Annotated in this window: 56 protein-coding genes and 1 tRNA gene (1 of these 57 only partly in view); 18 read left to right on the top strand and 39 right to left on the bottom strand. The window is 32.0% G+C overall.

The genetic code is table 11. From position 1 onward, the window contains the following. Positions 1-158 precede the first annotated feature (158 nt). From K354_RS0105915 to K354_RS0105885, 7 genes are all read right to left on the bottom strand, one after another. Positions 159-1,715 (bottom strand): flavocytochrome c, encoded by a 1,557-nt coding sequence (locus K354_RS0105915; RefSeq protein WP_024954583.1) that lies wholly within the window; start codon positions 1,713-1,715, stop codon positions 159-161. A gap of 218 nt (positions 1,716-1,933) precedes the next feature. Further along, on the bottom strand, positions 1,934-2,530 hold the full coding sequence (locus K354_RS0105910; protein ID WP_024954582.1) for a MarC family protein: 597 nt from the start codon (positions 2,528-2,530) through the stop codon (positions 1,934-1,936). Between the two features lie 13 nt (positions 2,531-2,543). Then, positions 2,544-2,849: a hypothetical protein gene (locus K354_RS0105905; RefSeq protein WP_024954581.1), complete on the bottom strand. Its 306-nt coding sequence runs from the start codon at positions 2,847-2,849 to the stop codon at positions 2,544-2,546. Continuing rightward, the gene (locus tag K354_RS0105900; RefSeq protein WP_024954580.1) at positions 2,849-3,346 is read right to left on the bottom strand and encodes a YajQ family cyclic di-GMP-binding protein; all 498 of its coding nucleotides are present in this window, start codon (positions 3,344-3,346) and stop codon (positions 2,849-2,851) included. The genes K354_RS0105905 and K354_RS0105900 overlap by 1 nt, the downstream gene beginning before the upstream one ends. 30 nt (positions 3,347-3,376) lie before the next feature. Then, positions 3,377-4,063, bottom strand: a complete 687-nt coding sequence (locus tag K354_RS0105895) for a succinate dehydrogenase/fumarate reductase iron-sulfur subunit (RefSeq protein WP_024954579.1) — start codon at positions 4,061-4,063, stop codon at positions 3,377-3,379. Beyond that, complete coding sequence (locus K354_RS0105890) at positions 4,060-5,652, bottom strand: FAD-dependent oxidoreductase (RefSeq protein ID WP_024954578.1); 1,593 nt, start codon at positions 5,650-5,652, stop codon at positions 4,060-4,062. The genes K354_RS0105895 and K354_RS0105890 overlap by 4 nt, the downstream gene beginning before the upstream one ends. Further along, positions 5,653-6,588, bottom strand: a complete 936-nt coding sequence (locus K354_RS0105885; protein ID WP_024954577.1) for a D-2-hydroxyacid dehydrogenase — start codon at positions 6,586-6,588, stop codon at positions 5,653-5,655. A 212-nt stretch (positions 6,589-6,800) separates the two neighbouring features. Here K354_RS0105885 and K354_RS0105880 point away from each other — a divergent pair, with 212 nt between their 5' ends. After that, a complete protein-coding gene (locus K354_RS0105880) occupies positions 6,801-7,241 on the top strand; it encodes a hypothetical protein (RefSeq protein WP_024954576.1) in 441 nt (146 codons plus the stop codon). A gap of 88 nt (positions 7,242-7,329) precedes the next feature. Here K354_RS0105880 and K354_RS0105875 read toward each other — a convergent pair whose 3' ends face one another. From K354_RS0105875 to rpsU, 5 genes are all read right to left on the bottom strand, one after another. After that, positions 7,330-7,800, bottom strand: coding sequence for a DnaJ domain-containing protein (locus tag K354_RS0105875; protein ID WP_024954575.1), 471 nt, complete (start codon positions 7,798-7,800; stop codon positions 7,330-7,332). After that, on the bottom strand, positions 7,797-8,978 hold the full coding sequence (locus tag K354_RS0105870; protein WP_024954574.1) for a glutathionylspermidine synthase family protein: 1,182 nt from the start codon (positions 8,976-8,978) through the stop codon (positions 7,797-7,799). Before K354_RS0105870 ends, K354_RS0105875 begins: the two co-directional genes overlap by 4 nt. After that, a complete protein-coding gene (locus K354_RS0105865; RefSeq protein ID WP_024954573.1) occupies positions 8,978-9,586 on the bottom strand; it encodes a UPF0323 family lipoprotein in 609 nt (202 codons plus the stop codon). Before K354_RS0105865 ends, K354_RS0105870 begins: the two co-directional genes overlap by 1 nt. Beyond that, complete coding sequence (locus K354_RS0105860) at positions 9,583-10,248, bottom strand: hypothetical protein (protein ID WP_024954572.1); 666 nt, start codon at positions 10,246-10,248, stop codon at positions 9,583-9,585. Before K354_RS0105860 ends, K354_RS0105865 begins: the two co-directional genes overlap by 4 nt. 136 nt (positions 10,249-10,384) lie before the next feature. Next, positions 10,385-10,597: a 30S ribosomal protein S21 gene (rpsU, locus tag K354_RS0105855; RefSeq protein WP_024954571.1), complete on the bottom strand. Its 213-nt coding sequence runs from the start codon at positions 10,595-10,597 to the stop codon at positions 10,385-10,387. A gap of 168 nt (positions 10,598-10,765) precedes the next feature. Here rpsU and K354_RS0105850 point away from each other — a divergent pair, with 168 nt between their 5' ends. The 9 genes from K354_RS0105850 to lpdA all read left to right on the top strand — a co-directional run bounded on the left by K354_RS0105850 (position 10,766) and on the right by lpdA (position 20,100). Continuing rightward, positions 10,766-11,425 carry a recombinase family protein gene (locus tag K354_RS0105850; protein ID WP_024954570.1) on the top strand — a complete coding sequence of 220 codons (660 nt, stop codon included), beginning with the start codon at positions 10,766-10,768 and terminating at the stop codon, positions 11,423-11,425. A 5-nt stretch (positions 11,426-11,430) separates the two neighbouring features. Then, complete coding sequence (ccoG, locus tag K354_RS0105845; RefSeq protein WP_024954569.1) at positions 11,431-12,810, top strand: cytochrome c oxidase accessory protein CcoG; 1,380 nt, start codon at positions 11,431-11,433, stop codon at positions 12,808-12,810. A gap of 139 nt (positions 12,811-12,949) precedes the next feature. Beyond that, positions 12,950-14,020, top strand: coding sequence for a glycine cleavage system aminomethyltransferase GcvT (gene gcvT, locus K354_RS0105840; RefSeq protein WP_024954568.1), 1,071 nt, complete (start codon positions 12,950-12,952; stop codon positions 14,018-14,020). Between the two features lie 88 nt (positions 14,021-14,108). Beyond that, complete coding sequence (gcvH, locus tag K354_RS0105835) at positions 14,109-14,477, top strand: glycine cleavage system protein GcvH (protein ID WP_024954567.1); 369 nt, start codon at positions 14,109-14,111, stop codon at positions 14,475-14,477. Further along, positions 14,477-15,811 carry an aminomethyl-transferring glycine dehydrogenase subunit GcvPA gene (gcvPA, locus tag K354_RS0105830; protein WP_024954566.1) on the top strand — a complete coding sequence of 445 codons (1,335 nt, stop codon included), beginning with the start codon at positions 14,477-14,479 and terminating at the stop codon, positions 15,809-15,811. Before gcvH ends, gcvPA begins: the two co-directional genes overlap by 1 nt. Further along, on the top strand, positions 15,808-17,256 hold the full coding sequence (gcvPB, locus tag K354_RS0105825; protein WP_024954565.1) for an aminomethyl-transferring glycine dehydrogenase subunit GcvPB: 1,449 nt from the start codon (positions 15,808-15,810) through the stop codon (positions 17,254-17,256). The genes gcvPA and gcvPB overlap by 4 nt, the downstream gene beginning before the upstream one ends. Further along, complete coding sequence (locus K354_RS0105820) at positions 17,247-17,903, top strand: lipoate--protein ligase family protein (protein WP_024954564.1); 657 nt, start codon at positions 17,247-17,249, stop codon at positions 17,901-17,903. The genes gcvPB and K354_RS0105820 overlap by 10 nt, the downstream gene beginning before the upstream one ends. Then, positions 17,900-18,754: a lipoyl synthase gene (lipA, locus tag K354_RS0105815; RefSeq protein WP_024954563.1), complete on the top strand. Its 855-nt coding sequence runs from the start codon at positions 17,900-17,902 to the stop codon at positions 18,752-18,754. Before K354_RS0105820 ends, lipA begins: the two co-directional genes overlap by 4 nt. Beyond that, complete coding sequence (gene lpdA / locus K354_RS0105810; RefSeq protein WP_051505394.1) at positions 18,754-20,100, top strand: dihydrolipoyl dehydrogenase; 1,347 nt, start codon at positions 18,754-18,756, stop codon at positions 20,098-20,100. Before lipA ends, lpdA begins: the two co-directional genes overlap by 1 nt. Before the next feature lie 13 nt (positions 20,101-20,113). Here the strand turns inward: lpdA and K354_RS0105805 are convergent, their stop codons facing one another. From K354_RS0105805 to glmM, 11 genes are all read right to left on the bottom strand, one after another. Then, entirely contained in the window at positions 20,114-20,389 is a 276-nt protein-coding gene (locus K354_RS0105805; RefSeq protein ID WP_024954561.1) for a heavy-metal-associated domain-containing protein, read from the bottom strand. Further along, positions 20,386-20,727, bottom strand: coding sequence for a mercuric transporter MerT family protein (locus K354_RS14640; protein ID WP_024954560.1), 342 nt, complete (start codon positions 20,725-20,727; stop codon positions 20,386-20,388). Before K354_RS14640 ends, K354_RS0105805 begins: the two co-directional genes overlap by 4 nt. Then, positions 20,727-21,815 (bottom strand): transglutaminase-like domain-containing protein, encoded by a 1,089-nt coding sequence (locus tag K354_RS0105795; RefSeq protein WP_024954559.1) that lies wholly within the window; start codon positions 21,813-21,815, stop codon positions 20,727-20,729. Before K354_RS0105795 ends, K354_RS14640 begins: the two co-directional genes overlap by 1 nt. A 239-nt stretch (positions 21,816-22,054) precedes the next feature. Further along, a complete protein-coding gene (locus K354_RS0105790; protein WP_024954558.1) occupies positions 22,055-23,140 on the bottom strand; it encodes a hypothetical protein in 1,086 nt (361 codons plus the stop codon). Positions 23,141-23,305: 165 nt separating this feature from the next. Beyond that, positions 23,306-23,656: a 50S ribosomal protein L20 gene (gene rplT, locus K354_RS0105785; RefSeq protein ID WP_024954557.1), complete on the bottom strand. Its 351-nt coding sequence runs from the start codon at positions 23,654-23,656 to the stop codon at positions 23,306-23,308. 100 nt (positions 23,657-23,756) lie between these two features. Next, positions 23,757-23,951 carry a 50S ribosomal protein L35 gene (gene rpmI, locus K354_RS0105780; protein ID WP_024954556.1) on the bottom strand — a complete coding sequence of 65 codons (195 nt, stop codon included), beginning with the start codon at positions 23,949-23,951 and terminating at the stop codon, positions 23,757-23,759. Between the two features lie 117 nt (positions 23,952-24,068). Then, positions 24,069-24,587, bottom strand: coding sequence for a translation initiation factor IF-3 (gene infC / locus K354_RS0105775; RefSeq protein ID WP_024954555.1), 519 nt, complete (start codon positions 24,585-24,587; stop codon positions 24,069-24,071). Continuing rightward, a complete protein-coding gene (gene thrS, locus K354_RS0105770; protein WP_024954554.1) occupies positions 24,584-26,401 on the bottom strand; it encodes a threonine--tRNA ligase in 1,818 nt (605 codons plus the stop codon). Before thrS ends, infC begins: the two co-directional genes overlap by 4 nt. Before the next feature lie 47 nt (positions 26,402-26,448). Then, a tRNA-Val gene (locus K354_RS0105765) sits at positions 26,449-26,524 on the bottom strand. Between the two features lie 66 nt (positions 26,525-26,590). After that, positions 26,591-27,037, bottom strand: coding sequence for a signal peptidase II (lspA, locus tag K354_RS0105760; protein WP_024954553.1), 447 nt, complete (start codon positions 27,035-27,037; stop codon positions 26,591-26,593). Further along, complete coding sequence (gene glmM, locus K354_RS0105755) at positions 27,030-28,370, bottom strand: phosphoglucosamine mutase (RefSeq protein ID WP_024954552.1); 1,341 nt, start codon at positions 28,368-28,370, stop codon at positions 27,030-27,032. Before glmM ends, lspA begins: the two co-directional genes overlap by 8 nt. Positions 28,371-28,522: 152 nt before the next feature. Between glmM and rpsT the strand changes: the two genes are divergently transcribed. Together rpsT and prfA are read left to right on the top strand one after the other, a co-directional pair. Further along, entirely contained in the window at positions 28,523-28,789 is a 267-nt protein-coding gene (gene rpsT / locus K354_RS0105750; RefSeq protein ID WP_024954551.1) for a 30S ribosomal protein S20, read from the top strand. A gap of 36 nt (positions 28,790-28,825) precedes the next feature. Next, on the top strand, positions 28,826-29,893 hold the full coding sequence (gene prfA / locus K354_RS0105745) for a peptide chain release factor 1 (protein WP_024954550.1): 1,068 nt from the start codon (positions 28,826-28,828) through the stop codon (positions 29,891-29,893). On the opposite strand, the gene K354_RS0105740 is transcribed toward prfA, so the two are convergent. Genes K354_RS0105740 through K354_RS0105725 form a run of 4 tightly spaced genes read right to left on the bottom strand, consistent with a single transcriptional unit; the run spans position 29,888 to position 32,450 of the window. After that, entirely contained in the window at positions 29,888-30,613 is a 726-nt protein-coding gene (locus K354_RS0105740) for a glucosaminidase domain-containing protein (RefSeq protein ID WP_024954549.1), read from the bottom strand. The two genes, prfA and K354_RS0105740, sit on opposite strands and share 6 nt — an antisense overlap. Beyond that, positions 30,597-31,334, bottom strand: coding sequence for a diaminopimelate epimerase (dapF, locus tag K354_RS0105735; protein WP_024954548.1), 738 nt, complete (start codon positions 31,332-31,334; stop codon positions 30,597-30,599). Before dapF ends, K354_RS0105740 begins: the two co-directional genes overlap by 17 nt. Then, positions 31,315-31,920, bottom strand: coding sequence for a dephospho-CoA kinase (coaE, locus tag K354_RS0105730; protein WP_024954547.1), 606 nt, complete (start codon positions 31,918-31,920; stop codon positions 31,315-31,317). Before coaE ends, dapF begins: the two co-directional genes overlap by 20 nt. Beyond that, complete coding sequence (locus K354_RS0105725; RefSeq protein WP_024954546.1) at positions 31,920-32,450, bottom strand: class I SAM-dependent methyltransferase; 531 nt, start codon at positions 32,448-32,450, stop codon at positions 31,920-31,922. Before K354_RS0105725 ends, coaE begins: the two co-directional genes overlap by 1 nt. Positions 32,451-32,527: 77 nt before the next feature. Here K354_RS0105725 and purM point away from each other — a divergent pair, with 77 nt between their 5' ends. Genes purM through K354_RS14000 form a run of 3 tightly spaced genes read left to right on the top strand, consistent with a single transcriptional unit; the run spans position 32,528 to position 34,807 of the window. Continuing rightward, entirely contained in the window at positions 32,528-33,523 is a 996-nt protein-coding gene (gene purM / locus K354_RS0105720) for a phosphoribosylformylglycinamidine cyclo-ligase (RefSeq protein ID WP_024954545.1), read from the top strand. Continuing rightward, entirely contained in the window at positions 33,523-34,329 is an 807-nt protein-coding gene (locus K354_RS0105715) for a YdcF family protein (protein WP_024954544.1), read from the top strand. The genes purM and K354_RS0105715 overlap by 1 nt, the downstream gene beginning before the upstream one ends. 34 nt (positions 34,330-34,363) lie before the next feature. After that, entirely contained in the window at positions 34,364-34,807 is a 444-nt protein-coding gene (locus tag K354_RS14000; protein WP_024954543.1) for a hypothetical protein, read from the top strand. A 25-nt stretch (positions 34,808-34,832) separates the two neighbouring features. Here K354_RS14000 and K354_RS0105705 read toward each other — a convergent pair whose 3' ends face one another. The 10 genes from K354_RS0105705 to rsmA all read right to left on the bottom strand — a co-directional run bounded on the left by K354_RS0105705 (position 34,833) and on the right by rsmA (position 43,336). Further along, complete coding sequence (locus K354_RS0105705; RefSeq protein ID WP_024954542.1) at positions 34,833-35,243, bottom strand: NfeD family protein; 411 nt, start codon at positions 35,241-35,243, stop codon at positions 34,833-34,835. Beyond that, a complete protein-coding gene (locus K354_RS0105700) occupies positions 35,243-36,166 on the bottom strand; it encodes an SPFH domain-containing protein (RefSeq protein ID WP_245600573.1) in 924 nt (307 codons plus the stop codon). Before K354_RS0105700 ends, K354_RS0105705 begins: the two co-directional genes overlap by 1 nt. Positions 36,167-36,184: 18 nt before the next feature. Next, positions 36,185-36,460: a DnaJ domain-containing protein gene (locus K354_RS0105695; RefSeq protein WP_024954540.1), complete on the bottom strand. Its 276-nt coding sequence runs from the start codon at positions 36,458-36,460 to the stop codon at positions 36,185-36,187. Between the two features lie 9 nt (positions 36,461-36,469). Further along, positions 36,470-36,853: a CDGSH iron-sulfur domain-containing protein gene (locus K354_RS14635; RefSeq protein ID WP_024954539.1), complete on the bottom strand. Its 384-nt coding sequence runs from the start codon at positions 36,851-36,853 to the stop codon at positions 36,470-36,472. Positions 36,854-37,042: 189 nt separating this feature from the next. Then, on the bottom strand, positions 37,043-37,585 hold the full coding sequence (locus tag K354_RS0105685; RefSeq protein ID WP_024954538.1) for a dienelactone hydrolase family protein: 543 nt from the start codon (positions 37,583-37,585) through the stop codon (positions 37,043-37,045). Positions 37,586-37,588: 3 nt separating this feature from the next. Continuing rightward, entirely contained in the window at positions 37,589-38,770 is a 1,182-nt protein-coding gene (locus K354_RS0105680) for a replication-associated recombination protein A (protein ID WP_024954537.1), read from the bottom strand. Further along, positions 38,766-39,533 carry a pseudouridine synthase gene (locus K354_RS0105675; protein WP_024954536.1) on the bottom strand — a complete coding sequence of 256 codons (768 nt, stop codon included), beginning with the start codon at positions 39,531-39,533 and terminating at the stop codon, positions 38,766-38,768. The genes K354_RS0105680 and K354_RS0105675 overlap by 5 nt, the downstream gene beginning before the upstream one ends. An 8-nt stretch (positions 39,534-39,541) precedes the next feature. Further along, positions 39,542-40,504 (bottom strand): KpsF/GutQ family sugar-phosphate isomerase, encoded by a 963-nt coding sequence (locus K354_RS0105670; protein ID WP_024954535.1) that lies wholly within the window; start codon positions 40,502-40,504, stop codon positions 39,542-39,544. Between the two features lie 8 nt (positions 40,505-40,512). After that, positions 40,513-42,519: a ribonuclease J gene (locus K354_RS0105665; protein WP_024954534.1), complete on the bottom strand. Its 2,007-nt coding sequence runs from the start codon at positions 42,517-42,519 to the stop codon at positions 40,513-40,515. Next, entirely contained in the window at positions 42,485-43,336 is an 852-nt protein-coding gene (gene rsmA, locus K354_RS0105660; RefSeq protein WP_024954533.1) for a 16S rRNA (adenine(1518)-N(6)/adenine(1519)-N(6))-dimethyltransferase RsmA, read from the bottom strand. The genes K354_RS0105665 and rsmA overlap by 35 nt, the downstream gene beginning before the upstream one ends. Positions 43,337-43,459: 123 nt before the next feature. Between rsmA and hisF the strand changes: the two genes are divergently transcribed. The 3 genes from hisF to rlmN are packed head-to-tail and all read left to right on the top strand — an operon-like array spanning position 43,460 to position 45,835. Further along, positions 43,460-44,218, top strand: coding sequence for an imidazole glycerol phosphate synthase subunit HisF (gene hisF / locus K354_RS0105655; protein WP_024954532.1), 759 nt, complete (start codon positions 43,460-43,462; stop codon positions 44,216-44,218). Beyond that, positions 44,218-44,763, top strand: a complete 546-nt coding sequence (locus K354_RS0105650; RefSeq protein ID WP_024954531.1) for a phosphorylase family protein — start codon at positions 44,218-44,220, stop codon at positions 44,761-44,763. Before hisF ends, K354_RS0105650 begins: the two co-directional genes overlap by 1 nt. Next, positions 44,750-45,835, top strand: a complete 1,086-nt coding sequence (gene rlmN, locus K354_RS0105645) for a dual-specificity RNA methyltransferase RlmN (protein WP_024954530.1) — start codon at positions 44,750-44,752, stop codon at positions 45,833-45,835. The genes K354_RS0105650 and rlmN overlap by 14 nt, the downstream gene beginning before the upstream one ends. 104 nt (positions 45,836-45,939) lie before the next feature. Here the strand turns inward: rlmN and K354_RS0105635 are convergent, their stop codons facing one another. Continuing rightward, positions 45,940-46,551, bottom strand: a complete 612-nt coding sequence (locus K354_RS0105635) for a fumarylacetoacetate hydrolase family protein (RefSeq protein WP_024954529.1) — start codon at positions 46,549-46,551, stop codon at positions 45,940-45,942. Further along, on the bottom strand, positions 46,532-47,422 hold the 3' portion of the coding sequence (locus tag K354_RS0105630) for an RluA family pseudouridine synthase (RefSeq protein WP_024954528.1). The gene runs 15 nt beyond the window's last position; 891 of the gene's 906 nt are visible here — the last part of the coding sequence; the start codon falls outside the window, past its right edge; the stop codon is at positions 46,532-46,534. Before K354_RS0105630 ends, K354_RS0105635 begins: the two co-directional genes overlap by 20 nt.

The raw sequence follows: 47,422 nt of genomic DNA, 5'->3' as shown, positions 1-47,422 counted from the left end.
AAATTCTTTTCGAAGTTCAGGTGTAGATTTAACCTGCTCAACAGCAGGTTTAGCTTGCTCAGGAGCAGCAGCTTTTTCGCTGCTACTTCCGAACAAAAATGCTACACTAAAAATGAAAAAAAACCCTAGAGAAAAAAGAGTTTTTTTATTCTTCATAATTAAATATTTTCTCCCGCAATCATACCGAATGTTAAACAATCAGTTACAGCTACACTTCCTAAACGGCTCGCTCCATGAGTACCACCTGTTACTTCTCCAGCTGCATATAATCCTGCAATTGGTTTCATTGTGTTTCCTGAAATTACTTGTGCTTTTGTGTTAATCTTAACTCCACCCATTGTGTGGTGTGGTTTTGGTTGTAAACGAACACAATAATAAGGACCTTTTGCTTCAATACCTTGACCTTTAAATGCTTTAACTGGTTTACCGAATTCATCTTTACCTGCTTTAACGCCTGCATTGTATTTTTTGATACTTGCTTTTAATGCATCTACTGGGATTTTATACGCTGCTGCTGCTTCTTCTACAGTTTTATACTGCTTCATAACGCCTGTTTTTAAACCTTTTTCAACTAAAGGTAAAATTTGAGGATCAAATGTATTGTAAGTACCAATAGCAATTGGATTTGCCTTAGGATCTACTCTTAAAATCTTCCACTCAGCATCAGCACGAGTTTTTCTATCAGCTAGTTCGTTCATGAAACGCTTACCATTTCTGATATCTACAGCCATACCGAATTTAAATAGACCTTGTTGAGTTAGTAATGGAGCTACACCAAAACCTCTTTCATCAGGACTTGCCCATGGACCTTGTTGAATCCATCCAATATGAATTGGCATTGCACCAATTTGGAATGCCTTTAACATTGCTCCAGCAGTTGCACCAGAGTGATTTGTAGTATCTGAATCTTCTGGTATACGAGGATCTTGAAGTTTTCTATAAACTTTATCTGCACTAAAACCACCAGCTGCTAAAATAACACCTTTTTTAGCTCTAAATACTTTTTTCTCACCAGTTGTGTTTTCTGCATCATCACTTAAAAGTTTTTTATTGAATCTATAACCAGTTCTAACGGTAACACCAACAACACCATCTTTGTCATCCATTACAAAATCATCAAACTTAGTTCTTCTCATGATTTTACAACCAGGAAGACCTTCAACAAACTTAGTCATTGGTTTAATAATTCCTGATCCACTCATGTTTTCTGTAATCATTGTTCTTGGAACTGAGTGTCCACCAAACCATGAAGGTTTTTTACCAGTTTTGAATTTTGCTCCACATTTTTGTGCAAATTCTAAAGTATCATTCGCTCTATCTGCAATTGTTTCTAAAAGTTCAACATGGTTAATTCCAAGTCCAGCTTTTAAACAATCTTTAATGAATCTTTCTTTTGAATCTTTGATACCAAATTTCTTTTGATCAGCATTATTTGGAACTGCAAATGCACCACCATTAATTACTGAGTTACCACCAATTCTACCCATTTTATCAATAACAAGTACTTTATAACCTCTTTCAGATGCTTTAGCGGCTGCTGCAAGACCTGCAAAACCTGTACCAATTACGATTACATCATATGTTTCATCAAATTTAACATCTTTTTCAAGTATTGTTGCTGCTGTTGCGTTAGTAGCACCTAACATTGCTAAACCTGCTGTTCCTAAAGCACCAATCTTTAGTGCTTCTCTTCTTGAAATTGCCTCTTTACTCATTATATTTCTCCTTTTTAATGTATTAGAAACTCTACGCCTTAACCTTCATCCGTATGAAAATTGTATCGAAAGATCGTGGTATTCAATGTGATATTTTTAAACTAAACATAAATTTATTTTTTAATAATTAAATTAAAGATAAATCTACACAATTTAAAATAGTTTTTATAAAAAAGACTATTAATATGTAAGTAATTTGTATTTATATGCAATGAATATTAGTGAAAAAGAGCTCTAATTCCATCAACAAACATTTGAACTGAAAGCATTAAAAGTAACATACCCATAAGCTTTTCTAAGGCATTTAATCCTTTTTCTTTTAAAACTTTATACAAAAAGGGTGACATATACAAAATAAAAGTAGAAAATGCCCAAGCTAGTATGACAGATACAAAAAGTGCCCAAAAATGACTACTATAAGAGCGTGTCATAATCATAAGAGTTGCAAGAGCAGATGGTCCTGCAATTAAAGGTATAGCAATAGGAACCATGAAAGGTTCTTCTGAACCAAAAAGAGCTGTATTTCCTTTTTCTCCAGGAAAAATCATCCTCATAGCAATAACAAAAAAGATAACCCCTCCAGCTATTGTAACAGAGGGGGTTTCAAGATGAAAAATATTTAAAAAAGTTTCCCCAAAAAAGAAAAATAGAAGAAGAATAGCCAATCCAAAAAAAGACTCTCTCATAATTATATATTTTTTTCTTTTTTTATCTACCCCTTTTAAAATAGCAAGTAATAAAGGGACATTACCAAATGGATCTAAAATGAACATAAAAAGTATTGCTGTTCCTATGATAGAAAATTCACTACTCATTTAATATTTTCCTTTAAATACAGATATTTTTTCCTACATACCATTTGACAACAGCCATTGTCGAATAATTCATCTCTCGTTGAGAAAAAGGGATGGAATTAATTCGCATCTTAGAAATGATAACAATAGAAATTATTAAAGCAAATAAGAAAAAAAGAAATCCTATCCAAATACTATGTAAATACCACCAAAAAAATACTCCTACACCAAAAGGAGTCAGAGTTAAGCCTAAATAGAGAATATAAACAAGGAAGTTACACCAAAGACCTTTAACTTTGGGCATAACTTCTATTTGAAAAGGTTTTTCTTCTTCTAACATTATTTCATATTTATAAAATTAAGTGGTATCTCTAGTTCTGCTTCACGCAAAGCTTGGATAGCTGTTTGCAAATCATCTATTGACTTTCCAACAACTCTTACCTCTTCTCCTCGGATACTTGCTTGAACTTTCAATTTTAAATCTTTGATTTTTTTCACTATCGTTTTTGAATCTTCTTTACTCAGAGTATCATTTATGCTTACTATTATCTTTGTATTACCTCCACCAACGGTATCACGACTAGCTTCTTTAATACCTTTTGCAGAAATCCCTCTTTTTATAGCTTCACTTACAATTGCATCAAACATAGCTTCTGCTTTTGAGTCTGTTGCACTTACTAAAGTAATAGTTTTCCCTTTTTCATTATAATCAAAATCAGCAGTAATTCCTTTAAAGTCCCAACGATTTGTTATAATTTTTTTTGCTTGCTCATACGCATCTTTTAGTATTTGTTTGTCTATCTCTGCTGTTATATCAAAACTATGTTCTTTTGCCATCTATTTTCCTTCATATTTTTATGTATGTTATCAAAAATTTGGATTAAATCCAAAATCATCCTCAAAACTAGGTTGTGGAGTTGGGTCAAAAAAACCTGCTTGCATACTTTTTGTTCTTAAGTGCAAAATATCACTCTTAGGATCAATTCCCATAGGACAAGCAACTGTACATTCCCCACATAAAGTACAATCCCAAATACCATCATTTTGCATTTTTTCTATGAAACTTTTTTTCTCTTCTTCTCTCACATCAGCTACATATCTCCAAGCTCTCGTTAAAGCAAAAGGTCCTAAAAAACTCTGCTTTACATCTAAAACTGGACAAGCAGAAAAACAAGAACTACAAAGTATACAATCGCTTTGCTTCTCTATAAGTTCTTCACACGCTTCTCCCATCACTTTTTCACTTCGTACATGTAACCAAGTTTGTATTTTTTGCAGATTTTGTTTAGCTTTTTTATAATCAACTAAAAGTCCTGCTACATTTTCGTGCCTTAAAAGTGGTTCAATCTTATCTCCATCTTGAACTTTATACTGACATGACAAAGTTTCTTGAAAATTTACCCTCACCGCACAACTTCCACAAACCCCGCTCTTACAGTTGTAACCAAACTTCAAACTCGGATTAATGTTTTCTCGTATATACACTAACGCATTTAAAAGTGTTATTTCTATGTGAGGGATTTCGTATAGTGTTCCTTGAATATCTATTTTCATTTTAAAAACCTTACATGTAAAGCACTATTTTGCATCTGCACATAAGAGTGCAATGCTTCATTGGCAGGTTTTTGAAAATCATCTCTGTAGTGAGCACCCCGACTCTCCTCTCTTTGGATGGCACACAGACTCAAAGCTTTAGCCACACTCAATGAGTTACCAAACTTTAAATGAGAAACCAACCAAGTGTTATAGCTCATGTTAGTATCACTTATAGTTAGTTTGTTATATCTCGCTTCTATATTTTCTATATTGTGTATTAAACTCTTTAAACCCTCTTCATCTCTATAAATTCCTGCTTTTTCAAAAAGCTCTTTACCAAGCTCTTCTCTTAGAGCAAAAAATGTATCTGATTTTTCATTTTGTAAGAGTTTATCTATCTCTTTTTTTACTTTTTTTTCATAAGATTTTAACTCTACATGTAAAGAAGTTTTTTGTGCGTACATGTAAGAAGTCTTAGCTACTTTTCTTCCAAAATGGACTATCTCTAAAAGTGAATTTCCGCCAAGTCTATTTGCCCCATGCACTTTGACGTTAGAACACTCTCCAACAGCAAACAATCCTTGTACGTTTGTTTGTAAATCCTCATCTACATCAACTCCACCCATACTATAATGAGCCGCAGGGCTTATTGGAATGAGTTGTTCACTTGGATCAATATGTTCATGGATATTTATAAGTTTTTTCTCTTGAGGTAAATTTTTATTGATAAACTCACTTCCTAAATGACGAATATCTAAAAATACACTATTATTTTTTTTCATTTGTGAAAAAACTGCGCGAGATACCTCATCACGAGTCATAAGCTCCTCGACAAATCTCTCACCTTTTTGATTGAGTAAAAATCCTCCAGCTCCTCTAGCACTTTCACTCACAAGAACTGAACTCGATTTTAAAGAAGTAGGATGAAACTGGACAAACTCCATATCACTCAATATTGCACTACTTTTCAATGCTAAAGCAAGACCATCACCTGTAGATTCAATCCCATTGGTGCTAAACCCATGATATATCCCAGCATAACCGCCAGTCGCTAAAACTACAGATTTACTCTCAAATGCTTTTATCTCTCCACTTTGGATATCTAGTAAGACAACTCCTTTACATGTACCCTCTTCTACTATCAACTCTAAAACAAAAGAGTTATCTAAAAATGCAATGCCTTCTTTTAAACAGTTATCATAAAGTGTATGAAGAAGTTTTAATCCTGTATAGTCTTGAGAGTAAGCTGTTCTATCCTTACTAGCTGCTCCAAATTTTCTTTGAGCAATCCTATCTTTTTTTCTCGAAAAAGGCATACCAATATCTTCAAGCCAGAAAATATCTTCTTTTGCCCCTTCACACATATCTTTTACATTTTTTTCAATTGCAAGTGATGAAGATGAAGTCATAGTATCTTTTACATGTAAAGATGGACTATCCCCCTCATCATCATAAATGACCCCATTAAATCCACCCTGAGCCATACAAGTTGCAGCGTTAGTTGGAGCAGATTGGCAGATAACTGCCACTTTTGCCCCTTGCTTTTTTGCTTCCAAAGCAGCGCTAAGTCCTGCTCCTCCGCTACCAACTATAAGGATATCAAACAACTATTTACTCTCTAAAAAACTTTTTATATTCTGCGCCACTATTTTCATCAGCTCAACTCTCGCTTCAACACTAGCCCAAGCAATATGAGGAGTCATAGCTAGATTGTCTTTATTTTTTACATGTAAGAGTTTATTGTCTATATTAATAGGCTCTGTTGCAACTACATCGATTCCTGCTAATAAGCCATTGTTGTCAATCGCATCAGCCAAATCACTCTCATCAACAATACCACCACGTCCAAGGTTCAGTAAAACAGCTCCTTTTTTCATAAGGTCTAGTTGTGGTTTTTTTATTAATCCATTTGTTTTTTCATTTAAAGGCGCGTGGATAGAGATAACATCGCAAGTTTTTAGCATTTCATCAAGTTCCATTCTAGTATGTGAACTATCGTTGTTTGCTCCACTTGTAGAGTAGTAACTTACATTGGCACCAAATGCATCAGCTACTTTTGCTACATTTTTACCAATAGTTCCAAAACCTATGATTCCCCATTTTTTATCTTTAAGTTCCCAAAATGGTCTCTCTACATTGGTAAAAAGTCCACTATTTGCCCAGCCACTAGATTTTACAAAATCATCATAGAATCTGCTTTGAGCTATAAGATAAAGTGCTAGCGTAAATGTAAGCTGTGTCACTGAAGCAGTAGAGTAACCAGCAGCATTTTTTACTTCTATACCTTTACTCGCAGCATAATCTAAATCAACATTATTCATACCCGTTGCCACTATACAAATAAGCTTTAGGTTTGGACATTCATCCATCACATCTTTATCTATAACAACTTTATTTGTTAGTACAATCTGTGCATCACCTATATGCTCTAGAGTCTGCTTTTTTGAGGTTGTTGGATAAGTAACAAACTCACCAAACTCAGTAAAAGCATCTAAACTAACGTCATCACCTATAGTTTTCGCATCTAAAAATACTATCTTCATTTTTACACCTTTATACAATAAAATTTAACAAATTCAAATATAATACTATATTTTTAATAAAATATAAATCTTTATTATTTTAAAGAAAAAAATTTATAAAACTCCAACTGATATTCATAGATAAAAAATATTTTTAAAGTTATTTATTCTTTTCAATTGATTAAAATAATATTTTTGTTATAATTTTAATTATAATTTATTAAGGAGTGTGTATGAAAAATTTATTTACAAAAGGTCTATTAGTTGTTGCTTTTACAATACCAACTATATTAAGTGCAGGTCAGCTTAAAGGCTTAAATGTCATTATTAATTCTGCTGAACCACAAACTCAAATGATGGCAATGGTTCTTTCAACTATGGCGGTTAAAAAGCATAAAAAAATTGTAAACATCACTTTATGTGGAGCGGCAGGTGATTTAGCTGTTAAAGGCTTGAAAAGTACCCCAGTGAAAAAACCTGATGGCAAATCTCCAACACCAAAAATGGCTTTAAAAGGACTGATTAAAGCTGGTGCAACTGTTCAAATTTGTCCTCTTTATTTACCTAATGCAAGTAAAGATAAATCTGTACTCCTAAAAGGAATAACGATTGCAAAACCACCTATGGTTGCAGCAAACTTACTAAACAGTGAATTTAACAATTTAACTTTTTAAAATAAAACAAGAGCGTAAATAACCATACGCTCTTAAAACTTTTCCTTAACTACACAATTTATTCAAAGATTGTAGTACTTAAAAAACATTACCCTCTAGCCTCTTTAATAGCACTGTATGCTTCATTTAAATCTTTAGTTTTTTGTTCTGCAAATTTTAGCATATCTTCGGGTAAGTCTTTACTTGCTATAGAATCATAATGATACTCTCTAACAAGTCTTCTATAATTTTTCTTTATCTCATCCATACTATCAGTTGGTTTTGACTCTAAAACCTCATAATACTTGCTTAGACTACTTTGAGGTTGTGCAAAATTTGGAGATTGTTGATTTCCTCCAAAATTACTTTGGTACCTAAAATTTGCTCCATTTTGAAAAGATCCTCCAGCTATCATAGCTATTCCTATAACAAAAAAGAAGTTAAATGGGAAAAACAGTATCCTTGGTGCAAAAATAAGAAGTGCAATACCTACTATAACTGTACCAAAGCAGACACCAAGCCACAGTACTTCTAAAAATATTCCCAACGCGATTATTGAAAAACCTATAATTTTTTTCATAAGTCTATAACATGTCCAACAAACTTAGAGTAGTTATTTAAAATCAAACCACCTCTTCTATACCCAAGTCCACAAGCTTCATAGGCAAAAAATACACCTGCTTGATAACTCTCACCATTAACATCTTTTGGAAGTTCTACGTATTCTTGATAGATTGGAGCAAACTCATCGTATATACCATCTTCTTGTTCCATTACATGATTGTTTTCATCTAAGATAACCGTATTAGCCCCTTCTCTTCCAAAAACTCTTTTTTCTACTTGTTTTTTGCCAACTAATGGTTCATAAGAAGTCTCTAGTAGTAAAGGATGATTTGGATATAAATCCCATAATATTTTCATAAAAGCTTTACTTTGAAACATCAAAGTATAGGCAGGATTTAGTATAATTGCTGATTGATTTTCCATAATATCACGTAACATCAAAGCCAAATCACCCTCATCAATACCAATATTTTCCCAAGGGATTAATTTAAACCAGTACTCAAAATTGACTTCTTTTTTAAAAACACCCTCTTGTCCATCAAACTCTACCTCATCAACAAAGGCAAAATCAGTTACAAAACCAGCTTCTTCAGCTGCTGCTTGAAGTAATTTTGTAGTATTTTCATCCTCGATACTTCCTTTGATGCTTGAAAAGAGTATTTTCCAATTTTCATAATGCTTTGCAAAATCTTCGGTATCCCCATTCATAACAACTAAACGTTTAAAATTCTCTTTGATTGCTTCATATAGATTGTTAAACTGCAATCTATCGTCCATATTGTTAACTTTTAAAAGTGCCCATTGAACTATGGCTGTTTCAAAAAGTGCTGTTGGAGTATCTGCATTAAACTCTATAAGTTTGATAGGCTTTCCATCAATCCCACCCGCTAAATCAAATCTTCCATACAGATGCCAATGAACATCACTTTCCCAAGATTTTTTTATCATCTCAGTAATATTAAAAGGAATTCCTAGTTCATGAAAAAGATTGTTTTTTATAACATATTCACCTGCTTCAACAAACATATCATACAATTCGTTAGTAGCTTCATAATAAGCATCAGCTTCACTCTGTTTTACTTGTACAAGCTCATCTGCTACATATGGGCTTTTATCTTCATCTGTATGCCAATAAAATCCAATAGATTCTAAAAAATCACTTGTTAGTGGGGTTACTTTTTCTAGACTAACCATTACCCACCAAACCCAAATAATGATTTAGATCTGCTTGAGCTTTTGCTACCAAAAAATCCACTACTTTTTTTCTTTGTTGATGTTGTTCCGCTTGTTCTTGCTTTATTGAAGCTACTTGTACTTCTACTATATGCTTGAGGAGATTTATAGCTTGTTCTTCTTTGCGCTTGATAATTTTGGTTATTAAAAAGTCTATTTCCTATGTAACTTCCAAGCATCGCTCCTGCTACACTTGAAAGAAGTATATGCCCAAGTCCAGGAGCACCATTACTCAAAGATGGATCTGTTAGAGATGAAGTTCCATTATCGATTTTTAGAGACTCCTCTTTTACAAGTTTATCCATCTCTTCTTTGGTAAGCATTTTTTCTGTACCATCTTTATAACGTACTATTACTCTTGTTACATTACTTGGGTACTCTTCTACAATCGTATATCCACCATTTTCTAACTGTTCTATAACTACAAAAGCTCCTTTGACTTTAGATGCTTCTGTAAATGCATTATCATCACTCTTTTGTTCACATCCTTGCATACCAGCTATAACCATAGCTCCAATTCCACCAGCTATCATATAATCTGATATTTTACGGATATATTTTTTATTCATTTATAATTTCCTATAATTTTTTTTAATTTTACATCTTTTTTTATATAGAGTTCACCATCACTCTCTTTTACATTATCATTTATACCAACTAATCTTTTTATCCGCTTTTGTACCAATTTTCTCTCATCCTTTGAAAAATTTCTTCGTCTTGCATATTCTTTTAGATTTTCCCAATCTTCAAAAGACTCACATATTTTTTCAACAATATCTTCTTCAATATCAAGTTCTTCAACTACATCTATAGTCTCTTCCATAGAATTTAAACTACTTCCTAAAGAAGGAACATTAGCTAAAGTCAAAATAGTTTTTAACTGCTCATCTCTATCTTTATAAATTTGTTCTATTTTATCTTTCGATTCTATGAGCATTTTTTCTTTCTCATATTGAAGTTGTTCTTTGTCATTTTCAAGTTTTTGATTTTTTACTTTTAATTCTTCTATTTGAGTTTTTAAAAGCTCAATATACTCACTATCATGTGCTTTTGTTATAGCTGTTCTTTTAGGAAGCCTTCCTTCTCTTTTTAAACTTTTTGTTAGTAAAACATACTTTTTACCATTTTCTGTAATACTCTCTAAAGTTCCACGTCTTAGGCGATTATAAATAGCTTCTTTACTTACTCCAAGATAAGTTGACATTTCCATAACTGTTAGTTTATCTTCCATAAAATCTCCCTTTTGCTAACAAATGTGTTATTATACAAAAAAATTATAACAATTTGATATTTTTAAGAATAAAAGTTGATTTTTGAGGAAATATATAGAAGAAAAAAGAGTGAGGAGAGAAACTCTCCTCTTGTGATTATAGTCTAGACTCGTAGCGTCTAAGCATATAAAGTCTTTTAAGCATTTTTTTACGAGCACTAATCTTTTGTTTCTTACGCTTTTCAGTTCCTGTTTCAAAGAATCTTCTAGCACGAGTTTCAGTAACGATTAGGTTTCTATCAATTTGCTTTTTGAACTTTCTATATGCTTCGTCAAACGAATCATTAGGATGAACCTTAATACCTGGCATCCGACCTCACCACCTTTCTGTTAAAATTTGGTCCTTATTCTATCTAAAAAAGACTTTTTTAAGCTTAAGATATATAATTAGACCATATAGACGATAAAACAAAATTTGTTCTTGACTTATTTCGTCTATATTGCTATACTTTCAAGAAGTGATAAAAAGGTGACATTTATGCGGATAGCTCTTCTAAAAAGTAAAACTGATAAAGTAAATATAACCACTCAACAAAACTGCGTTATAAAATATGCTCGAACCCATGGTATTAGTTTAGACACTACTGAAATAGAAAATTCTGACCACTCACAAGTGTTAGAAGAAAGAAAAGAATTTAAAGGATTTTTGCGTTCTTTAAATGAATCTGATAGTGTTTTAATTTACGATTTATGGGTTTTTAGTGATGATATAGGCGAATTAACCAAAATACTAGAGTGTTTATTAAAAAGATCAATTACTGTGCATATTTGTCATTCAAGTGTTAGCATTAACGAGCAAACCTCTTCATTAGAAGTCTTAACAGTTCTTGCTAAATATAGAGAAAAAAACCTCTCTACAAATAAAGAAATTTTTCAAGGTAGACCAAAAGGAAGAATGTCAAAATCAAAATTTGATGTATACAGAACTCAGATTGTAGAGTATTTAGAAAAAAATGATTCTGTAAGTAAAATTGCGAGAACTCTTGGGGTGAGTAGAACTTCCCTTAAAGACTATATCAATTCTCGTGGATTAAAAGATTTGGTAGAAGCAAAGAAGGTACTTTTACCTGTTGTAAAAAAAGTTCAAACTAAAAAAACAATTCTCACTAATGAAGAATGTGCTCTAATTAAAGGATAAAAATAATGGCTACATGTAATACTAGCAAGTGCAATAAACCGTACTCAAAATCAAGATATACTGCTTTTGGAATTATAACTCTAATCGCATTTGTGCTCCCTTTTCTAAGGATAGGAGGAAATCATCTCTTTTTATTTAGTTTTGATAAAAAACAACTTCATCTTCTATTTACAACATTTGATATGCAAGAGTTATATCTCATGCCTTTTTTACTTATACTTTTATTTTTAGGCATTTTCTTTATGACAACACTTGGAGGCAGAATTTGGTGTGGTTGGGTCTGTCCACAAACAATCTTTCGAGTTATTTATAGAGACTTAATAGAAACAAAACTTCTAGGAATTAGAAAAAATATAAAAAATAAACAAACTGATTCACAAAATGGCATTAAAAAAGTTATAGCTGTCTGTATATGGTCTATACTTGCTTTTTTAGCTGCATCAAACTTTACTTGGTATTTTATTCCTCCTGAAGATTTTTTTAACTACATACAAAATCCACTCGATCATACTGTTCTTATCGGTATTTTAGCGATCATAACTGGTTTTTTAATTTACGATGTAATTTTACTCAAAGAAGAATTTTGTGTGTATGTTTGTCCTTATGCTAGAGTTCAATCTGTTATGTTTGATAACGATACGATTCAAACTATCTATAATGAAGAACGTGGTGGTTTAATTTATGATGAACATAATCAACTTATAAATACTAAACCAACAGGAGAAAATGATGAATGTACAGGCTGTGAAGCTTGTGTAAAAATTTGTCCAACACACATAGATATTAGAAAAGGCATGCAATTAGAGTGTATTAACTGCCTTGAGTGTGCAGATGCATGTACTACAGTCATGGAAAAACTTGGCAAAGAATCTCTCATAACATGGACTAGTCCAAATGCTATTGAGAGTAAAGGGAAAACACAATTTATGAGGTTTAGAACTATTGCTTACGGAATTGCACTTAGTATTGCTTTAGTCGCTCTATTTTTAATGGGTTCAACAAAAGAACATATGCTTTTAAATATCAATAAAACTACTCAATTATATAAAATCAAAGATAAAGGAGAAGAGATTCAAAATGCATATACTTTTCTTTTTCAAAACACTGATCATAAAGACCATAAATACTATTTTGAAGTAGATAATAAAGACATAACTATAGTAAAACCATCTGCACCTTTTAAATTAAAATCTGGTAGTAAAATGAAAAAAGTAGTTATTTTAAAAACCAATAAAAATTTATCAACTCATGCAAAAGATGATACTCTTCTAAATATCAAGATTACTGCTTATGCGCTCGACGATAAAGAAAAAATCATTGTTTTTAGGAATACAACTTTTATCTACCCAAGTCCTAGTTCAGTAAAAAAATATTTAAATAAATAAACTTCTGTAAAGGCGTAAAAATACGCCTTTACCCTTTTTTGTAAAAAGCCTTACATGTAAACAATTTTATGCCTATTTTTTTAGCAAAATTAAATGAAATATTTGATACTCTAAATAAATTTAACACAAAGAGAGTAATATGGACAAATTAAAAAGAACTGCACTTTTTGAAAAGCATCAAGAACTCAACGCAAAAAATATTGGTTTTTGTGGCTGGGAAATGCCTGTTCAATATGCAGGAATTTTAAAAGAGCATGAAGCTTGTAGAAACAACGCTGCTCTTTTTGACACTTCTCATATGGGTGAATTTTTCTTTGAAGGGAATCTTCTTTTTAGTGGTATTAATGACACTACAACTGTTGATGTTTTAAAACTCCCTATTGGAAAATGTAAATATGGTTTTTTACTCAACAAAGATGGCGGTGTTATAGATGATCTAATTGTCTATAAAGCAGGCCCTGATAGACTTATGTTTGTAGTAAATGCTTCTAGAATAGAGATTGATTATGAGACTATTAACTCTCAACTTCATAATGGTGTATTTACAAATGCCAGCGAGCAAACTTCTAAACTAGATATTCAAGGACCAAAAGCAAAAGAGATACTTCAAGACTTAGTGACATTTGACTTAGATGAACTGAGCTTTTTTAGTTTTGCAGAAACTGACATTATGGATAGTTTTGCACTAGTGAGTAGAACAGGTTATACAGGCGAAGTTGGATATGAGCTTTATCTTGATAATACAACAGCTCCTTTAGTTTGGGACAAACTCATCAAACGTGGTGCAATTCCAGCAGGACTTGGAGCAAGAGATGTCCTTCGCCTTGAAATGGGTTATAGTCTGTATGGTCAAGAATTGGATGAAACTACTACTCCTATAGAAGCTGGTATAGGATTTTTTGTTGGTTATGAAAAACATTTTACTGGTAAAGAAGCTCTTCTTAAACAAAAAGAAGAAGGTGCTCCTAAACAAGCTATAGCTTTTACAACTAATTCAAAAAGAGCTCCTAGACACGGTATGGACATCTATCAGAATGACCAAAAAATTGGAGTTGTAACAAGTGGAACTTTTTCACCCTCAATCAATTCAGGTATTGGCTTAGGTTCAGTGCAAACAAAACTTTACAAAAAAGATGCTCCAATAGAGTTAAGAAATGAAAGAGGAAACATCCCTATTTTTAAAACAACGCTTCCATTTTATAAAAAATAAAAGGTGCTCACACTAACATACAAAAATTTACTTTGTACTTAAGTGTGGGGAATTGTCACTAAGCTTAGCTTAGTTAAAAGGAGATATAATGATAAAACGATACAGTAACGAACATGAATGGGCTATTTTAGATGCAGATACTGCTAGTGTAGGACTTTCAGCTTACGCCGTTGAACAACTTGGTGATATTACTTTTGTAGAACTTCCTGAAATTGGTGCAAGTGCTGAAAAAGATGATAGTATTGCGTTTATAGAGTCTGTTAAAGCAGCTTCAGATATTTATATACCTATTGGTGGTGAAGTTATTGAAGTAAATGAAGAACTAGAAGATGCTCCGGAGCTTTTAAATGAAGCAGCTGAGAGTACTTGGATAATGAAAATAAAAGTAAGTGATGCAAGTGAATTTGATTCTTTGATGGATGAGGCATCTTATAAAGCATACATAGAAACACTATAATGCCATATACTCCTCATACCCCACAAGATGTGCAACGTATGCTTGCACAAATAGGAATCAAAGAAGAATCAAACCTCTTTGATGCAATTCCTAGTGAATTAAGAGCTAAAAGTTTTAATTTATCTGAAGGCTTGAGTGAATTTGAAGTTTTAGAAAACTTCCATACTTTAGCAAATCAAAATGATACTTCAAAAGTAAATTTTTTAGGGGGTGGTTATTATGACCATATAATCCCTAGTGCGGTGGATGCCTTATCAACTCGCTCAGAATTTTACACAGCTTACACTCCATACCAAGCAGAAGCTTCACAAGGAACACTTCAAGTCCTTTATGAATACCAAAGTATGATTTGTGAACTCACAGGGATGGAAGCAACAAATGCGTCTATGTACGATGGAGGAACTGCTTTAGCAGAAGCTGCTTTGATGGCTATTCGTATCTGTAAAAAAAGAAAAAAAATCATTGTTGATAGTGGAGTCAATCCAATCTACATAAAGATTTTAAAAACTTATTTGGCTTATCATGAGATTGAAGTTACTGTTTTACATGTAAAGGGTGATGGCTCCGATAAAACTAAACTTTTAGGTATGATAGATGAGAGTGTCGCAGGGTATATCTTCCAAAATCCAAACTTTTTTGGCTCTATCGAAGATTACAGCCAAATCATAAAAAAACTCCATGATGTTAAGGCTTTAGCTATCATGAGTTCTTATCCTATTGCACTTGGTATTTTAAAGAGTGCTAAAGATGTTGATGCTGATATCTTTTGTGCTGATGGGCAAAGCCTTGGAAATTATCTTGGATTTGGTGGACCATCATTTGGGATACTCGCAACAAAAGAGAAATATATAAGAAACCTTCCAGGAAGAATTGTTGGTATGACTGAAGATAAAGAGGGAAAACGCTCTTATGTTTTAACACTTCAAGCAAGAGAACAACATATTCGCCGAGATAAAGCAACATCAAATATCTGTTCAAACCAAAATTTAATGGCACTTCGTGCAACTATTTTTATGGCACTACTTGGAAAAGAGGGTTTTGTAAAACTCTCAAATCAAAACTACAATAACGCAACTTATCTTAAAAATGGACTCAGCCAAATAAATGGAGTGAATATATACAACCAAAATCCTACTTTTAATGAATTTGTTATAGAACTACCTATAAGTTCTTCTAAATTTATCCAAAAGATGGAAGAAAAAGGCTTTTTTGCTGGTTTAAAACTCGATACACTATATGAAAACTTTGCAAACAGAGTCTTAGTAAGTGTCACTGAAAAAAGAACAAAAATACAAATAGATAAGTTCATCTCAAGTGTAAAGGAGATTCTATGAGTTCCACGCTATTTGAAAAATCTCATAAGGGAAGAGATGGTATAAACATACCAAAACAGAGTGTTCCTGATGCTCCAAATCTTGATGAAAATCTTTTAAGAAGTGAGAAAGCAGAACTTCCAGAGTTAAGTGAATTTGATGTAGTGAGACACTTTACAAGACTCTCAAATAAAAACTTTTCTATTGATGCAAATTTTTATCCTCTTGGTTCTTGTACGATGAAATACAATCCTAAAATACAAGAGAGAGTTGGTGCTCTTGCAGGATTTGCAAATCTTCACCCTCATCATATAACAAACAACCAAATACATCTTGTTCAAGGAGCCTTATCTACACTTAAAACTCTAGAAAACAATTTATGCGAGATTACAGGTATGGATGCTTTTACTCTCACTCCACAAGCTGGTGCTCACGGAGAGATGCTTGGAGTAATGATGATAGGAGCGTACCATAAGAAAAAAGGAAATAACAAACGTTATGTTATTGTTCCTGACTCTTCACATGGAACAAATCCTGCAACTGCTGCCATGGTGGATTATGATGTAATCACTGTTAAATCAGGTCCAAATGGAGATATGGACTTAGAAGCTTTTAAAGAAGCGATGAGTGATGAGGTAGCTGCTGTCATGATGACCGTTCCTAACACGTTAGGACTTTTCAACCCTCAAATAAAAGAGATTTGTGATATCGCTCACTCTTATGATGCTTTGATGTATTATGATGGTGCCAACATGAATGCCATCTTAGGAGTTTTAAGACCCGGGGATATTGGTTTTGATGTCATTCATCTTAATCTTCACAAAACATTTGCAACACCTCATGGTGGTGGAGGTCCTGGTGCAGGGCCAGTTGGCGTGGTTAAAAAGCTACAAGAGTTTTTACCAGATTTGCAAGTTAGTTTTAACAAAAAAGATGGTTACTTTTTTAATAAGCCTCATGAAAATACAATAGGAAAGATTTCTCCATTTTTTGGAAACTATTTAGTTCTTATAAGAGCTTTAGTTTATATGCAAACCTTAGGTCGTGAAGGCATGATTAATGTGAGTCAAAAAGCTGTTTTAAATGCAAACTATATTTTGGCAAAATTAAAAGACCATATAAAAGCACCTTTTGATTCTCTTTGTATGCATGAGTGTGTTTTTAGTGCTGAAGATTTAGCTAAAGAACATGGCGTAAGAGCCATGGATATTGCAAAATACCTTTTAGATTTTGGACTTCATGCTCCAACTGTTTATTTTCCGCTTATTGTAAAAGAGTCTATCATGATCGAGCCAACAGAAACGGAAAATATCGATACAATTGATTATTTTTGTCAAAAAATGATAGATGCAATTGAGCTTGCAAAGTCAAATCCTGAAGCTTTTAAAGAGTTTCCAAAAACTCTTCCAATTAGCAGACCAGATGAAACAAAAGCAGCAAGAAGTTTAAATATAAGATGGCAATAATACCTTGGAGATTTTTAGACTCTACGGGACTTAGTGCTCAGGAAAATATGGAGTTGGATAAATCTTTATATGAAAACTTTCAAGAAGAGCCTATTTTTAGGCTCTATACTTGGAAACCAAACTCTTTTACTATTGGCCGTTTTCAAAAACTTGAAGAGATAAAAAATAGTGAAAATTTTGGAGACAACTGGGCAAAAAGAGTGACTGGTGGCGGTCTTCTTTTACATGGTTTTGATCTGTCTTACACAATCATTATCCCAACAAAACTTCTAAATAAAAAAAGTGTAAAAGAGAGTTATGAGTATCTCTGCTCATTTTTACTCAATTTTTACCAAAAACTAGGTCTACATGTACAGTATGCAAAAGATTTACATGTAAACCTTGAAAAAAGCTTTTTTTGTCAAGAAGGATTTGAAGCCTATGACATGATATGTAATGGTAAAAAACTAGGTGGAAATGCCCAAAAAAGAGGTAAAAACCTCATCTTGCAACACGGCTCCATTCCTCTAAGAAATGATCAAAGAAAATTTACAGGAACTTCTTTAGAAGAATTTGATGTAAATTTAAATGAAAAAAAAGCAAAAAAGTTGTTAAAAGAAAGTTTTATAGAAACTTTTAACGCAATATTAAATGAAGAAGAAATATGATAAAAAAACAGCGAAAACCATCTTGGTTATTAAAAAAAGTATTTTTTTCACAAAAAAAAGATGTTGAGATTGCTTTAAAAGATATCGGTATTCACACCGTTTGCCAAGAAGCGATGTGTCCAAATATGAGTGAGTGTTTCTCTAAAAAACTAGCTACTTTTATGATTTTAGGCTCTACATGTACACGAGCTTGTTCCTTTTGTAGTGTAGATACTGGCATGCCAAATGGCATAGATGAAAAAGAGCCACAAAAAGTTGCTCGTGCGGTTGCGTCTTTGGGTTTAAAGCATGTGGTTATTACAAGTGTAACAAGAGATGATTTAAGTGATGGTGGTGCTGAGCAATTTGTGCAATGCGTAAAAGCTATAAAAGAGATGAATAAAAATATAACCGTAGAACTTCTCATCCCTGATTTAAAACACAATACAGATGCTATCAAAAAAATTGCAAACTGTGGAGCAGAAGTCATAGGTCACAACATAGAAACTGTACCTAGACTTTATGAGGTACGAAAAGGTGCAAACTATACAAAATCTTTAGAAGTTTTAAAAGCACTCAAAATAGCAAATCCAAAAGTAAAAACAAAAAGCGCTCTTATGCTTGGTCTTGGAGAGCGCGAGGATGAGTTAAAAGTAGTGTTACAAGACTTACTTAACATGGAGTGTACTTTACTCACTATGGGTCAATATTTGGCTCCTAGCAAGACTCATACTCCAGTAATAGAATATATAAAACCTAAAAAATTTGAAGAGTTAGGTCAAATTGCTAGTGATATGGGATTTGAATTTGTAAAGAGCTCACCATATACAAGAAGTTCGTATATGGCACATGAATATTTTGAGGAGAAATGATGCATTATGATGTAATAGTTATTGGAGCAGGACCTGGTGGATATGAGTGTGCTTCACTTTTAGCCAAAAAAGGTAAAAACGTAGCTCTTATAGAAAAAAACCAAATAGGTGGAACCTGCCTCAATGAAGGCTGTGTCCCTGCTAAGCACTATTTAGAAAGTGCAAACTATGTTGCTAAAAAATCTTACTTTGAGAGTTGTGGTGTACATGTAGAGAATATTTCATTAGATATGAACATTCTCAAAAATAAAAAATCTGAACTTATCGAGCAACTAAGAACTGGCATAAACACTAAACTCAAAAAATCAAAAGTTACTACTATCTTTGGTAGTGCTAGTTTTGAAAATGAAAACTCTATTAGAGTAAATGATGAAATCATAAGTGCCGATAAATTTGTCATAGCTTCAGGATCTATACACAGACCTCACCCTCTTTTAGAAGTTGATGGAAAACAGATTATCTCTAGTAAAGAAGTTTTTGAGCTTGAAAAAATTCCTTCTTCAATTCTTATTGTTGGTGGTGGGGCTATTGGCTGTGAATTTGCTACATTTTTTAACTCTATTGGAGTAGATGTTCATATAGCAGAATTTACACCAAATATTGTTCCAGCAGAAGATGTAGATGTAGCAAAAGGGCTTAAAAGAGAGTTAGAAAAAAAAGGCATAAAAATATCTATTAACACAAATGTAACTTCTTATGTAAAAAATGAAAAAAGTGTTAGTATAAAAATGGATACTCCAAAAGGAGAAATTGATGCTGAGTATGAGTTAGTACTTGTTTCTATTGGACGTTCACCAAATACAAGTGAATTAGACCTTAAAAATGCCTCTATACAAAGTGAAAAAGGTTTTATAACTGTAAATGAAAACTTACTAACAAGTAATCCTAACGTATATGCAATAGGAGATGTAATTGCTACTCCTGCCCTTGCTCATAGTGCATATAATGAAGCAAATGTTGTAACTAATAACATAACAAAGAACACTACATGTAAACCTTCAAAAACCATCCCTTTTGTAACTTTTTGCCAACCTCAAGTTGCTAGTGTTGGAAAAAATGAAAAAACTCTTAAAGAGTTCGGCATAGAGTATGAAGTGATTAAACACTTTTACAAATCAAGTGCAAAAGCAAAAATCAAAGGTGATGATGGTGGTTTTATAAAACTTCTTTGCGAAAAAGAGACTGGTACTATCCTAGGTGGTGCCATGATAGGAAATGATACAACAGAACATATCCATCAAATACTAATAGCAATAAATACAAAACTTACAAAAGATGATTTAGCAAAAATGGTTTTTGCTCATCCAACATTGTCTGAGTCTTTATGGGAGATGGTTCAAGATTGAAAATATAAAGGTTTTATTCTTTCGTAACTGAATCGATAATACCTTTATATCCCACTTTTTTGATAGCTTCTAAAAGCTGTTTTTTTCTCACTTTTTCATCAAAATGAACGATAGCTTTTTTTGTATTTAATTTTACTTTTGCGCTAACAACACCATCAATACTTTTTAAACTTTTTTTAACAGCGGTAGTACATAAAGGACAAGTCATCCCTTCAACACTTATAACAGCAACATGCTCTTTTGCAAAAACAAAAACACTCAGAACTAGAAATAAAACTACTTTTTTCATAAATACTCCACTATATAATTAAACCAATAAGGATACGATATAAAAATACTAACAAAAAGAGTTCCTATTATAAGATATAATTTATAATTATTACATGTTTTACTATTACATGTGAAGTTGTCTTTTTTTAAAAATTGATACCACAAATAAACAATTACCGCAATAGAAACTAAAGAAAAAACCCATTTGTAAGGTGCTAAAACTTGTAAAAAAGATAAAGAGCTGACACTTATCCCAAATACTAAAAACAATAAAGGAGCTAAGCAACAGCTACTTGCTAAAAAGGCAGCCATTATAGCGCTGCCTATTAATGTAAAAAAAGAATTATCTTCTTTCACTAGATCTCTTGAGAAGTTATGCTAAATCCAAATACCTTTGGTGAGTAGTAGTTTAATACTTCATCATCAACTTCACCATAAGGGTAACCTAACATATTTAAAGGAAATTGTTCTGGTTTTGGACTTAAAACAAAATCTCTTCCCCAATTAAAACCAACCCAGTTCATTTCCCAAGAATGTAAATATCTTCTTTTTAACTCTTGTACTTTTGCATCTTCATACTTTAATCCCTCAACTAAAATAAGTTTAGTTATATCAGCAGGATCACTAGGTATCCAACCAGCACCTGGAATATAATATTCAGCACGACAATGTTGCCAAGTAGAAATATTTGCAAACTTGTTTTTATCTGATTTACCTAATGCTTTTGAATAAGTTGATTTACCAAGTCTTACACCAAAAACTTCACGAGAAGGAATCCCAGCCGCTCTTAAAAATGCAACAAATAAAGAACTGATATCAGTACATTTTCCACCAAAATAACCGGTATCCATCATTTTACCAGCATTTCCAACACCGCACCCAACTACTTTAGGGTCTCTAAAAGTATTTTCACATACCCAGTCATAAATAGCTTCTACCTTAGCAAATCTATCACTTATACCTTTTGTAATTTCTTCTGCTTTTTTCTTAACTTTTCCATCTGTTGGGATATGTTCAGTTGGTTCTAAAAACTTTTTAACCGAACTAGGAATTGGTAAGTTCTCTTTACTAGCTTTTTTAATAAACTCTAAATTTACATTTCTTGGTGTTGTTTCTATCTCCATCTCAATATGTAAGCTTTTTTTATTTTCACTTTTGTTCCAACTTGCAAAAAAAGTTTTTGCATCATAATCATTATCTGTATTGACGTTATAATTATCATAATTACCAGAAAATTTAAAAAATTTTACTTTTTGATATTCTGCATCAAAAGGCAGTGGATTCCACAACTTTGCAGGAAAACTTTTAGCATCTGATTTTATATCAAAATCATAAATCACTTTAAATTTTCTACTATCATTTGTACTCGCTAAAATATTGCTAGGCATCATAGATAAGGCACTTAAGCCAACAACCGAGGTTTTTAAAAAATTTCTTCTTTTCATTAAATTTGTCCTTATTTTTGTTATTGCATTTGACTAGAACGATAGGATATTTACATGTAAGAATTATGCAATATATATGTCGGCTCAAACCTTGAGCAATGCAATACTATTTGACGATATTAACAAAAAAAATATAAGATGTGACTTATAAAAAAAATGAGATATTTAATCTAAGCAATTTAAAGATAGCAATGCACTTAACAGCATTATTGTAGGCACCAGGCAAAAATGTCATATAACTAACTTAAATTTTTTGCTTTATACAGAGCACCTTCTTTCTCTATGTCACTGGCTTCATGTTTTTCATTTAATTTCTTTATTTCTTCCATAGCAAAATCTCCTTCTCTCTCAATTATGTTTATACTAGTTTCTTTCATTTTCATCGCAACCATCTCTAATTGCGCTTTCCACTCCTCTTCTGTCATAAATTTCCTAGTTACGATATCTCTCATCATTATCTTGTTCGGATCTAAAACTATATTCTCATTTGAAACCCACTTATCATGATCTTGTTTTACTTTATCTGCTAAATGTTTTTCTACATCTTTATCTTTTGGTGTAAAATCAACCATACCCTCTTTGAGTGTAATAGTCCCATCTTTATCTTTATCGAGTTCAATAGTATGAGCAAGCTCTTTTTCAATAGTATTTTCAAACTCTAGTGCTTGATTGTTTAATATACTTGTTAGATTATTGTTATCAGCGGTATCAGAAAATTTTTGATACGTTCTCTCACCAACAAAAGAATGAGCAGTAACAATTTTTTCTCCTAAATACTCGTAATCCGTATAATGTTCAAAACCTACATTAAGATTATCATCTTCATTCTCATCAACTATTCCATCAGCATTTACATCTGCTTTTTCATAACCTCTATCTTCTTTTATCTCAAGGACCCATCCTGCTATGTATTTTTCTGCATTAGCATTTAAACGTAAGATTCCATCTTCTCTTTGAAAAAAATCTGTACTAGAAAATGACCCTTTTAATTCATCTACAACTTCTTTATCTAATTTATATGCAATTACATTTTCAGGATCATTAGGATCTCTAAAAGCTACTATTACTCTATCGTCTGTACTATTATTAGAACTTGTTAGTTGAGTCAAGTTTAATAGTTTTGTATCTATTTTTTCACTAAGTAATTCTTTTTCTGACATAGGCTTAAAGTTAACTCCTCTATAAGTAAAAAGATCCCCTTCAACTATAACCTTTGTTTCTTCATTTCTAATACTTTCTAATTCCCTATCCGAATGTACTTTTGTTGGTACGTGTTCAGTATTTTCTTGATGTTTAAGCATTGATAAATCTACATTAATACTCATAATAATCCTTTTGGTAGAATAATAATTAATAAGTACATCGGTTATTTTAATAATAATTTTAATTTATTTAAAATAAAATTGTATTAAATAATATTTTATGAAGAATAAGAAAAAGTGTTTTTAAAGGTATCCAACACTACTTAGTAGTGTTGGATGGAGTTATTATTAAAGTGCAGCTTTAGCTTGTTTTACAACTGATGCAAAAGCTTCTGGGTCATTCATAGCCATATCTGCTAGAATTTTTCTATCTAGTTCGATGCTAGCTTTGTTTAAAGCATTTATAAAGCGAGAATAACTAATATCGTTTAATCTACAAGCAGCATTGATTCTAGTGATCCAAAGTCTTCTGAAATCTCTTTTTTTGTTTCTTCTATCTCTGTATGCATATACTAGACTTCTTTCAATTTGCTCTTTCGCTTTTCTAAAGTGCTTTCTTCTACCACTATAGAAACCTTTTGCTAATTTTAAAATCTTTTTATGACGTCTTCTTCTAACTACGCCTGTTTTTACTCTCATTGTGTCTCCTTGACCTTATTGGTGTCACACTATTGTGTGAACTTGCCCTAAAAATAGGGGAACTCTTTGATTGATGTGAAACATCAAAAACTTTTTTTGCTTACGCTTTTCCTAGCATTAACTTAACTCTTGATACATCTCTGCTGTCAACAGTTTTTGCTTCTTTTAGTCCACGCATTTTTTTCGTAGTCTTTTTAGTAAGAATATGACTTCTGTAGGCTGCGCCTCTTTTGATCTTATTTTTACTAGCTTTGAAACGCTTTGCTGCACCACGTACCGTTTTCATTTTTGGCATAGTAACTCCTTTACATTTTTTGCTAATATCTAATAATTTAGTATTAGAAGCTTGCGATTATATCTGAAATTTTCTTAAAGGGAAGTTATGGAGTACCAAGATGGTACCCCATTTTATTTATTTTTGCTTTGGTGTTGTAGGCATATTTACATACCTACCTTCAAGCTTTGGAGGTTTTTCACGAACTGCAATATCTTCTACCATAGGCCAAACTCTTTCAAGTACAGCTATACCAGCATCAGGATTTGCCATTTCACGACCACGCAAGAATACTCTAAATTTTACATGCTTTCCAGCTTCAAGGAACTCTCTTGCATGTTTGATTTTATAATTAATATCATTATCTGCAATTTTTACTGAAAGTTTAATTTCTTTCACTTCAATAACTTTTTGCTTTTTCTTAGCTTCTTTTTTCTTTTTTTCTTCTTGGTATTTGAACTTTCCATAGTCCATTATCTTACAAACTGGTGGTTTTGCGTCAGGAGCGATTAAAACTAAGTCTAATCCTTGCTCTTCTGATAGATTTAATGCGTCATTACGAGAAATAATCCCGTATTGAGTACCATCGTCACCTAAACACCTTACCTCATTTGCTCGAATTTCGTGGTTGAGCATTACCTCGTTCTTTTTACTCAAAAATGTACCTCACTAAGTTTTTCCTTTGTTATAGACATAAATTCGTCTTTTGTTAAATTATACTGTTTTCTATCTCTTCTGTCTCTTAAAGCAACAGTTTTTTGTTCAACTTCTTCGTCACCTATTACCAAAATCATCGGAACACGCATCTTTTCAGCGTTTCTGATGCGTTTGTTTAAACTCTCATTTTTCATAGAAATCTCAGCATCTATGTCATTTATAAGCAATTCATGTGCCAATTCTTTAGCGTAAGCTTGATGCGATTCACTAATTGGAACAATTACAACTTGAGTTGGAGCAATAAAAAATGGAAATTCTCCAGCAGTATGCTCAATAAGAATTCCAATAAATCTTTCAAATGAACCAAGTATTGCACGGTGTAACATAACTGGACGTGCATGCTCATTATTTGCATCCACATAGCTCAAATCAAATCTTTCAGGTAAATTATAATCTACTTGTATTGTACTACACTGCCATTTTCTTTTTAATGCATCTAATATTTTGATATCGATTTTTGGACCATAAAATGCTCCTCCACCTTCATCTATGCCATATGCAATATTGTTTTCATCAAGTGCATCTTTTAGCCCTTGAGTTGCAGCTTCCCAAAAAGCATCATCACCAATTGCTTTTTCTGGTTTAGTTGAAATTTCAATCTCATACTCAAAACCAAAACTTTTCATAATATCTTCAACAAAACCTAGCATTTCCATAACGCTATCTTTTATCTGATCTGGTGTACAAAAAACATGTGCATCATCTTGAGTAAATTCGCGAACCCTAAAAAGACCATGCATAACACCACTCATCTCATGACGGTGAACTACACCGTATTCAAAAAACTTCAGTGGTAAGTCTCTATAACTTCTTACATCATTTTGATAAACTTTTATATGTCCAACACAGTTCATAGGTTTCATTCCGTACTCAGAACCATCTATTTCTGTAAAGTACATATTTTCACCATAGTTATCGTAATGTCCACTTATCTTCCAAGCATCTGCTTTTAAAATTTCTGGACCACGAACTGGCTGATAACCTCTTAATCTGTGTGCTTTAAAAAGACGTTGTTCTAATTTACTTCTTAAGCGACTTCCGTTTGTTAGCCATATAGGAAGACCAGCGCCTACTTCTTCATCAAAAGTAAATAATTTAAGTTCATTTCCTAATTTTCTATGATCACGCTTTTTAGCTTCTTCAATCATTTTAGAATACTCTGCTAAACTTGCTTTATCTGCAAATGCAGTACCATAAATACGAGTTAACATTTCTCTTTTCTCATCGCCACCTAGATATGCTCCAGCAACACGAGTTAGTTTAAAAAATCTTAGATATCTTGTGTTAGGAACATGAGGTCCACGACACAAATCTTCAAAATCACCTTGCTTATATGTAGAAACTTCCCCTTCAGGGATACGAAGAAGAACTTCTTGTTTCAAATCATCATCAGCAAATTGTTTTGAAATTTGAGCTTTTGTGCTACACGTTTTTTCAATTGGAAGTTTTTTCTTTGCAATCTCTTGCATTTTCTTTTCAATCGTTTTTAAATCTTCATCACTAATCTTTTCACTTACACGAAAATCATAGTAAAAACCATCTTCTATAACTGGTCCAACAAAAAACTTTGCATCTGGATATAACTCTTTTATCGCTTGTGCCATCATATGGGCAGTAGAGTGACGAATAACCTCTAAGGCATCATCAGAGTTATCAAATAAAACTTCTTGGAAATTAGAACAATCAAGTGAAGCAACGCTTTGTGTGTCAGTTAGAGTTAAGCCATCTCTGTAGGCTATAACTTCATTTTGCATTTCAATCCTTTACTAATAGAACTCCCAAACTGTGAGAGAACGAAATATGGTGCTCACTACTGGATTCGAACCAGTGACTTTTACCTTGTCGAGGTAACACTCTACCAACTGAGTTAAGCGAGCACATATATTAAGAAAGAGATAATACTCAAAAATCACATAATATTTACTTAAATATACTATATATTTTTAAATCTTTTTATTCTTTTTTAAAGATATGATTAATATCAAAATTACCGAAAAATTTACCATAACATCAGCAAAATTAAATACCGCAAATTCAAACCATTTATGCCAATAAACGTAATCTACAACACCCCCATGAATAAATCTGTCATAAAGATTACTTGACCCTGCTCCAAGAAGTAGTCCAGAAGGAAGGCAATAAGGCTTAAAAATATTTCGATTAAAGCCAAGATATATCACTACACTAGATATTAATAGCAATTGAAGATATTTTAAATTACCTTCTAAAAAAGCTAACATTGAGAAAGCTACACCTTTGTTATATGTGAGGATTAACGAAAAATAATCTCCATACCATCTAAAACCATCTAAAAAGATGGTTTTAATATTTTGATCGATTATAAAAACTCCCACGAAAGCTAAAACAAAAACAATAAACGATTTAAGCATTTAGCCTGCTTTGTAAAAGTGTCACTACTTTTTCCATCATGTTATCTAACTTACTTTCATCTTTTCCTTCTAAAAGAATACGAAGCAAATTTTCTGTTCCTGAATAACGTATTAGAACTCTTATATTTTCTTTTTCTATTGTTTTGAATAATTCACTGTAACCATCAATATCTTCAAGAGGTACTTTTTTACCTACACTAAGGTTTTTTTGAAGTTGTGGATAAAGCTCAAATGGATTTAAAAGTTTACTAACTGATTCATTTTTTGTTAGCACATTAGCCATAACAGCAAGAGCTGCAACTAAAGCATCTCCTGTTTTTGCAAAATCAGCAAGAATAACATGGCCACTTTGCTCACCACCAAAATTTAAACCTTCTTTTGCAAATGTTTCTAAAACATATTTATCACCAACGTTACATCTATAAAGCTCTATATCATTCTCATTCAAATAATCTTCTAGTGCTTGGTTACTCATAACCGTTGCAACTGAACCATTTTTTTGTAATTTACCATTGCTTTTCAGATAAACGCTAAGAGCTCCTAAAAGTTTGTCTCCATGAATAACATCACCATTTTCATCTACAACTACTAATCTATCGGCATCTCCATCAAATGCAAAACCAATATCAGCTCTTAATTTTCTTACTTGCTCACCTAAGTTTTCAGGATGCAAAGCTCCACAATTTAGATTTATGTTACTTCCATTTGGTTGATCATTCAGTAAAATAACATCTGCTCCCAGTTCAGAAAATACTGCAGGTGCCACTTTATATGCTGCACCATTTGCAACATCTAAAACAACTCGAATACCATGAAGAGTTAAATTTTTTGGAAAAGAGTTTTTAATATGAACAATATAACGTCCAATTACATCATCTACTCTTTTTGAACGACCTATTCCAAACTCTTCTTTTTGATTTTCTTCTATAAGTGCATCATTATAAAATATCTCTTCTATCTCTTTTTCAGCTTTTTCATCTAACTTATGACCTTGGGCATCAAAAAATTTCACTCCATTATCAAAATAAGGATTATGAGAAGCACTAATCATGATTCCAGCATCACAACGCATATCTTCTGTTAGAAAAGCAATTGCAGGAGTTGGCATTGGTCCTATTTGTCTTACATCATATCCAACTGCAGTAAGACCTGAAACAATAGCATTTTCTATCATATAACCACTTCTTCTTGTATCTTTACCTACTATTATTTTATTATTTATTGAATTTTTACGAAAATATATCCCTGCAGCCATTGCTAAACGCATTGCTGTCATAGAGTTTAATTTTTTTCCAGCTTTTCCACGAACACCATCTGTCCCAAATAATTTCATTAAATATCCTCTACATGTAAATGTTTTTAGGGATTATAGCACAATTTAGGCTATACTAGTGAAGAATTTTATAAAATTATGCTTAAAATAAGGTCTATTTAATAATTAGTTCTGTATAATCAATGCCTAAATTTTAAATGAAAGGCTTAGCGATGGCTAACCATAAATCAGCGGAAAAACGCGCAAAACAAACGATAGTAAGAACAGAAAGAAATAGATTTTATAAAACAAGAATTAAAAATCTAACTAAATCTGTTAAAGTTGCCGTAGAATCAGGCGATAAAGATGCAGCAGTAGTTGCTCTTAAAAATGTTAACAAAAGTTTTCACTCATATGCAACAAAGGGTATCTTAAAAAAGAATACTGCTGCTCGTCGTATTAGTAGATTAGCTAAATTAGTTAACTCTATAGCTGCGTAATTTACGCGGCTCTCCCCTCTTTTAAAATAAACATATATGTTACAAGATAAATTACGTCCATTCTTAGAAAGATATGACGAACTAAGCAAATTGCTTAGCCAACCTGATATAGCTTCTGATATTGCTAAAATGACAGCACTTTCAAAAGAACAATCTAGTATAGAACCTGTGAAAGAAAAAGCTGAAGAGTATATTCAAACTATTGAAGGTATTGAAGAAAATAAAATGCTTTTAGAAGATGATGAACTGGGAGAACTTGCAAAAGAAGAATTAAAAGAATTAGAACCTCTAAAAATTCAACTTGAAGAAGATATCAAAGTTTTACTTTTACCAAAAGATCCGAATGATGATAAAAATATATTTTTAGAACTTCGTGCAGGAACTGGTGGTGATGAAGCTGCTCTTTTTGTTGCTGACCTTTTTAAGGCATATGTAAGATATGCAGAAAATATGAATTGGAAAGTTGAAATAGTAAGTTCTAGTGAAGGTGTTCTTGATGGCTATAAAGAGATGATCGCTATCATCAAAGGTCAAGGTGCATTTTCAAAACTTAAATACGAAGGCGGTACACACCGTGTTCAAAGAGTCCCTAAAACTGAATCACAAGGAAGAGTTCATACTTCAGCAATTACAGTTGCAGTTATGCCCGAAGTTGATGACGTTGAAGTAAATATTAATCCAAATGATTTAAAAATAGACGTTATGAGAGCTTCAGGTAATGGTGGACAATCGGTAAATACTACAGATAGTGCTGTTAGAATTACCCATATCCCTAGTGGTTTAGTTGTAACTAACCAAGATGGGAAAAGCCAACATAAAAATAAAGATGCTGCAATGAAAATATTAAAAGCACGTCTTTTTGATTTACAACAACGTGAACATGATGCTAAACAAAGTGAAGAAAGAAAATCTCAAGTAGGTTCAGGTGATAGAAGTGGAAGAATTAGAACTTATAATTATCCACAAAACCGTATGAGTGACCATAGAATAAATTTAACACTATATAGATTAGATGCTATCATGGAAGGTGGCTTACTAGATGAAGTCATTGATCCAATCATAGCACACTACCAATCAGTAGCAATGAGTGAAGCAGGGTTATAGTTTTCCTGCTTCATAATATAAAAGCCTATGATCTTTCATCATTTTTTGAAGCATTTGTACATATTTTTCTCTTAACTCAGAGTAATTAATCATTGTTTGAGCAGCTTCATTTCCTGTAATTGATTTTCCTTCTAAACTTTTCAGTCGTCTTACTTTTCTAAACTCCGCATATGCATAATGTCTATTAAGATTTAATATATAAGCATTCACAGAATCTTGTAAAGTTTTAAAAATTCTTATTTTATGACTTTTACCCTCTTCTCGTCCTTCAGGGATAATACCTACTTCTCCCCATGTCCAATGGCCAAAAATATTATTTGCAAGTCTTACAAATCTACTTTTACCCCACCCACTTTCTATTGCTCCTTGTGCAAGAGCCAAAGGAACAGGGACAATATCAACTCTTTGAAGATATTTATTTTTATCAAAAAGTTTTTTTACTCTATACTTTTTTGAAAGTCTTAAAAGCTCTTTTAAATCTTTTGGATTTAATGAACGAAAAGCATTTTGCATCGCTTGTGCAAAAAAGTTTTTTAAAAATACTCTCTCTTGTTTGACTTTTTGGTTACTTTTGTCAACTAAAGGTTTGAGTATATTAATAAACTCTCGCTTTTGTTCTTTAATATTCTTAATTTCATAATAACTTTCAGGAAAACCTATCGAAAAAGTTGCTGTTGTAAATAACGATACCGAAATTACTAATTTAAATAATTGTTTCAAAAACTTTTTTTACCTCACCTTTAAAAAATAGTTTTCCATTGTCTATTCTTAGACTCAATTCTTCTTTACTCGAAGGATATACTTTAATGCTATCTTTTATAATATTTTCATAATTTAGTGCATAAAAACATGCTGCCATACCAGTACCACAGGCACCTGTTTCATCTTCTACTCCACGCTCATACGTTCTTACATGTAAAGATTTTCCATCAAATAAAACAAAATTTACATTTGCATTATATTTGTATCTCATTTTTGAAGCCAATTCTTTACTGTATTCATCTAAGTTTTTCACTACAGTAACAAGATGTGGAACGCCTGTGTCATAAAAAAACCACTCTTTACCATCTTCTTCAAATTTTTCTGATATTTTTTTTACTTCTGTTAGTTCAGATTCAACCATATTCCCTTCAACAATAGAATGGATCATACCTGCATCTGTCAAAAATTTCATATTTTTGTTAGCTAACCCATTTGTATATGCATAATGAGCACAAGCACGTGTTCCATTGCCACACATCGCAGCATGACTTCCATCATTGTTATAAAACAACCATTTAAAATCACACCCAGCGTTAGGAACAAGAACAATAAGTCCATCTGCACCAACACCTTGTTGTCTATGGCATAACTGTTTTGCTAAATGTGCAAAATCTTGTTCTTGAAATGTATGGAAAATAACAAAATCATTTCCACTCGCGTTATATTTTGATACCTGCATATTCTTCTCTTATATAATCAACAAATTTTTCTGTTTCTTGTTGTAAATGTTTCAAATCAGATGAATTATCTATCACCCAACCTGCCCTCTTCTTTTTTTCATCTATATCTATTTGAGCATTTACTCTTTTTTGAGCTTCTTGCTTATCTAAACCTTCTCTATTAACCAATCTTTCTAACTGAACATCTTTAGGGGTATAAACAACTATACTCAATTTACATTCATAATCGCCACTTTCAAAATAAAGTGGAATATCCATGATATAAGGAAGTTCATACTTGTCTTTTTCTATAGCTAACTTCTTTATCTCTTGACGAATACGAGGATGTAGTAAATTATTTAATTTTATTCTTTGTTCAGTTGATGCAAAAATAATATCTGCTAATTTTTTTCTATTAATTTGTCCATTTTCAAAAATTTCCTCACCAAAGATTTCTTTTAACTCTAATTTACTAGCATCTAACTGCTCTTTTGCTATCACATCAGCATCAATAATACTAAAACCATGCATTTTTAAAAGAGAACAAACTGTACTCTTTCCAGTAGCAATACCACCAGTCAACACATACGCATGTTCATAAGCCATTAGTTCTTTTGAATCCCTAATAACTCTTTTTTCATATAAGTTGCTAAAGCAAACGATGCCATATGCATTTCAACATTATAATAACTCAAATCATCAATTAAATCAGCACGTTGTAAAACAATATCGGCTGTTGGATGATATTTTTTAGAGGCTAAAATTGCTCGTTTCCCCTCATAATTATAGGTCATAACAATTCCAAATAAAGATCCTAGTCCTTCCATATTCTCTTTTAAATTTTCATTTGTTTTAATAACAAATAAACCATCTTTTCTTAAGACTCTATTTATTTGAGCAGCAAACGATGCATCATTAAATCTATCAGAGTTAACGACAATAACATCCATAGAATCATCTTTTACACTCTCTATACAAGAAACTTTATCACAAAGTTCTACATGTAAACCATCATATCTTCCAATCTCACTATCTATATACTCATGAAGTCCTAATACTAAAATATCTTTAGGGTCTCTATGAGTACAAAGTGCAACGTGTGTTAGCATTTCTGCATTAATTATTTCATGTTTCATATTTTTCTCATTTTCAAATTTAGCACGATTTTAACATAAATTTGTTAAAATAGATAAAAAATATTTAAGGGCAATAGATGAGCACAGTTAGTTATAAAGATGCTGGCGTTGATATAGACGCTGGAAATCAGTTTGTAGAAAACATTAAACCTATCGTAAAATCAACTTTTGATTCAAATGTAGTAGGGGGAATTGGTTCATTTGCTGGTGCATATGAATTGCCAACTGGTTATAAAAAACCTGTTATGCTTGGAGCAACTGATGGTGTTGGAACGAAACTAAAACTTGCTATTGACTCTGGAAAATATGATACAGTAGGTATTGATTTAGTAGCAATGTGCGTAAATGATCTTATTTGTAATTTTGGAACTCCTCTATTTTTCCTTGACTACTATGCTACTGCAAAACTCGAAATTGCAGACTCTACTGCTGTTGTAAAAGGGATTGCCCAAGGTTGTATCGAATCTGAATGTTCACTAATAGGTGGTGAAACAGCAGAAATGCCTGGCATGTACAGTGGTAAAGATTTTGATTTAGCTGGTTTTTCGGTTGGAATTGCAGAAAAAGATGAGATGAATAGACTTGTTCATGTAAAAGCCGGTGATGTTTTAGTAGCACTTCCAAGTAGTGGTGTTCACTCAAATGGTTTTTCCCTTGTAAGAAAACTTTTCTTTGAAAAATTAGACTATAAATTTGATACAGAGTTTGATGGTAAACCATTAATCGATACACTTTTAACTCCTACAAAACTCTATGTAAAAACATTTAAAAAACTAAAGAATAAAATCAATGCTCTTGCACATATCACAGGTGGTGGTATTGTTGAAAATTTACCACGTGTTTTACCTGAAGGTATGCAAGCCACAGTTTACAAAGACAAAATCAAAACTCTTCGTGTATTTGATTTCATGTCTAAACATGTGGAAGAAGATGAAATGTACAGAACTTTTAACATGGGTGTTGGTATGGTTCTTGTTGTTAGTCCTGAAAATGTAGATGCGGTTTTAGCTGATTCTGATGGATATGTTATAGGTGAATTAAAAGAGGGTGAGAAAAAGGCAATAATGCTTTAATGAGTACTATTTATGTTATCTCAAAACTTTTTACATACCTGGTTTTACCACCAGGTATCTTTATAATTTTCTTTTTACTAGCCTCTTTTTATACAAAAAAATTTCGTGCTATTTTTATACTTGTCGCTTTATCTTTTTTTGCTTTAAGCAATTCCTATGTTTCAGAACTTCTTTTACGTCCTTTAGAAAAACCTTTTAACCAAACACTCAAAAAAAATAACTATGTAAATGCTGTTGTTGTTTTAGGAGGAGGTAAAATAGAAGGAAGTGCCAATATACCATTAGGAAGTGCTGCTTATAAAAGAGCTTTATGGGGTTTAATGATAGCAAAATCTCACAATTTACCTTTACTTTTTTCTGGTGCTGGAATTGATAAATATACTGAAGCTGATGCTTTTTTAGAAAGCATGAAAGAGATTAGTAAAAACTTAGGTGTAGATATACCTATCTCTTCTTCTACCTTTGAACTAAATAATTTTGCTTTACATGTAGAAGATAAAAGCTTAGACACCTACCAAAATGCAAAATTTTCAAAAGAAAAATTTAAACAAATTGGTATAGATAAACCAAATATATATCTTGTAACATCAGCATTTCATATGAAACGCTCAATTGCACTTTATGAATACTTTGGATTTAAAGTAGTCCCAGCTGCTACAGATTTTCGTCTACGTACTAAAGAAAATAAATTAACTATCTGGTCATTTATGCCCAGCTTAGGTGCTCTTAATAATAGCTACACAGCACTTCATGAATATGCAGGATTATTAAGTTTACATTTAAGAAATTTGTTTAGTAAGGAATAATTTTTGCTTGTTCTTTTTTTAAAAAGGAGTTCTTATGCAAGTAAACAATACAACCTTAACTAGTGAGCTAAGTATTTTTCAACAAAATACTCAAGCTAATATCACCCAAACAAATAATGAGTTTGAAAAACAGTTAATCAATGCCATTAAAACGCAAAAACCTGAAGAACCTGAGAAAGATGAAGCTGTAGAAACCTTTAAAGAGCAACTTACTTCTCAAGGAGCTTTGAAGTATATACAAAACTTTAATCTTGAAAAAATAGAGAAGCTTTTAGAAGAAAAACGTGAAACATTAAAAGCAACTCTTGGTTTAGATGAGGCTACACAGCCACCTTTAGAAGGAGATGCTAGAGATTCTGCACTAGCAACACTTGATACAATGATGAGTGATTATGCAAAAGAGCTACAAGAAAGAATGGCAGCTCAAACTCAATTAGAAAATAATACTAAAAGTCCTTTATCTTCTTTACTCAGTTAAAATATATCCTCCAAGGAGGATATATTTACTTTTTTATTACTGCTTTATTTTTAATAATTTCAATATTGACTTTATCTCCATTTTTATAAGAGCTAATATCATCATTGGTATTCCAGAAAGTACCTTCAAACTTTATCTGTTTACCATCGATAACACCTATCCCTCCAACATGAATATGTTGCTCTTTATTACTACTGCTTTTTTGCATTAATTGAATAAATTTTTTCCTAAAAACTAAAATAAGTATTAACCCAATACAAAGGGCTGTCGCAAGTTGAGAATATAAACTCTCAAATTTTATAATATAAAGTTCTAAAATAGAGACTATAACAAAACCCAATCCTATAGGAAATAGAAAAAATGAAAATACTAAAACTTCTAATCCTACTAAAACTATACCTATTGCTAAGAGCCATTCATAAGATAACGCTTCCATTATTTTGTTTTATTTCCAAAAAATTCTGAAACCATAGATAAAGAGCCTATCAACTCTGTTGCTTCATATGGAACTATAACTTTATCTTTTGAATCACTTTTTGCCAATTCATTAAATGCTGCTATTCTATCTTTCGTTAAAAGATACTCTGCACTTGAACTATTTTTAGTAATTGCCTCATTAATCATATCCATAGCTTCTTTTTGACCTTCTGCCAATGCAATTTGCTCATACTTTTTAGCTTCTGCCATTCTCTCAATTGCTTCTGCTTCAAGTACAGTTTGTTGTTTTAAACCTTCTGCATTTCTTATAACAGCTTCTTTATTTGCAATCGCCGTAAGCTCGATCGCTCTTTTTTCTCTTTCAGCTTTCATTTGCATGTTCATCGCTTCTTCTATCTCTTGTGGAACTGAGATATCACGTAGTTCAACCCGCATAGTTTTCACACCCCATTTTTGAGTTGCTTCATCAAGTGCTAAAAGAATTCTTTTGTTAAGTGTATCTCGTGAAGAAAGCGTTTCATCTAAGGCCAATTGCCCAATTTCTGCTCTTAGAGAAGTTGTAGCTAAATTGGCAATCGCCTGCTTATAATCAACTACCCCATATACCGCTTCTTTAGCTGTTTCTACTTGAATAAACACTATACCATCTACAGATATATTTACATTGTCTTTAGTAATAACACTTTGTCCTGGAATATTTATAATTTGCTCTTGTTTGGTTAATACTGCTCTAACTGAATCCAAGATAGGGATAATCAGATGAAACCCACCTTCTAAAGTTTTGTGGTATTTACCTAGTCTTTCTATTATCCAAGCATCTGCTTGAGAAACTATTTTTACACCTTTATAAATTATAATCACTAATGCCAAAATAATAGCAATTGGGATAATCATACTTGTATCTATACCTTGTATATACATCTAAACTCCTTTTTTATGTTATGAACGTCTAGTTATCCAATCTTCCATATTTAAAACAGATGGATACTGGTCTTGAAACTCTGTTTCACTAAAAGTAAATCTATATTCTTCCATATACTTCTTTAAAAGCTTATACGCTTTAGTTATCTCATCAAATTTTTTTGCATCCCCATCAGCCATATCAGGATGGTAAATTTTTGAAAGCTCTCTATATCTCATTTTTAAATCACTATAACTCACTTTTGTACAAAGTTGCATACATTCTACTGCCTTTTCAAACTCTTTGTATTTCATAGATTAAACTTAAAATGTATACTTTTTTGATGTAATTGTTTTATGTGTATCATCACAATAAGGCTGTTTTTGTGATGCACCACATCTGCATAACCTGTATTTGGTATTGTCTGCTTTTTCAATGTCTAATGAGCTTCTTTTCATAACACTCACTTTTACCCCTTCAAAAGTATCCTCTTCTCCTGCAGAACAGCTAAATCCTATCATACGATGAACACCATCACAAAAAGGTTGTTGGTTTGATTTTCCACATCTACAAAGTATGGAATTTTTTTTGATTTTTATAGAGTTACCTCGTATATCAAATAAAACATTATTGATAATTTCTTCATCACTATCTACACTCAATCGTATAGGTCCATTTTCTAACATCTTTATTTTTATGCTTTTCATATTTATCCTTTAACTATAACATTACAATTTTTTAAAATAAGCCTTTGTATCCTAAAATTACTGCAAATACAGTAAAAACCCTATATATTATAAAATAATTAAGCATAACGCAATTATACTAGGTTTATGAGTCTATAATTTATATCTGTTCATTATAGAATGATTATTTTAAAAAAGAAATAACTTATATTAATTTAAACGTAATAAATCAATTTGTTTGATATATTCTTTTTCATTGTAGTTGGTAGAATAATAGTTCATAAATCCATGAAAATGATTTACTGTAGTAATTTCTACATTTTTCTTTTGAACAAGTTCATTTTGTAGTTTTTCTACATCAAAATGTTTTTCATACTTAGGAAAGATTAGCTTTGTATCAAAATTTGGATTTATATTAGTAAAGTTTCTTATTTGTGAGCCATAAAAACAAACCGCATTTTTAACATACTGACTTGATGAAGTTTCAGATAATCTCCAAATTATAGAAGCTCCTATACTAAATCCTACTAGTGAATTAGTAGAGTTCTCTAATTGAAGTGCTTTTTGTAGCTTTTCTAAATAAGTATCAATTCCTACATTGTTCACAAAATAGGAGTAAGCCTCATTTTCATCTGTAAAACTCATATTTTTACCATCATAAGGATCAATTATTTTTTTTGCATTAATCTCTTTAGCCAATTGCACAAGAGCAGGAGTTTTACCAAATATGTCAGAAACTACAATTTTACTCATACGTTAACTTTTTATTTTTTTCAGCCACTCTTCTAAAGTTTTTTCAAAACCCATAGTAGAGTTTTCATAAAAATGAAGATTTTTTTCAAGATAGTTTTGTTCAACCCAACCACCAAAATCGTGAGGATATTTATATCCTTTTGGACTTGGACTTTTTAAGTGAGATGGAATTTGTAGTGCTTTTTCATTTTTTACATACGCTAACGCTTCATTTATCCCTTTATAACAACTATTTGATTTTGGACAACATGTAAGATACACAAGTGTCTGTGCTAAAATGATTCTTGACTCTGGAAATCCAATTTTACTCACAGCATTCAAACAACTTGACGCAAGGTTTAATGCATTTGGATTTGCATTTCCTACATCTTCACTTGCTAAGATGACTAACCTTCTTGCAATAAAATCTGCACTCTCACCACCATCAATAAGACGAGCAAGATAATACAATGCAGCATCGACATCACTACCTCTTACGCTTTTTATCATTGCACTTATAAGGTTATAGTGAGTATCATCTGAGCTAACACCATCTTTAAGTGCATTTGGTCGAAGTGATTTTAAAATCTCAAGAGTAACGTGAGTATCAACTTTAATTGCAAACTCTAAAAGATTTAAAAGTGAACGGCTATCTCCAGCACTTGAATCAAGAAGATACCTTTTTGCATCTGTATCAATACTAAATTCTACAATAGCTTTTGCACGCTCTATCACTTCTTCTAAATCATTTACATGTAAAGAAAAGAATTCAAATAACATAGAACGTGAGCGAATACCACTTGAGAGGGTAAAGTAGGGGTTCTCAGTACTTGCCCCAATAATAATTGCTTCTTTATTTTCCATAGGTAAAAGCAATACTTCTTGTTGCGTTTTTGAAAGGCGATGAACTTCATCAATAAAAATAAGTGGTTTAGCTAAAGAGTGTTTGTGATTTGCAAAAATTGTTCTAAAAGCATCTACTTTAACGCTAGTTGCGTCAAGTTCATAAAAAGGGAGTTCTAATTCTTTAGAGACAATTCTAGCAAGCGTTGTTTTACCAACACCTGCTGGTCCAAAGAAGATACAGTGAGGAATAGTCCCTGATTTTAAAAGTTTAAAAAAAGGGCTGTTTTCACTGCTTAAATGTTTTTGCCCTGAGAGTTCTTCTAAACAAGTAGGACGTAATTTAAGTGCTAGATTATCAATCACTTATCTCTTCTGTATATGAAATATAATCTCTTAGTGCTTTGTATTCGTTGGTTTCTAAAAACCTTGTTTTCCCAGGTTTTAACATACCTAAATCAACGATACCATAACTAACACGTTTTAAATCTACTACTTCAGTATCAAAATAGCCAAAGAAACGTCTTAATTCTCTATTTTTACCTTCTCTAATGGTCACTTTTACTGTAGAAAAATTTGGTCTACTTTTTATAATACGATAATCAACAAATGGAGCAAAATCCATTGCATGGATACTGCTATCGCTATGTCCACCTCTTCTTGCATCTTCAGCATGAAGGCCTAAACGCATAGCTTCTTCCATAGCAGGTGTAATTTCTCCATTGATTTTTACATAATAGACCCTTTCTAAATCTCCATGCATTAATGCACTTACAACTGAAGGAGAATCACAAAGTAAAAGTAAACCCTCACTTGCATAATCAAGTCTACCAACACTAAGATAGTGTGAATACTTTTGTGGTAAAGAATCATAAATTGTTCTTCTACCTCTATCATCTTTTTTACTTACTAACTCACCTTTTGGTTTGTTATAAACCAGCACTGTATATCCACTTTTTTCATAAAGTGTTTTTCCATCAACTGATACTTTATCTTCAAAGCTTGCTTTTGTTGCAAGATCCGTAACAACTTTCCCATCAATTTTAACTAAACCCTTTTTAATAAGCTCATCTGCTTCTCTTCTAGAATATCTTGTATTGTGAGAAATAATCTTATTTAAACGCATTTTTTCCATTATTTAATTCCTGCTTCTACAAGGTCATGAATATGTAAAACACCATCTACATTTCCATTTTTATTAGTAATAACTAAAAGTTGAATCTTATATTCTTCTACGACTTTTAAGGCATCACTTGCTAACATATTTGCATTGTCTAATACTTTTGGATTTTTACATGCATACTCTAAAACAGAATTTTCCATAGAAAAATTGTTATCTAAAAGAGCACGCCGTAAATCCCCATCACTTAAAAGTCCAACTAACTTATTTTGAGAGTTTGTTATAAGAATATTCCCTAATCTTCCTTCACTCATAGTCACTATAGCATCTTTTAAAGATGTATTTTCACTAACAATTGGCAAGTCTTTACTTCTCATTAAATCACTAACTTTAATAAAAAGTTGTTTGCCTAAACTTCCCCCTGGATGAAATGATGCAAAATCAGATTTTTGAAAATCTCTCTTTTTCATTAAACAAACAGCTAACGCATCACCTATGCCTAAAGTCAACGTAGTAGAAGAGGTTGGTGCTATATCTAAAGGGCAAGCTTCTTTTTCTATGTATATAGATAAAAATACATCACTATAACGCCCAAGAGAACTATTACTATCTCTTGCCATTCCTATTAGAGGAATATTAAATCTTTTAATATGAGGAAGAATTTTTATAAGCTCTTCACTCTCTCCACTATAACTAATAGCAAGAACAGCATCATCTGATCCAATCATACCCAAATCACCATGCATTGCTTCAGTTGGATGCAAAAAGAAACTACTTGTTCCTGTACTTGCTAACGTTGCAGCTATCTTTGCTCCAACTAATCCACTTTTTCCAACACCTGTTACTATTAGTTTTCCTTTTGTTTGCATAACAATATTAACAGCTTTTTCTATCTCTCGACCCAAATTTTCTGCACTTCTTAACAACTCTTTAGCTTCAATTTCTAAAACTTCTTTTGCTATTTGTATAAAATCCATAAATTTTCCTACATCGCAAATATCGTAGGAACGATAGTTGGATATTTTTTCATCTTTCTAAAGATATGTTTTCTTACTACTTGTCTCAATTCATTTTCGAGTGCTCTAGTATTTTGAAGTAACTCTTTTTTTGCATTAATAATAAATTGATCAATAATGCCTTCCATCTCTTTACTAAACACATGATCTTTAGAATCTGGTACTAAACCATAACTAACAACTTTTGGCTTTCCTATGAGCTTTTGTTCACTTTTATCAATCTGTGCTACTATCATAACTAGACCAGCATCAGCCATTTTCTGTCTATCTATAACAACATCACTTGATATTTGTTGATTAATTTGGTTATCTATATAAACTTTACCAACTTTTACACTTTTTACTTTTTTTACATACTTAGGACAAAGCTCCACCTGATCACCATCGCTCATAAGTAAGATATTTCTCGCTGGGATTCCACAACTAATTGCTGTTTCTTTATGTTTAACGATATGGTTATATTCACCATGAACAGGTAAGAAAAACTTAGGTTTAGTAAGTCTAAGGATTAATTTTTGTTCCTCTTGCGCAGCATGTCCACTAACATGAATCTCACTAAAATCTTGATACGCTACATTTGCTCCACTTTTTAGTAAAAAGTTTAATACTTTAGAAACACTTGATTCGTTTCCAGGAATTGCTTTTGCTGAAATTATAATTTGGTCACTTGTTTTTATTTTGATATGTCTATGCTCATCGGTTGCCATTCTATAAAGTGCACTCATCGTTTCACCTTGACTTCCTGTTGTCACTATTAATACATCTTTATCACTATACTTATTTACTTCATGTGGATCAATGAATATACTTTTATCAAAGTCTATATAACCTAAGTCAAGTGCTGTAAAAAGGTTTCTCTCCATTGAACGTCCTATTACACAAACTTTTCTACCATATTTTACACCATGCTCAATTGCTTGATAGACTCTATGAATATTTGATGAGAAAGTAGACATAATAACTCTACCTCTTGCTTTAGAAAAAATAGCATCAAATGTTTTACCTACTGTACTTTCACTTCTAGTAATCCCCTCTTTATAAGAGTTGGTACTATCACTTAAAAGTGCTAATACACCTTTTTCACCATAGTATGCAAAACGGTTTAAATCAGTTACGTATCCATCTATTGGAGTATGATCTATCTTAAAATCACCAGTATGGATGATAGTTCCAGCATCTGTTGTAATTGCTAGGGATGAAGCATCAATAATAGAGTGAGTAATATGTAACCACTCTACTTTAAAATCACCAATTTTTATAACTTTACGTTTTTCAACTGGACGGAATAGTTTCTTTTGTGCTTTTAATCCATGCTCATCAAATTTGTTTGCTATCATTCCTAAAGGAAGAGGCGTAGCATATATAGGGAATTGCATCTCTTTAAAAAGATATGGTAATGCCCCAATATGATCTTCATGAGCATGTGAAATAATAATCCCTTTAATTTTACTTTTGATTGTTCTTAAATAAGAAAAATCAGGAACTAAAATATCTACACCATGCATGTCTTCACTAGGAAAGCTCATACCAACGTCAAGGATAATAGCACTTGTATCAGTTTCAAATACACAGATATTTCCACCAATTTCACCTAAACCACCAAGTGGAGTTATGCGAATTTTTGCATCTGTTCCTAAATCTAATTGATTAAATCTTTGTAGTCTATCTTTGTGCATTTTTTGATTTGCTTCGATTGTACGACGCATATCATTTTGCCACTTTTCAGTACCTTCTAGAGTACTTGGCTTATTTTTAGCACTTTGAAATTTTCTGTTATTTTTTCCAGTATTTGGTTTTTTTGCATTTGGATTTGGTTTATTTGCTGGTTTATTTGCATTTGGATTTTCATTAACCTTATTTGCATGTGGAGCTGGTTTTTTTCTTCTTTGTTGAGGCTTTTTTGCTACTTCTGGTTTACCAGTTTCTTGTTTGTTTGCTTGATTACCTGTTTCGTTCTGTTTCTTGTTCTCTTCCATCTTTTTTACCTTCTGTTAATTCTTTGAATAGTAGATGATGAGACGAGACGCTTATTTCATGAGGTCGAATTGTAACTGGATATTCATATTTTTCTAAAAGTTGGTTTGCATATTTTTTTTCAACCCATGCTGAAATATTTTTTAACCACGTTTTTCTAGGAGCTGTAAATGAGAATCTTAAATACTTTTCAAACATTTTCAAATCTTCATTTTTCTCAAAAATTCCTGGAAAATCGCCTTTTATGAACTCTTGTTCTTTTTCAATCATTAAAATCGATGAGGTTACTTTAGGGCGAGGCTCAAATGATTCAGGAAGTACATCAAAAAGTATTTTGGATTTCCCAATACTCTGGGCTAAAATAGCCAATGATGTAAATTCTTTTGTCTTATGAGGTGCTGCAAACTTTTCAGCTACCTCTTTTTGAATCATAACAACCAAACTCTTGCACAGTGGGTCCCTTAGGGCTTCAAGTATAATAGTTGTGGCAATATAATATGGTAAATTTGCTACCATATCATAAGGTTCATCCGATAAACTACCTTCTTTAAATCTCTCTAGTACGTCACCTTCTACTAGAGCAAATCTACCCTCATCTTCTTCTTTAGAAAATTTATCTTTTAGATAGATACACAGTTCGCTATCTACCTCATATGCTACTAAAGGTTTAACCTCTAGTAGTCTTTGCGTCAAATCACCTAAACCAGGTCCAATTTCTATAAGTTTTCTCTTATTTTTGGGCATCGATTGGATGATTTTACTTAATATAGAAGTGTCTTTTAAAAAATTTTGTCCAAATTTTTTTTTTGCTGCTATCATGACTACCTCTCTAAATTTAGCCCGATTATAGCTAAAGAATACTTATATATTGATTATAGCGTATTTTCAGCATATATTTTGGGGCTATTTTGTATAATCTAGAAAACTATAAAAGAGACTTTAATGGACTATTTTGCTAAACGTATTATTCCTTGTTTGGATGTTAAAGATGGACGTGTTGTTAAGGGTGTAAACTTTGTTGGACTAAAAGATGCTGGAAACCCTGTAGAAGTAGCAAAACGCTATAACGAAGAGGGTGCAGATGAAATTACTTTCTTGGATATCACTGCAACTCATGAAGATAGAGATACTATGGTTGATATGGTAAGAGAAGTTGCAAAAGAAGTTTTTATACCCTTAACTGTTGGTGGAGGAATAAAAACTTTAGAAGATATTTACAAACTTTTAAATGTAGGCTGTGACAAAATAAGTATTAACTCTTACGCTATAAAAAATCCTGATTTTATCAATGAATCCTCACAACGTTTTGGTTCACAGTGTATTGTTGTAGCAATTGATGCTAAAAAAACAGGTGACAGCTGGAATGTTTATGTAAATGGTGGACGTATAGATACTGGACTTGATGCACTCCAATGGGCCAAAGAGGTTCAGACAAGAGGTGCAGGTGAAATACTTTTAACATCCATGGATTGTGATGGTGTAAAAAATGGTTATGACATAGAACTTACTTCTAAAATGAGTCGCATGCTAGATATCCCTGTTATTGCAAGTGGTGGAGCTGGAACCATGGAACATATCAAAGAAGCATTTCAAAACGATGCTGACGCTGCCCTTGCTGCTTCAATTTTTCACTTTAAAGAGATAGATATTATGGATTTAAAACGTTATCTCAAAAGTGAAAATATTCCTGTGAGGTTATAATGATAGTTTGTGCGGGTAGAAATGAAGTTTTTGATTTTGCTCATCCTATTGGAGTAGGGCTTATAGAAAGTACTATGAACTTAACAAGACTTGCACTCTTTGATAAACCTGATTTTTTACTTTTTATTGGTAGTGCTGGAAGCTATGGTAAGCACAAAATATTTGATATTATACACTCTAAAACTGCTGCAAATATAGAACTTGGTTTTTTAGACAATAAGTGTTATACTCCTTTAAAAAATGTAATTTCATCAGAAGAAAATCAAAATGTTCCACGTGAAACATTAAATATAGTTAACTCAAGTAACTACATTACAACCGATAATGTTAGCTCTAAAAAGTTTCTAAAACTAGGACTTGAGTTAGAAAATATGGAGTTTTTTGCATTATTAAATGTTGCAAAAGAGTACGATATACCAGTAGCTGGTATATTTATAGTTACTAACTACTGTGATGAAAATGCACATAAAGATTTTATAAAAAACCACTCAAAAGCAAAAGAGTTACTAACAAAATACATGAAAGAATATAATGGAAAAAGTTAATATTTTAGATTTTTCAAAAGAGGAATTAGCAAAAAAAATAAAACCCTCTTTTAGAGCAAAACAGATTTATCAATGGATATATCATAAGTACATAAACTCTTTTGAAGAGATGAAAAATCTACCCAAAGACATGAGAGAAAATCTAGAAAAAAACTATATTTTAAATCCTCTAAAATTTGTAAAAGTTGAAGTTAGTAGTGATGAAAGTAAAAAATATCTTTTTGCTTTACATGATGGTTACACAGTTGAAGCAGTACTTCTACCAATGAAAAAAGAAGAAATTGATGAAAAGGGGAAACTAGTTCATCATACAAAATATACTATTTGTATTTCTTCACAAGTGGGATGTAAAATAGGTTGTAGTTTTTGTCTAACAGCAAAAGAGGGGTTTAAAAGGAATCTTACGCCTGGTGAAATTACAGCACAAGTACTAGAAATCAAAAAAGACAACAACATTGCACAAGAGCGTAGAGTTAATATTGTTTATATGGGGATGGGTGAACCACTTGATAATCTTGATAATGTTGCAAAAGCAGTCAAAATATTTGCTGATCTTGATGGTTTATGTATATCACCTAGACGTCAAACTATTTCTACAAGTGGCCTCAGTAATCAAATAGCAAAGTTAGGAAAAATGGACTTAGGCATTCTTTTAGCCATTTCTTTACATGCTGTTGATGATGAACTGCGTCAAAAACTTATGCCAATTAACAAAGCTTATAATATAGAATCTATTATTAATGCAGTAAAAGCTTTTCCAATCGATACAAGAAAAAGAGTTATGTTTGAATATCTTGTGATGCAAAATGTAAATGATGATATCAAAAGTGCTAAAAAATTAGTCAAACTTTTACATGGAATAAAATCAAAAGTAAATTTGATCTATTTTAATCCACACATTGGAAGTGAGTTTCAAAGACCTTCACGTAATAGTGTCGTTGCTTTTCAACAATACCTTGTAGACCATGGTGTTCTTTGTACGATTAGACAGTCCAAAGGATTAGATATAAGTGCTGCTTGTGGACAATTAAAAGAAAAAACAGATAAGGAATTACAAAATGACAATTCTTGATTGGAGCCAAGTTATATTCTTGGCTATTGTTGTTATAGTTGGAATTGGAGGAATGTATAAAGTTCTTTTTATGGACAAGGATAAATAGTCTTTACATGTAAAGACTATTTTGCAATCCACTTTTTTTCTACAAGTAATGTATTTTCAAAGAAAATCTGACCTAGAAACTTATCGCCACTATTGACAATGCCAACTCCTTTGGGAGTTCCACTCATAACTATATCTCCATCTTCTAAAGTAGAAAAACTTATTATCTCTTGTATCATCTCCTTTGGTTTATAAAGCATATGTGTAACTGAGCCATCTTGAATAAGTTTATCATTGATAAAAAGCTTTACATGTAAAGAGTTTACATCATCATCAAACTTAACAAAATCACTAAAAACAGTAGCACCATCAAATGCTTTTGCTCTTTCCCAAGGAAGACCTTTTTCTTTGAGTTTACTCTGTATCCCTCTTTTAGTTAAGTCTAACCCAAAACCAACTCCTGCTATTTTATTTGATTCCATTAAAAAAGATATTTCACCTTCATAATGGATTGGTTCTTCTTTACATGTAGAGAGTTCAAAACTTATCGATGAGTTTGGTTTCATAAAAATCACCATAGAAGAGGGTATCTCATTGTCTAACTCTTTTATATGTTCAACATAGTTTCGTCCTATACAAACTATTTTACTTGGTGTTATTTTTTTAGAATTAAAATTTACAGTTATCATAAAACTCCTTTTTTATATCAACTTTTGAAACTATATCATACTTTATATCTTTATATTCAAATGCTATTCTATTAGCATGAAGTAATAACCTTTTTGACTTAGTAAGATTAAGTACTTCTTCATCTATTTTTCCATCTAAATAGTCCCCAGCTAACTCTTCATCTAAACCATACAAAGTATCACCAATAATAAAATGTTCCACGTGAAACAAATGTGCTCTTATTTGATGTTGTCTTCCCGTTTGAGGAATTGCTTTTACTAAAGTAACATTGTTTTTTTTATCATACTCTATTGGTTCTATTTTTGTAAAAGAGTCTTTCCCACTCTCATGGACATGCACTTTAATCCTGATTTTAGATTCAGGTAAATCAGTAAGTAGTTTCTCTTTGATTTCAAGACTCTCTTTGACTTCACCATTTACTAAAGCAATATACTCTTTATATACTTCTTTATCTTCAAAAAGTTGTTTGAGTTCTGCTTCACTTTTTTTATCTTTACTCACAAGGACTAAACCACTTGTTCCTTTGTCGATTCTATGTGCAGCATTTGCATCTTTACCAAAAAGATATTTTATATCATCATTAAGAGTTTGTATCTCTTCTCTTTTTCTAGGATGAATAAGTATGCCGCTTGGTTTATCAAAAACAGCAAAATCTTCTGTTTCAAAAACTGGTTGTAATCCTAAAGGATTTGGTTGAAAAACTACAACTTCAATCTCTCCTTGTATCTCTCCACTTTTTTCTTCTAACACATTACCATTAACTAATACTCTTTTTCTATCCACAGTTCGCTGTGCTTCATGAATACTAATACCTAACTCATCCATTAAAACTTTAAATGTTTTTTTTAGTTCTTTTTGAAAAAACTTTTT

The sequence above is a fragment of the Sulfurospirillum arcachonense DSM 9755 genome, assembly GCF_000597725.1.
Taxonomy (GTDB): Bacteria; Campylobacterota; Campylobacteria; order Campylobacterales; family Sulfurospirillaceae; genus Sulfurospirillum_A; species Sulfurospirillum_A arcachonense.
Note: the sequence above shows the minus strand (reverse complement) of the source record. Positions and strands in the feature narration are given on the sequence as shown.

What these genes read in the sequence shown, in the direction of transcription:
- K354_RS0105915 (WP_024954583.1), bottom strand. Translation starts at nt 1,715, where the DNA reads ATGAGTAAAGAGGCAATTTCAAGAAGAGAAGCACTAAAGATTGGTGCT.
- K354_RS0105910 (WP_024954582.1), bottom strand. Translation starts at nt 2,530, where the DNA reads ATGAGTAGTGAATTTTCTATCATAGGAACAGCAATACTTTTTATGTTC.
- K354_RS0105905 (WP_024954581.1), bottom strand. Translation starts at nt 2,849, where the DNA reads ATGTTAGAAGAAGAAAAACCTTTTCAAATAGAAGTTATGCCCAAAGTT.
- K354_RS0105900 (WP_024954580.1), bottom strand. Translation starts at nt 3,346, where the DNA reads ATGGCAAAAGAACATAGTTTTGATATAACAGCAGAGATAGACAAACAA.
- K354_RS0105895 (WP_024954579.1), bottom strand. Translation starts at nt 4,063, where the DNA reads ATGAAAATAGATATTCAAGGAACACTATACGAAATCCCTCACATAGAA.
- K354_RS0105885 (WP_024954577.1), bottom strand. Translation starts at nt 6,588, where the DNA reads ATGAAGATAGTATTTTTAGATGCGAAAACTATAGGTGATGACGTTAGT.
- K354_RS0105880 (WP_024954576.1), top strand. Translation starts at nt 6,801, where the DNA reads ATGAAAAATTTATTTACAAAAGGTCTATTAGTTGTTGCTTTTACAATA.
- K354_RS0105875 (WP_024954575.1), bottom strand. Translation starts at nt 7,800, where the DNA reads ATGAAAAAAATTATAGGTTTTTCAATAATCGCGTTGGGAATATTTTTA.
- K354_RS0105870 (WP_024954574.1), bottom strand. Translation starts at nt 8,978, where the DNA reads ATGGTTAGTCTAGAAAAAGTAACCCCACTAACAAGTGATTTTTTAGAA.
- K354_RS0105865 (WP_024954573.1), bottom strand. Translation starts at nt 9,586, where the DNA reads ATGAATAAAAAATATATCCGTAAAATATCAGATTATATGATAGCTGGT.
- K354_RS0105860 (WP_024954572.1), bottom strand. Translation starts at nt 10,248, where the DNA reads ATGGAAGATAAACTAACAGTTATGGAAATGTCAACTTATCTTGGAGTA.
- rpsU (WP_024954571.1), bottom strand. Translation starts at nt 10,597, where the DNA reads ATGCCAGGTATTAAGGTTCATCCTAATGATTCGTTTGACGAAGCATAT.
- K354_RS0105850 (WP_024954570.1), top strand. Translation starts at nt 10,766, where the DNA reads ATGCGGATAGCTCTTCTAAAAAGTAAAACTGATAAAGTAAATATAACC.
- ccoG (WP_024954569.1), top strand. Translation starts at nt 11,431, where the DNA reads ATGGCTACATGTAATACTAGCAAGTGCAATAAACCGTACTCAAAATCA.
- gcvT (WP_024954568.1), top strand. Translation starts at nt 12,950, where the DNA reads ATGGACAAATTAAAAAGAACTGCACTTTTTGAAAAGCATCAAGAACTC.
- gcvH (WP_024954567.1), top strand. Translation starts at nt 14,109, where the DNA reads ATGATAAAACGATACAGTAACGAACATGAATGGGCTATTTTAGATGCA.
- gcvPA (WP_024954566.1), top strand. Translation starts at nt 14,477, where the DNA reads ATGCCATATACTCCTCATACCCCACAAGATGTGCAACGTATGCTTGCA.
- gcvPB (WP_024954565.1), top strand. Translation starts at nt 15,808, where the DNA reads ATGAGTTCCACGCTATTTGAAAAATCTCATAAGGGAAGAGATGGTATA.
- K354_RS0105820 (WP_024954564.1), top strand. Translation starts at nt 17,247, where the DNA reads ATGGCAATAATACCTTGGAGATTTTTAGACTCTACGGGACTTAGTGCT.
- lipA (WP_024954563.1), top strand. Translation starts at nt 17,900, where the DNA reads ATGATAAAAAAACAGCGAAAACCATCTTGGTTATTAAAAAAAGTATTT.
- lpdA (WP_051505394.1), top strand. Translation starts at nt 18,754, where the DNA reads ATGCATTATGATGTAATAGTTATTGGAGCAGGACCTGGTGGATATGAG.
- K354_RS0105805 (WP_024954561.1), bottom strand. Translation starts at nt 20,389, where the DNA reads ATGAAAAAAGTAGTTTTATTTCTAGTTCTGAGTGTTTTTGTTTTTGCA.
- K354_RS0105795 (WP_024954559.1), bottom strand. Translation starts at nt 21,815, where the DNA reads ATGAAAAGAAGAAATTTTTTAAAAACCTCGGTTGTTGGCTTAAGTGCC.
- K354_RS0105790 (WP_024954558.1), bottom strand. Translation starts at nt 23,140, where the DNA reads ATGAGTATTAATGTAGATTTATCAATGCTTAAACATCAAGAAAATACT.
- rplT (WP_024954557.1), bottom strand. Translation starts at nt 23,656, where the DNA reads ATGAGAGTAAAAACAGGCGTAGTTAGAAGAAGACGTCATAAAAAGATT.
- rpmI (WP_024954556.1), bottom strand. Translation starts at nt 23,951, where the DNA reads ATGCCAAAAATGAAAACGGTACGTGGTGCAGCAAAGCGTTTCAAAGCT.
- thrS (WP_024954554.1), bottom strand. Translation starts at nt 26,401, where the DNA reads ATGCAAAATGAAGTTATAGCCTACAGAGATGGCTTAACTCTAACTGAC.
- lspA (WP_024954553.1), bottom strand. Translation starts at nt 27,037, where the DNA reads ATGCTTAAATCGTTTATTGTTTTTGTTTTAGCTTTCGTGGGAGTTTTT.
- glmM (WP_024954552.1), bottom strand. Translation starts at nt 28,370, where the DNA reads ATGAAATTATTTGGGACAGATGGTGTTCGTGGAAAAGCTGGAAAAAAA.
- rpsT (WP_024954551.1), top strand. Translation starts at nt 28,523, where the DNA reads ATGGCTAACCATAAATCAGCGGAAAAACGCGCAAAACAAACGATAGTA.
- prfA (WP_024954550.1), top strand. Translation starts at nt 28,826, where the DNA reads ATGTTACAAGATAAATTACGTCCATTCTTAGAAAGATATGACGAACTA.
- dapF (WP_024954548.1), bottom strand. Translation starts at nt 31,334, where the DNA reads ATGCAGGTATCAAAATATAACGCGAGTGGAAATGATTTTGTTATTTTC.
- coaE (WP_024954547.1), bottom strand. Translation starts at nt 31,920, where the DNA reads ATGGCTTATGAACATGCGTATGTGTTGACTGGTGGTATTGCTACTGGA.
- K354_RS0105725 (WP_024954546.1), bottom strand. Translation starts at nt 32,450, where the DNA reads ATGAAACATGAAATAATTAATGCAGAAATGCTAACACACGTTGCACTT.
- purM (WP_024954545.1), top strand. Translation starts at nt 32,528, where the DNA reads ATGAGCACAGTTAGTTATAAAGATGCTGGCGTTGATATAGACGCTGGA.
- K354_RS0105715 (WP_024954544.1), top strand. Translation starts at nt 33,523, where the DNA reads ATGAGTACTATTTATGTTATCTCAAAACTTTTTACATACCTGGTTTTA.
- K354_RS14000 (WP_024954543.1), top strand. Translation starts at nt 34,364, where the DNA reads ATGCAAGTAAACAATACAACCTTAACTAGTGAGCTAAGTATTTTTCAA.
- K354_RS0105705 (WP_024954542.1), bottom strand. Translation starts at nt 35,243, where the DNA reads ATGGAAGCGTTATCTTATGAATGGCTCTTAGCAATAGGTATAGTTTTA.
- K354_RS0105700 (WP_245600573.1), bottom strand. Translation starts at nt 36,166, where the DNA reads ATGTATATACAAGGTATAGATACAAGTATGATTATCCCAATTGCTATT.
- K354_RS0105695 (WP_024954540.1), bottom strand. Translation starts at nt 36,460, where the DNA reads ATGAAATACAAAGAGTTTGAAAAGGCAGTAGAATGTATGCAACTTTGT.
- K354_RS14635 (WP_024954539.1), bottom strand. Translation starts at nt 36,853, where the DNA reads ATGAAAAGCATAAAAATAAAGATGTTAGAAAATGGACCTATACGATTG.
- K354_RS0105685 (WP_024954538.1), bottom strand. Translation starts at nt 37,585, where the DNA reads ATGAGTAAAATTGTAGTTTCTGACATATTTGGTAAAACTCCTGCTCTT.
- K354_RS0105675 (WP_024954536.1), bottom strand. Translation starts at nt 39,533, where the DNA reads ATGCGTTTAAATAAGATTATTTCTCACAATACAAGATATTCTAGAAGA.
- K354_RS0105670 (WP_024954535.1), bottom strand. Translation starts at nt 40,504, where the DNA reads ATGGATTTTATACAAATAGCAAAAGAAGTTTTAGAAATTGAAGCTAAA.
- K354_RS0105665 (WP_024954534.1), bottom strand. Translation starts at nt 42,519, where the DNA reads ATGGAAGAGAACAAGAAACAGAACGAAACAGGTAATCAAGCAAACAAA.
- rsmA (WP_024954533.1), bottom strand. Translation starts at nt 43,336, where the DNA reads ATGATAGCAGCAAAAAAAAAATTTGGACAAAATTTTTTAAAAGACACT.
- hisF (WP_024954532.1), top strand. Translation starts at nt 43,460, where the DNA reads ATGGACTATTTTGCTAAACGTATTATTCCTTGTTTGGATGTTAAAGAT.
- K354_RS0105650 (WP_024954531.1), top strand. Translation starts at nt 44,218, where the DNA reads ATGATAGTTTGTGCGGGTAGAAATGAAGTTTTTGATTTTGCTCATCCT.
- rlmN (WP_024954530.1), top strand. Translation starts at nt 44,750, where the DNA reads ATGGAAAAAGTTAATATTTTAGATTTTTCAAAAGAGGAATTAGCAAAA.
- K354_RS0105635 (WP_024954529.1), bottom strand. Translation starts at nt 46,551, where the DNA reads ATGATAACTGTAAATTTTAATTCTAAAAAAATAACACCAAGTAAAATA.